Source organism: Amycolatopsis solani (assembly GCF_033441515.1).
GTDB classification, from domain to species: domain Bacteria; phylum Actinomycetota; class Actinomycetes; order Mycobacteriales; family Pseudonocardiaceae; genus Amycolatopsis; species Amycolatopsis solani.
The window spans coordinates 164864-220198 of the sequence record NZ_JAWQJT010000002.1; the positions used below are offsets into that span (position 1 = coordinate 164864).

Here is a 55335-nt window from a genome sequence, read left to right on the forward strand (position 1 = left end):
TGCACGACGTCGTGGCGCACTCGCTCAGCATCACGCTGCTGCACCTCACCGGCGCCCGTCGCGCGCTGCAGCAGGACCGGGACGTCGACGAAGCGATCGAAGGGCTCACCGAGGCCGAGCGGGTGGGCCGGGCGGCGATGACCGACATCCGCCGCACGGTCCGGCTGCTCTCGCACGCCCCGGCCGAACGGCACACGCTGCCGGGGGCCGGTGACATCGCCGGGCTCGTCGCCCACACCCGCGGGGCCGGCCTGGACATCCACTTCGAGCAGGAAGGCGACGCCGCCGACGTGACCGACCTGGCCGGGCTCACGCTCTACCGCATCACGCAGGAATCGCTCGCGAACATCGCCAAGCACGCCCCGCGCAGCACCGCCCGGGTCCGGCTGCGCGTCGGCCGGAACGAGGTCCGCCTGAGCGTCCGCAACACCCTGCCCGACCGGCCCGCCGAGTTCTCCGCCGACGGCTCGGGGCTGACCGGGATGGCGGCCAGGGCCGAACAGATCGGCGCCCGCCTGCGCGCCGGGCCCGACGGCGGCGACTGGCTCGTCGACCTCGCCGTTCCGCCGGCGGCGTCCGGAGCGGCACCGTGATCCGGGTCCTGCTGGTGGACGATCAGGAGCTGGTGCGGTCCGGCCTGCGCCGCATCCTGCGGCAGCGCGACGGTTTCACCATCGTCGGCGAGTGCGGCGACGGGGGCGAAGTGCCCGCGGCTCTCGCCGCGGCCGAAGCCGACGTCGTCGTCATGGACCTGCGGATGAAGCACGTCGACGGGATCGAAGCGACCCGGCGGCTGCGTGGGGCCGGTCCCCGGCCGCCGGTGCTGGCCCTGACGACGTTCGACGACGACGAGCTGCTCGCCGGCGTGCTGCGGGCGGGCGCGGTCGGGTACGTCCTGAAGGACTCGCCCGCCGAGGACCTGATCCGGGCGGTCCGGGCGGTGGCCGCGGGCGACGCGTGGCTCGACGTCGCCGTCACCGCCCGCGTGCTCACCACCTTCCGGCACTCGGCCGAGCCGGCGGCACCCGCGCCGGGATCGCTGACCACGGACGCGCTCGAGCTGCTGCGCGCGGTCGGCCGGGGCCGCACCGACGCCGAAATCGCCGCCTCGCTCGGCATTTCCGAAGCGGCGGTGAAAACCCGCTTCGGCCGCCTGATGGGGGAACTCGGCCTGCGCGACCGGGCCGCGGCCGTCGTGTACGCCTTCGACCACGGCATCGTGACGACCGCGCGGGCCACCGCCGAACCCCCGCCACCCCCGCCGCGGCCTTCGGTGGCACGGCTGCGGTTCTCGGTGCTCGGCCCGCTGCGCGCGTGGCGGGGCACGGCCGCGCTCGACCTCGGCCCGGTGCGGCAGCAGGCGTTGCTGGCCGCCCTGCTGCTGCGCCCGGACGTCGTGGTCACCGACCACGGGCTCCTCGACGACGTCTGGGGACTCGAGCCACCGGGCACCGGCACCGGCGTGCTGCCGACGTACGTGCTGCGGTTGCGGTCCTGCCTGCGCGCGGCCCACGAAACCAGCAAGGAGTCGGTGATCCGCCGCGGCCGCGCGGGCTACCTGTTCGCGAGCAACGGCGTCCGGACCGATCTCACGCGGCTGCGAGAGCTCGACCTCGAGGCGAAGGCGGCCGCGGACACCGGGGACCTGACCACCGCGGCCGAGCGGTGCGCGGACGCCATCGGGCTCTTCCAGGGCGAACCGCTGGCCGGTCTGCCCGGCCCCTTCGCCGAAGGCGAGCGGCTGCGGCTGCGGGAGTACCGGCTTTCCCTCGCGCAGCGGAAAGCGGACGCGCAGCTGCGGCTGGGCCGGTACGCCTCGGCCGCCGACGAGCTCTCCACCGTGCTCGCCGCCCACCCGCACCGCGAGCCCGTCGCGGCGCTGCTGATGCGTGCCCTCTACGCCCGCGGCCTGCGGACCGACGCCTTGGCGGTGTACCAGCGGGTCCACGACCGGCTGCGGTGCGATTTCGCGGTCGAGCCCGGCGCGGAGCTGATCCGCACCCGCGCCGCGGTGCTGGCGGGCGACGATCGTTCACTCGGCTTCGCCTGACGGCATCACCCGCCGCCGACCCGGCGGTGCTGCCGCGCCATCCACTGCCACAGGTGGGTGCCGTGAGCGCTCGGGTCGTTGCGGGCGGCGTAGATCCACGACCAGTGCCCGGGGAACTGGTGTCCGTTCCAGACGACGTGGTCGTACAGCGTCAGTTCGGCCCGCGGGATGAGGTCGTGCGCGTGGACGGAGTTGGCCAGCGGGTCGACCGTGTCGTCGTCGCGGGAGGCGATCAGCCAGGTCGGGGTGCCGATCGCGGTCAGCTCGCCGTCCGGGATCAGCGGCGGATCACCCGCCTTCCGACCGGCCACGACACCGCAGATCGGCACCGACGAAGCGAACGTGCCGGGGTAGACGGTGGTCATCTTCAGGCTCATGTAGCCGCCGTTGCTGCAGCCGGCGACGTGCACGCGAGCGGGGTCGACCGGGTGGGCGCGGACGACGTCCCGGACGATTTCGCGGATGAGCGGGGCGAAGCGGGGACCGTCGTCCATCCAGGCGGCGGTGCTTTGCGGAGCCACTACGTAAGCGCTTTCCCAGATCGCCTGCGCTTCCCGGGTGGCGAAGCCGAGGGCGCCGCGGTTGGCACGCAACGTCGTCTCGTTGTCGTAGTAGCCGTCCGGCAGGGAAGCGCCTTCTCCACCGCCGTGCAGCCAGACGACCAGCGGTCTCCGGCCTCGTCGTGGCGCGGGGGAGTAGAGCCGGTACTTCATCCCGGAACCCGAGACGTGGTAGGTGAAAGCGTCGACTTCGGGGTTGGCCAGGCGGCCTTGGCTGAACCCGGTGAAGGTGACGGGACGGCCGTGCCGCCGGACGGGAGCGTTCTGCGTGATGGTGTAGACCAGGTCGAGCCGGACGTTGCGGCCTTTGCTGTTGACGTAGCCGAGGGTGCCGCCGCCGGTCCGGCCTTCGGCGTAGCTGAGGTCGAGCACGATGTTCCCGCGGTCGAGCCGCGCGGCCGTGACGGGCCGGTCGAGGTCGTAGCCGATGTCCTGGCCGCCGGTGTCGATCGGGCTGGTGGCCTTGACGTGCACGCTGAACGTGGTGGGGGTGAGGCTCGCCGGGTCGATCGGCCCGAACCGGGCGGTGCTGAGCGTGAGCGAGGTGATCTGTTCGCCGCCGTCGAGGGTTTCGGCGCCGAGGGTGAACCGGACGTCGTCGGCGGGGGTGGCGGTAGCGAGGCCGGGCAGCGCGAGACCGGCGGTGATCCCGGTGCCGGTGATCAGGGCGGTGCGACGGCTGAACGCTTTGACCATGCGAACTCCTTTGTCCGATGCCAGCGTTCCCATCGTCACGCAGATGCCCGGCCGCCGCTACCTCCGGAACGCATACGGCGTAGGGGTACCGCGTGGTTTCACCGCCGCGGACCGCCGGTGGCCAGTGGCGTGTGCCGCAACAGCGTCAGTGCCTGTTTCGCGGCGAGCGTGAACAACCCCATCGTGATGTCCGGTTCGCCGAACACCACGAGCAGCAGGGTGGCTTCGACGGGGAAGACGCACACGTAGCCGGAACTGCCTTCGAACATGGCGCACCGCGACTCGCCGATCTTGGCCTGCGCGGTGAACTGCGCCGCGAGGCCGATGGCCGCCGCCGACATGGCGGCGACGCTGTCGGCCTCGATCGTCTCGGTGTCGTTGGCCAGCACCAGCCCGTCGTGGGTGGCCACCAGCAGCCCGGCGACCTGGTCGACCTTGTCCCGGATCCCGCGCAGGGCTTCGAGCGTCCGGGCCGGATCGGGCGACGGCGCGGTGACCGCCGGACCCGGCGGCGGTGCGGTGTTCGCGGACGAGGGCTTGCGTATCGGCAGCGGCGCACGGAGGTACGCGCTGTCGGTGTCGGCACCGCTCATACGGACAGGCTGGTCTCGATGCGCTTCAGGCTGTGCCGCGCGAGCGCCAGGTTCGCTCGTTCGCGGTCCAGCACGAGGTAGAGGAACAGGGTGGAGTTGCCCCGGGCCGACAGCGGGCGGATCACGTGGTACTGGCGGTGCAGGGTGATGAGGATGTCCTCGATCGAGTCTTCGAGACCCAGTGAAGCCATCACACGCAGTTTCGCGCGCACGACCTCGGTGTTGCCCGCCGCCGCGATGTCGAGGTCGAGCCAGTCGCCGCCACCCAGTGAACCGAGGGACATTCCGCTGTCGTAGTCGACGAGGGTGGCGCCGACGGCGCCGGGAATGTTCATCGCTTCTTTCAACGCCAGGTCGATCGTCATCGAAGGTGCTCTCCTGCCAGGTGGTCACGTGCGATTTCCCCCGGCTGTCAAGGTATGTGCCGACGGCACGTCTGAGTACGTCCGTTCGGAGCAACTTGATTTTCGCAATTCCGGTGAGTCATTCGCGTGGCCGATGATCTTGTCCGGAATTCATTTTCCGATTAACGGCGGCGGCGGGGTGTTCCGGTTGGATCTGCAATTTGCAGGTGGCAAATGGCACTCATGGCGGGCGGGCCCGCCGGCGTGCTCTCGGTGGCTGGCTCCGGCGCGTTCTCCGGCGATCGGCCGCATCCGAAGCCGCAGGTCGCCGGTGTGCTCGGCGGTGTGCTCGGCGGTGGCGAACCCGCCCGCGCCGGCGCTGCTCACGCCGCGTGGGCCACCTCGTCGCCGGGGTACGGGCCGGGCTTGGCGCGCGCTCCGCCGATCCATCGCGCGTGATGCGGCAGGCAGCCGTCGACCTTTCGGCCGGGGAGCGGCCGGCGTCGGCCAGCTCCGGCGCGTTCTCCGCCGATCCGCCGCATCCGAAGCCGCAGGTCGCCGGTGTGCTCGGCGGTGGCGAACCCGCCCGCGCGCCAAGGTCCGCCGGCGCTGCTCACGCCGCGCGGGCCACCTCGTCGCCGGGGTACGGGCCGGGCTTGGCGCGCGGCTTGCCGCCCGGGAAGGCCAGGCGCAGGATCGTGCGGTGCACCGTGCCGAGCTGGCGGGACAGCGGGCCGGTGTTGTACGGCAGGCCGTACCGGTGGCAGATGTCCCGGACCCGCGGGGCGATCTCGGCGTAGCGGCTGCTGGGCATGTCCGGGAACAGGTGGTGCTCGACCTGGTAGCCGAGGTTGCCGCTGAGCAGGTGGAACAGCGGGGAGCCGGTGATGTTGGCCGCGCCGACGAGCTGCCGGACGTACCAGCCGCCGCGGGTTTCGTCGCGGACCTCTTCCTGGCTGAACGTGTAGGTCTGGTCGGGGAAGTGGCCGCAGAAGATGATCGAGTGCGCCCACAGGTTGCGGATGATGTTGGCGGTGAAGTCCGCCCAGAACGTCGCGGCGAACGTGCCGCCGCCTTCCCGGCGCACCGCGGCGAGCTGGGCGCGCAGGGCACCCTTCCGGCGCCGGCCACGCGCCCGGTCCGCCAGCACCCGGGCCCGGGAACGGGGTTCCGGGCGCACGAGCCGTCCGGCGGCGGTCGCGGCGAGCGCGCTCACCAGCGGCCAGCCGACGTAATCTTTCAGGATCTGGTCGCGGGCCTTGCCCGAGATGCCCTTGATGTCGTGCCACACGTCCTTCAGCGGCTTCTCGCCGGCGCGGATAGCTTCGACGTCGAGGTCGTGGACCGCGACACCCCACTCGAAGAAGGCCATCAGCAGCAGGTTGTACAGCGGCTGTGCCAGGTACGCGGGATGCCACTTCTGGTGCGGGTCGATGCGCATGATCTCGTAGCCGAGATCTTTGTCCTTGCCGCGGATGTTGGTGTAGGTGTGGTGGATGAAGTTGTGCGAGTGCTTCCACGCCGCGGCGGTCGAGGCGGTGTCCCAGTCCCAAGTGGACGAATGGATGTAGGGGTCGTTCATCCAGTCCCACTGGCCGTGCAGGACGTTGTGCCCGATCTCCATGTTCTCCAGGATCTTCGCGACGGCGAGGCAACCGGTGCCCGCCGCCCAGGCCGCTTTGGACCGCGAGCCGAGCAGCAGGGCGCGGCCGGCGACCGCGATCTGCCGGTGCAGCCGGATGACGCCGGTGATGTACCGGCGATCGCGCTCGCCGAGGTCGGCGCGCACCTCGTCGTGGATGGCGTCGAACTCGCGGGCGAGTTCGTCGAGCCGCTCCGCGCTCAGGTGGGCGAACGGGTGCGTTGTCGGGGACATGGGGTTCCTTCCTCGCTCAGAGTTCGACCGTGACCCGGCCTTCGGCGCCGTGCACGCAGGTGCGCACGATCTCGTTGTGCTTCTCGCTGACGACGTTCGTGCGCAGGTCGCGGATCCGGCCTTCCCGGATCGGCAGCACGCACGTGTGGCACACCCCGACCCGGCAGCCGAACGGCATTTCGACGCCGGCGTTCTCCCCGGCGACGAGGATCGGGGTGCCGGGCGGGCAGTCGGCGTCGAGGTTGCGGTGGGCGAAGCGCACCGTGCCGCCGGAACCTTCGGCGCCTTCACCGCCGACGACCGGCTGGAACCGCTCGTGGTGCAGCCGCCCGGTGTCGCCGTGGCGTTTCCAATGCGCTTGCAGCGCGTCGAGCAGTTCGCCGGGGCCGCACGCGTAGGTTTCCCGCTCCGGCCAGTCCGGGCACAGCGTGTCGAGCTCGTCCGGCGTGAGCCGCCCGTCCCGGCCGGTGATGCGCAGTTCCAGGCGGAAACCCGCGTGCCGGCGCTCGAGTTCGGCGAGCTCTTCGCCGAAGATGACGCCGTCCGCCTCCCGGGCCGAGTGGACGTGCACGACGTCGTCGAGCGACGCGCTCGGCGCGAGGTGCCGCAGCATGCTCATGACCGGCGTGATGCCGCTCCCGGCCGTGACGAACAGCAGGCCGCGGCCGGGCCGGTCCGGCAGGGTGAACGACCCCTCGACCTCGCCCAGCCGCACGAGCTCGCCGGGCCGGGCCCGCTCGACCAGGTACGGCGAAACGACGCCGCCGTCGACCTTCTTGGGTGTGATGGAAATGAGCCCGTCCGCGCGGTCCGGGCTCGACGTCAGCGAGTACGCGCGCCAGTGGTGGACGCCGTCGATGACCACGCCCAGCCGCACGTACTGGCCGGGCCGGTGCCCGACCCAGTCGTAACCCGGCCGGATCAGCACGGTGGCCGCCCCGCCCCGCTCGGGTTCGACCCGCTCGACGAGCCCGCGCAGCTCGCGGGTCGACCACAGGGGGTTGATCAGTTCGAGGTAGTCGTCCGGCCGCAACGGGGTGAACAACCACCGCAGCGCGCGCAGCGCCCGCCGCCGCAGCGGTGACGCCGGCGGCCGCATCCCCACTTCGGCCATCACGCACCACCCCGCACACGGCAGGCGGCGGCTTCGAAGGTGACCATGCCCATTGAGTGTACAGGCGTGCACTCAACTTGCAGGCTGAGTGCGTCCCGGGTCTGGGCCGGTGGTGATCGGTGACCAGGTCAAGTGGTCACGAAAAGGTCAATTTGCCCGATCGGGTGCAACCGACGTCCCCGTTCGGGCGATAGACGACCGCTGGGAAGGGGATCGATATGGTTTCGCGAAAGTTTCGAGCGCTCCGCCACCTCCTCGTGGCCGTGGTGCTGACCGGGGCGCTGCTGCCCGTCGTGTCCACGGGGGCGGAAGCGGCCGCCCTGCCGGCGGGGTTCGTGCTGCAGGACACCGACACCGGGCTCGGGCAGTACCAGCTGACCGACTTCACCTCCCTGCCCGACGGGTCGGTCCTTGTCACCGCCAAGGACGGCCGGGTGCGCTGGCTGCCCGTGGCCGGGGCGGGCCGGACCATCGCGACGCTGCCGACCCGGTCCGCCGGCGACCTCGGGCTGGTCGGCGTCGCCGTCGCGCCCGACTACGCGGTGTCGCACGCCATTTACCTGACGCGGTCGGTCAACCAGACCAGCGGTTTCGTCATGCGGCTGGCTCGGTTCACGGTCACCGTCGACGCCGTGGGCGCGCCCACCGGGCTGACCGGCGAGCAGCCGCTGTTCGACATTCCCGGCATCTTCGACGTCCACGGCATCAACGGCGTCATCGCCGCCGCGGACGGCACCCTCTGGCTGTCCATCGGCGACAACGGCGACTTCTCGAAGGTGGACCCGGGGTCACTGCGCGCCCAGGACGTCAACCAGCCCTACGGCAAGATCTTCCACCTGACCGCCGACGGCAAGGGCGTGCCGGGGAACCCCTACTACGACCCGGCCAACCCGGGCTCGACGGCGAGCAAGGTGTTCGCGCGCGGCTTCCGCAACCCGTTCCGCTTCAGCATCGACCCGAACCTCGGCCTCCCGGTCGCCGGTGACGTCGGCTGGAACGTCTGGGAGGAGGTCGACGTCGTCCAGCGCGGCTCGAACCAGGGGTGGCCGTGCTGGGAGGGCAACCACCCGACGCCGGGCTACAGCGGTCTCGCCGAGTGCGCCGGGGTCGCCAACCAGGCACCGATCTTCGAGTACCAGCACGGCAACGGCGCCATGCAGGGCAACAGCGTCACGGGCGGGACCGTCTACAACGGATCCAGCTACCCGGCGGCCTACCGCGGCTCGTACTTCTTCGGCGACTACGTGACGCAGAAGATCTGGACGATGAAGTACGACGACCAGGGCAAGCTGACCCAGGCGCCGCAGAACCCGCCGGTCTTCACCGACATCGGCGGCCCGACGAAGTTCGGGGCCGCGGTCAACGGCGACATCGTCTACGCCGACATCCGGTCCGGGAAGCTGCGCCGGCTGACCTACACGGCGGGCAACACCGCGCCGGTGGCGAACGCGTCCTCCACCACCGATCCGGACACCCGGACGGTCTCCTTCGACGGTTCGGCTTCCGTCGACTACGACAACGACCTGCTGAAGTACGACTGGGACTTCGGCGACGGGACCACCGCCGTCGACGCCGGTCCCCAGGTGTCGCACGCGTATGCGGCGGGCATCGAGGCGTTCACCGCGAAGCTGACCGTCCGCGATCCGCTGGGCGCGTCGGGCTCGACCAGCGTCGCGGTCGCACCCGGCAACCACACCCCGCAGCTCACGGTGACCACGCCCGGCGACGCCGCGACGTTCGCGGTGGGCCAGCAGGTTTCCTTGAGCGCGAACGCGAACGACGCCGAGGACGGTGTCTTGCCGATCACGTGGACCTCCGCGGTGCGGCACTGCCCGAGTGAAGCGACGTGCCACTCGCACCCGGGTGTCGGCGGTACGGGGGAGAGTTTCGCGGCCGCGTTCACCGAGCACCCGGACTCGCGGATGGAGTTCACCGCGACGGTGACCGACAGCGCCGGGGTGACCGCGGCGAAGACCTACGTGGCCCGGCCGCGCGAGCACCGGATCACGTTGCTCAGCACGCAGCCCGCGGCGCTGAGCATCCCGGTCGAGGGCGGCGTCAGCACGGCCGTGGTCGCCGAGGGCGCCACCTTCGACGTCGAGGCGGCACCGCTGGGCATCGACGGCGTGTCGACGTTCACCGGCTGGCAGGGCGGTCCGGCGGGCACGACGTGGATCGTCACCGTCGGCACGACCGACCTGACGCTGACGGCGAACTACGCCACCCCGATCGACCAGCGGTACAACGCCGACTCCGCGCTGCGGACGAAGCTCGGGGCGGCGACGGCGGCCGAGGTCACCGACGGCCCGGTCCACTACCGGACCTTCGCGAACGGGCGGCTGTACTGGAGTGCCGTGGGCGGCACCAGGTTCGTGACCGGCCAGGTGCTGACCAAGTACCTCGCCTTCGGCGGGCACGCCAAGCTCGGCTCGCCGACGACCGACACGGTGTCCACTCCGGATGGTGCCGCGCAGTACAACCACTTCGTCAACAACGGCAACGTCGGCTCGATCTACTACACGGCCGCGACGGGTGCGCACGCGCTCTACGGGGAGATCCGGAAGAAGTGGGCGGCGCTGGACTACGAGCGTGGTCTCGGCTACCCGACGACCGACGAGACCGGTACGCCGGACGGGGCCGGCCGGTACAACCACTTCGTCAAGGGCGGCAACGTCGGCTCGATCTACTACACGAACGCCACCGGCGCGCACGCGATCTTCGGGGAGATCCGGAAGAAGTGGGCCGCCCTCGGCTACGAGCGCGGACTCGGCTACCCGACGACCGACGAGAGCGTGACGCCGGACGGAGCCGGGCGCTACAACCACTTCAGCCTCGGCCATTCGATCTACTACACGGTGCCGACGGGGGCGCACGCGATCAAGGGCGAGATCCGCAAGCGCTGGGCGGCGCTCGGGTGGGAGCGGTCGTACTTGAGGTACCCGACGACGGACGAGTACGTGACGAACGGGGTGTACCGCAGCGACTTCCAGGGCGGCTACATCACGTACACGCTCGCCCGCGGGGCCGTCGACCGCCCCTGGTGACCGGGCGGCGCCGCGAACACCGCGGTGCTGCCCCACCCACCGTCACCACGCACAAGACCGGCGCGCTCGCCGGCGTCGTCTCGGAAGCCGGCCTCCTCCCGCACCGGGGGCCGGCCCCGAAGCCCCGCCGGTCAGTCCCGGCGGGTCAGCGTCACCAGCCCCGGCCGGTGGCCGTTGCGGCGCGGCGTCACCGGCCGCTTGGCCGGCCCGGCCGCGGCCACCCCGGCCGGGTGCTGGCGGTCGATCGGCAGCACGCCCGGCGTGCTCGTCCGCCCGGCGACCCGCAGCGACTGCGCGGACGTGATCCACTCTTCGGCGGGCTCGGCGATCTCCAGCAGCAGCGCCTCGAACTCCGAACGGGTCGTCTCCAGGATGTGCGGGGCGGCCAGCCAGCGCAGCACCTGCCGCCCGGTGACGGCCATCCGCTGCCGCGGCGAGGAGACGAGCCGCTCGTCGAAGTAGCGGATGAGGACTTCGTCGATGGTGTCCCACGCGTTCGCCGCGCCGAACAGGTCGAGGACGTCCTCCGCGCCCAGGATCCGGAACGCCTCGGTCAGCAGCTGCATCACCTCGACGCGTAGCACGTTCAGGTGTCCGTAGGAGGTGAACTTCAGGTTGTTGCGCAGATCCAGCCCGCTGCGCCGCACGACGGCGATGCTGCCGAAGCTCGGGTCGTAGGCCCGTTCACGGAGGACGTCGGAGATCCGCTTGTCCCGCCAGAACAACGCGACCTGGTTGCCGAACTGCGTGAACAGCTGGTGGAAGTCGGTGTTCGGCCGGGCGTTCGCCGACCCGAGGCCCCGGCCGTAGCCGAGCACCCGCCGGTACGCGCTGATCCGGTCCTGCTTGGTGTAGCGCAGCACGTCACGCCGGTCGAACCGGTACAGCCCGAACGCGCCGGGCCCGTCCGAGAGCCGGATCGCGCCCCGCTGGAACAGCTCCTGCAGCTTCTGCACGACGCGGAACACCCCGATCCGCTCGTGCTGGTACAGGTAGTAGAGGTCGCCGACGGCGATGACACGCTCGGACGCGACGGTCTCGTCGTAGGCGTCGACGCCGGGCGGCATGCTGGTCTGGCCGAGGTCGGGCGCGCTCGTGTCGCCGAGGCCGACCAGTGCCGCGATCCCGCCGTCGGCCGGCCCGGGCTTGGTGCGCTGCTCGGTCTCGACCGCGGTGAGCATGTCGTCGAGCTGCTTGAGGACGGCGTCGCCGAGCTTCGGGTCGCTGCCCAGCTCGTTCGCCAGCTTGCCTGCCACCTGCCCGCGCAGCGCCGCGACGCGGTCGAACAGTTCCCGGTATTCCTTTTCGGTGCCCATGGTGTCCCTCCCGTGCGGGTTCGGTTACTGCTCGCGGAGCCCGGTGGCGGACGACGGCCCCGGGGTCCCGATCGGCGTGGCGATCCGCACGACCTCCTGCAGGTGGTCGTCGAGCTCGTCGACGGCGCGCTGCACCCGCGTGCTGAAGAAGCCGGGCGGGAGCGTCGCGCGGAAGTTGCCGGGCACGTCGCGGGCGTCGCCGTTCGGGCTCGACCGCGGCAGGCCCGCGACGATCCGCTGCAACCGCGTCGCGACCTGCAGGAACGCCGATCCGACGCCCTCCTTGCCCGCGGACTCGATGAGCTGGCCCCCTTCCACGGCGGCGAAGTCGTGGATCCAGCGCAGCAGGCCGCCCAGCGACATCGTGCCGCCGTCGGCGTCGGGGATCCGCAGCACTTCGAGGTCTTCCTGCTGGACGAACACCGACTGCAGCATCGTGATCACTTCGTCGACCTGCGCCGCGGTGGCCGCCAGCAGCTGCGACAGCGCGACCACGGCCGGGCCGAAGTACGGCTGGCCGTTCGCCGGCTGCGAGAACGGGTCGATCCGGTCGCGGGAGTCCAGCCAGCCGCGGAACAACGACACCACCCAGTCCACCAGCGTGATGAAGGAGGTCTGGATGCGCTCCTCCTCGATCGTGTTGACCTGGCACGAGGTCAGGCCGAATTCGTCGCGCAGCCGGCCGATGTGGCCGCGCACGGTGTCCGCGTCCGGCCCGCCCGGCGCGCCCGACGCGGTGCTCGGCCCGAGCAGCAGCAGGAAGAGCTGGTCGACGCGCGGCACGCGGATGAGCGGGCTTTCCAGTTCCTGGCGGATCTGCTCGAGGTCGTGGCGGACCAGCGCCCGGAACCCCTCGGCGTTCTCGGGGTCCGCGTCGGTCCGAAGTGGACGGAGTGCGTCGAGCAGCGCGAGCGCGTCCTTCGCCGCGCTGCGGGCGCGGGCCGCCAGTGACGCCTGACCGCCGGTGACCGCGCCCAGGTCGGCCTGGATGGCGTACCCGCGCGGGGTCCAGGTGGCCTCGGTGCGCCCCTGGACCTCCGACAGCCCGAAGCTGCCGGTCAGCGCGGCGACGAAGCCCTTCGCATCGCCCTCGCGCCACTTCCAGCCGAGGACGTCGCTGATCGCCTGCTCGGCCAGCTTGCCCGCCGGGAGCGCCGAGGAATGCGGCCGGACCGACGCCGGGTACGCCGTGTCGACCTCCTGCGCGGGCGGCAGCAGAACGCCGCGGTCATCGTTGCTGGTCATCGGTCTGCCCTTCGTCGAGTTCGGCCAGTTCCACTGCTTCGCGCCAGCACCGCAGCATCGCGTCCTCCGCGGCCCGCAACGTGTCGGCGCAGCGGTCGGCGCCACGCCGGACGCCGGTGACCCACCCGCGCCATTCGGCCTCCCGTTCCCGGGCGCCGCGCAGCAGGGCGGTCACCGTGGCGGGGGACCGGTACTCGTCGTCGATCCGGCGCCGGATCCCCAACAGCGCGGCCGCCGTGGTGTGCAGGCCCTCGGCGGTGGCGGGGGCCCGCGTCGCCGCCAGGAGCTCGGCGGTGCCGTCGGTGGCGACGTCGCCGAGGTGGTCGGCCACCGCGAGCCCTTCGCCCGGCGGGCGGTCTTCGCACACCGACAGCTCGAGCCCGTGCCAGGCGTCGGCCAGCAGGCTGACGTGGGCCCGCAGGGCGGAGAATTCGGCGCGGAACGTCATCGCGACTTCCTCCCCAGTTCCTCCATGAAGAACCCGACCAGCCGCCGGGGCGGCGCCATCCGCCGGTCGAGCGCGAACCGGACCGCGCCGACGAGGAACCGTTCGGGCACCACGCCGGGGGAGACCCCGTCGGCGAGCCGCTCGGCGGCTTCCTCGATCATCACCTGCTCCTTGGGCTCGAACCGCAGCACCGCGGCCAGCGGCCGGTGCCCGAGCGCGGGGTACGACGTGAAGCACATCGCGTCCACCACCGCCGGGATCGCCGTGGCGGCCGTCGCCTGCAGCGCTTCGGGCGCGCCGAGCAGCTTCGCGTCCGGGTAGAGTCGCCGCCAGAGCTCGGCGTAGGAGTCCGCGTGCCGCCGGAAACCCAGGCGCCGCAACAGTTCGACCGACAGCTTCGCCCGCAGGTACGGCACGGGGTGCACGGCGCGCGGCGAGAACCCGAGCGTCTCCGGCCCGGTCCGGCCGATGACGTCGAAGAGCGAGCCGACCACCGCCGGACCCCCCAGCAGCACGGCGGCCAGGTCGGCGAACGTCTCCCGGTTCCACCGCACCCAGGTCGCGACCGTGGCCGGCGGCAGGTCCGCTTCGGTGAGCCGGGCGGCCACCTGCAGCGGGATCGCCTTGGCCAGCCCGAGGTCGTTCTGCAGGTTGTGGCTGACCTCGTGGAGCACCGCGCCGAGCGTCCACGGGTTCACCAGCCGGTGGTACGGCAGCTGGATCAGCGGGAACGGGTTCAGCCGGTTTCCCAGCCGCCGCAACGGAATCCCCCGTCTGGAGGTCGCCGGCCCACTCCCGTGCCGCAGGTAGCAGAACGGCGGCGGCGTCGGGATCGGCCGCCACCGCCCCAGCCCGAGGTAGGCGTACTGGTAGCAGTCCAGCGCAATCCGATCCCCGGCGACCAGCCACGGCGCGAACGCGGTCTGCCGCTGGTTGAACAGGTCGAGGTAGAAGTCCCAGACCTGTTCGGTGGCCCGCACCCACCGGTGCGCCCGCGACTTCGCGCGCAGCAGCTCGTCGGGGTCGACGGGCTCCACGGCAGCCCGGCGCACGGCCCGCACCGAGTCGCGCAGCGGTTCCCGAAGTGAGGCCATCATGCGGTTGACGGCGACGAGGTGCGCCCGGCTCGGCCCGGTCGCGGGATCGCCGAACTCGGCCCATCGGAAGGGCCGCAGCGCATCGAGGTGCCGCCCGGCGTTGGTGGCTTGGGTCCGCGCCCAGGCGGCTGTGCTTTCCCCGGTTGGGGGCGGTGCGTGCCGGAACGTTGGCTCGGGGGTGCGCTTGGCTTGGGTCCGGGTGGGTCGGATCGCGGTGGACCCGGCCACGGTGCCGGCCCGGCTGGGTCGTGCGTGCCGCATCGCGGTGGGCGCGCCGTCGGTCCGCGCGGTGCCTGGCTCAGCGGTGGCCCGCGTGGCCTCGGCCCTGGTGGGCCGTGCGTGCCGCATCGCGGTGGTCACGGCCACGGCGCCGGCCCGGCCGGGGCGTCCGCGCCGGACCGCGGTGGGCGCGGCCTCGCGGCTGGCCCGGGCGGTGCCTGGCTCAGTGGTGGCGCGCTTGGCGTCGGTCCGGGCGGGTCGTGCTCGCCGGATCGCGATGGATCCGACCTCGCGGTCGGCCCCAGCGGTGCCTGGCTCAGCGGTGGCCCGCCTGACCTCTGCCCGGGTGGGCCGTGCGCGCCGGAACGCGGTGGCCACCGTGCCAGCCCGGCCAGGGCGTGCCCGCCGGACCGCGGTGGGCGCGGCCTCGCGGCTGACCCGGGCGGTGCCCGGCTCAGTGGTGGCCCACCTGCCGTCGGCCCGGCTGGGGCGTGCCCGCCGGATACCGGTGGCGCCGGACTTGCGGTCGGCCCGCGCGGTGCTCGACTCAGTGGTGGCCAGCCTGCCGTCGCCCCGGTCGGGGCGTGCCCGCCGGACCGCGGTGGACCCGGCCCGCGCGGTGCCCGGCTCAACGGTGCCCCGCCCGGCGTCGGCCCGGGTGCGCCGTGCGTCCGAAGCCGCGGTCCGGGCGGCGCGTGGCTCAGCGGCGGCGCGCACGGCCACGCGCCTGGCGCCGTCCCGTCGCGGTGCCGGAACGCGGCTGGGTGTGCCGGACCGTGTGCTGCTGGCGGCGGCGGTGCTGCGGTGGTCGGCGGTGGGCGCCGCGGCCGCTTCGGTGTCCGGTCGCCGCCTGGACTCCGTGGCCGACCAGGCGGCGCGTCACGTAGCTCGCGTCGATCGGGCGGCCGTCGGCGTAGCGGCGGCCGATGTCGCGGGCGGTGCGGCCGAGGACGCGCGGGATGTGGCGGACCGCGTGCCGGGTGGCCGGGTTGCGCCACAGGCGGCGGCCGAGGCCGATCGCGCCGCGGATGAGTTGCGGTCCGTGCTGGATGATCTTCGGCACGGCCCATTTCGCGGCCTGGAGCGCGAGTGGCGCGAGCGCGCCGAGAAACGCTTCGGCTTCCTGCTCGCTCTGCGCGTTTTCGGCCTGGAACGCCAGTTGTGCCAGCATTTCCGCATCGGAGTAGACGCGCCGCGCGGGATTGCTGAAACTTTCGTCCTGGAGTTCGAACTCCGCCTCCAGTTCGCGGACGACCGCTTCGAACTCGGCTTCCGCCTCGTCCTCGTCTTCGTAGTCGCTCTCGTACTCGAGCTCGAGCTCGTCTTCCAGCTCCGCGGACAGTTCGCCGTACTCGTCTTCGTCTTCGTAGTCGCTCTCCAGCTCGCCGAGCCCGGCCTCCAGCTCGTCTTCGAGCTCCGCCTGCACCTCCCGGTTCAGCTCGTCTTCCAGCTCGCCTTCCAATGCCGGGTAACGACGGCTCATTGCGTTCCCCTCTCGTCGAGCACCCAGTGCACCGCCACCCGACCGGGCCGGGTAGTCGCACGTCCGCGCCGGGACCGATTCGACTAGTCCGTCCTTGTCACACGAATTGACGATGCGCCGCCGCCGTTTCCCGGGTTTGCTTGAAGGGGAGGAATGGCGGGGGAATGTGGGGGGAACGTCGATGACGACGACTTTGTCGACCGTGGAAGCCAGGTACGGGCCGAAACGGTGCCCGGCGGTGCGCGACGACGAAACCGTCCGGGGCCTGGCGAGAGCGCTGGTCAGGCGGGCGGCCGAGCTGGCGGACCCGGACGCGGCCCGGCGCGAACCACTGCTGGACGTGACGGAGCTGGGCGTCCGCTGCCTGCTCGTCCCGGTCGTCCCGGCGGCGCACGACCTGCTGAGCCCGCGCGAGCACGAGATCGCCCGGATGGTGGCCCAGGGCTACACCAACCGCGCGATCGCCCGGGTGCTCGACATCAGCCTGTACACGGTGTCGGCCCACATGCGGCGCATCTTCACGAAACTCGGCGTGGGATCCCGCGCGGCGATGGTCGCCGCACTCTCGAACCAGGACCCGACCGGACTCGACACGATCTAGGCACCGGCCAAAGTGGACAGACGGCTAGCCGGCCGGGTGGTCGCGCGCAGACGTCGTCCGGGTCAGTGCGTCAAAGCCGCCGAGACGGTCCACAGGCGCTCGGCCGCGGCGGGGTCGAGCGCCCACCGCTTCACCCCGTGCGGGTGGTCGGCGAGCTGGGCGTCGTCGGGCACCGTGGCGGCCTCCTGCCCGTCGTCGAGGTACCGGCCGCCGATCCGGGCGAACTGCGGTGCGACGGCGGCCACGACCGTCGTCGCCGCGCCCTGCTCGACGGTCTTGTAGGTGAAGATTCCCGCGGCTTCGGCCGCGGCGAGGGAATCCCGTTGCGCCTGCGTGAAGTTGCGCTGCAGGCCGGTCGCGACGCCGCCGGGGTTCACCGCGTTGGTGAAGACGCCGTCGCCCGCCCAGCGGCGGGTCGCCTCGACCGCGAACAGCGCGTTCGCCGTTTTCGATTGCGCGTACGCGATTTGGGGGTCGTAGTCCCGGCGGGCGAAGTGCAGATCGTCGAAGTCCACGCCGGCGCGCATGTGCGCGGTGGAGCTGACCGAGACGATCCGCGCTTCGCCGCGCTCGGCCCCGCGGGCGAGGGAGGTGTGCAGCCCGGTGGCCAGCGCGAAGTGGCCGAGGTGGTTCGTCGCGAACTGCAGCTCCCACCCCTCGAGCGTGTGTGCCCGCCCGCCGGTGACGAGGCCGGCGTTGTTGATCAGCAGGTGCAGCGGACCTTCCCAGTTCCCGGTGAACCGCCGGACGGACGCCGGGTCGGCGAGGTCGAGCGGCGCAACGCGGGAGCGGTGCGGCGCGCCTGCTTGCACGATGGCGGCGGCGGCGACCTCGCCCGCGGCGGTGTTCCGGACCGCGAGGGTCACTTCGGCCCCGGCGGCGGCCAGCGCGCGGGCGGTTTCGGCGCCGAGGCCGGAGGACGCCCCGGTCACGATCGCCCGCACGCCGGTGAGGTCGACGCCGGCCAGCACGTCGTCCGCGGTCGAGGAGGCGGAGAAGGGAGTGGTGATGAGTGGGCCTGTGGTCATGCCTCCACTATACAGACTGAACAGAAGTTGTTTAGTCCGTCGCCGACGCGTACGGTGGCGCCATGGCCGGAACACCGAACACCGCCGAGGTCAGCCGTCGTGACGCGGTGCTCGAATCGGCGCTGCTCACCTTCGCCCGGCACGGCTACCGGAAGACCTCCATGGAGGAGGTGGCGCGCACGGCCCGCATTTCCCGGCCGGGCCTCTACTTCCTGTTCGACTCCAAGGAAGTGCTGTTCCGCGCCGCCGTCACGCGGGCGCTGGAGCACGACCTCGCCACGGTCGAACGGCTCCTCGCCGACACCGGCAGGCCGTTGCCCGAACGCATCGTCGACGCGTTCGACCAGTGGGCGGGCCGCTACGTCGGACCGCTGGGCCGGGACGTCCCCGGCGTCATCGAGGAGAACCCGGACCTGCTCGGCGAGATCGTCCGTACCGCACCGAAACGCTTCGAAGAGCTCGTCACCAACGCGATCGCGGTCGTGTCGGGCGACTCCGCGAGCGCCATCGCGCAGACCCTGATCAGCGCGTCGATCGGGCTCAAGCACCAGGTGGAGACGCGGGAGGCATACGTCGCGCGCTTCGCCACCGCGGTCGGCCTCCTGGTCGCTTGACCGGCCGGGGCTACTCCGTGACGTCTTCGAGTGCCCGCCGCGGCGTCCACGGCGTCGGGGTGCCCCGGCCCAGGCGCAGCACGATCTGCGGCCACAGGCCGCCACCGAGCAGCCGGCGGAGTTCGGCGCGGATCGACGGCACCTCGACGGGCTGGGAGATGAACGACGCGTCGAGCCCGGCCGCCGTCGCCGTCAGCAGGACGCGCTGCATCGCCTGCCCGGCCCGGATCCGGTCCACCCGCGTGTCGTCGAACGAGCCGAGCACCACCACCAGCGGCTCGGCGTGGTCGGCCCGGTTCCGGTGGCGGGTCCCGAAATCACGCAGGACCCAGCCCCCGTCGGCCGAAGGCGGCCTGCCGGCCGCGTACTCGGGGACCCCGTCACGGCTGTCCGGGCCGCGCGCGGTCCAGTGCCGCCACTCGGCGAGGAACGCCGGGTCGGCGAGCTGGGCGTGGTGGGCCTGGTGCACCAGGTGCCGCAGCCCTTCCCGCTGTTTCGCGCTCAGCCGCGGCAACCAGGCCTGCTCGACTTCCGCGGCGTGCCGCAGCTCGGCGACCACCGGCGCGGGGACCGGGCGGTCGTCGAACAGGGTCCGGTTCGTGTGACGGCGGGGGATCGCGTCCGCCAGGCCGACGAGCCGAGGATCGGGGCGGCGGGCCCCGAACGGCCGCACCAGGGCCAGCAACGTCGGGTCGTCGCGGCGGGGGAACAGCGTCGTGGCCGGGTGGGCGCCCAGCGCGTGGATGGCGGTGCGCAGGTTGAACAGCGCGGCACCGCAGGAAAGCAGCAGCTCGCGCCCGTCGGCGTCGGCGACCGGCAGGGCGCGTGCCGGGTCGGCGTGCAGCTCGATGCCGGTGGGCACGCAGCGGAACCGCCAGGGCTGGGTGTTGTGCGTCGACGGCGCGAGCACCGCGGCGCCGATGACGGACTTCACCTGATCGGGGTGCAGCAGGCCGATCGACGTGCTGGGTAGGGTCATTGTTCCCCCTCACTGTCGATCCGGAAGCGTCTTCGACGGTCTCTCGTGCCGCGACGCCGCGGGAAGGGGACAAAGTCACCGATGACCCGGAGGCCTTGGTGAGTGGAGCCGGTCAGGAGCCGCGGCGGATGGCGGGGACGCTGTCCGGGTTGCGGTTGCGTGAGGTGCTGCGGGATCTGCAGGACCGGATCGAGCTCCTGATCGGCACGCGCGACAAGATGGACGGCCTGCTCGACGCGGTGCTCGCGGTCGCGTCGGGCCTGGAGCTGGACACGACGCTGCGGCGGATCGTGCAGGCCGCGATGGAGCTCGGTGAGGCGGAGTACGGCGCGCTGGGCGTGCTCGCCGGCGACGGTTCGCTGTCCGAGTTCGTCTACCTCGGCATCGGCGACGAGACCCGCCACCTGATCGGGCACCTGCCGGAGGGGCACGGCGTGCTCGGCGTCGTCATCGAGGAAGCGAAACCCCTGCGGCTGGAAGAGATTTCCCAACACCCCGCGTCGGTCGGCTTCCCGGCCCACCACCCGCCGATGCACACGTTCCTCGGCGTGCCGGTGCGGGTGCGCGACGAGGTGTTCGGCCGGCTCTACCTCGCCGAGAAGAAGAACGGCGAACCGTTCACCGACGACGACGAAGTGGTCGTGCAGGCGCTGGCCGCGGCGGCCGGGATCGCGATCGAGAACGCGCACCTCTACGAGCAGGCGCGGGTGCGGCAGCAGTGGCTGGCCGCGACCAGCGAGGTGACCACCGAGCTGCTGGGCGGCACCGACCCGGTGGAGGCGCTGAACCTCATCGCCAGCCGGGTCCTGGAGCTGACCGGCTCGGACGTCACGATGCTCGCGCTGCCGAACTCGGGACGGCTCGACGTCGACGAGGACTGGGGCGACGACGTCGACGACCTGACGGTCACCGTCTGCGCCGGGATCCGGGCGGCGGAGCTGTCGGGTACCCACATCGACCTCGACGCCGGCATGCCGGGCGCGGTGTACCTGGACCGGACGCCGCGCAGCGTGCCCGAGCTCGCCCTGCGCGAGAACCGCTTCGGGCCCGCGATGGTGGTTCCGCTGCGGGCGGGGGAGCGGACGACGGGGGTGCTCATCGCGGCGCGGGAGGTGGGTGCGGGCGGGTTCGAGACGGCGCAGCTGCCGGTGGTGGCTTCGTTCGCCGACCAGGCGGCGCTGGCGCTGCAGCTGGCGGCGCAGCAGCGGACCGCGCGGGAGCTGGACGTGCTCGGCGACCGCGACCGGATCGCGCGTGACCTGCACGACCACGTGATTCAGCGGCTGTTCGCGGTGGGGCTGTCGATGCAGAGCACCCAGCGGCGGACGAAGTCACCGGAGCTGCAGAGACGGCTGGGCGACAGCATCGAGCAGCTGCACGAGATCGTCCAGGAGATCCGGACGGCCATCTTCGACCTGCACGGCGGCGCGGCGGGACAGGCGGGCCTGCGGCTGCGGCACCGGCTGCACGACGCGATCGCCGAGCTGACCGACGACGCGCGGCTGCAGCCGACGGTCAGCATGACCGGTCCGATCGACACCGTGCCGGCCCAGCTGGCCGAGCACGTCGAGGCGGTGGTGCGCGAGGCGGTCAGCAACGCGGTCCGGCACGCGGACGCGTCGACGGTGACGGTCTCGGTCGCGGTGAAGGACGAGCTGATCCGCATCGTCGTGCTGGACGACGGCAAGGGGCTGGCGGACGACATCTCGCCCAGCGGCCTGGGCAACCTCCGCGACCGGGCGGAAGCCGTGGGCGGTTCGTTCACTTACGGCAACGGCCAGGAGAGCGGCGTCCGGCTGGTGTGGTCGGCCCCCGTCAGCTGAGTGCGGGTGCCCGATCGGCGCGATCGGTGACGATCGGATAGCGTCCGTCACGCGGGTCGGCGCGCTCCTCCCCCCTCGGCGCGTCGGCCCGCGTCCCTCCGCCCGCGACCGGTGACGAAGGTCCCCGCGATTCGGGCAATCCGGCCGCGTCGCCGCATCCCGCACCCGAGGTCTCCTGGGGCGATGGACGGAGGAGGGGAGCCCCGGTGCGAGTGCTGACGGTGAACCCCGGCTCGTCGAGTGTGAAGGTGTCGCTGGTGGCCGACGGCGCGGCGGTCGGCTGGGCCGCCTGGGACCGGGCCGACCCCGCGGTGGTGGGGCACGCGGTCCGCCGGTGGTCCGAGGTGGACGCCGTCGCGGTCCGGTTCGTCCACGGCGGTTCGCAGACGGCGCCGGCCCGCGTCGACGACGCGCTGCTCGCCACCCTGGAACGGCTGACGTCCTTGGCGCCCAACCACCAGCCGCTGTCGCTGGACGTGACCCGCGAAGTCCGCCGCCTGCTCCCGGACGTGCCGGTGGTGGCTTGCTTCGACACCGCGTTCCACGCCCGGATGCCCGAAGCGGCCGCGCGCTATCCGCTGCCGCGGGAGTGGACCACGCAGAACCGCTTGCGCCGCTACGGTTTCCACGGTCTGTCGTGCCAGTACGCGCTGCGCCGGACCGGTGAACTGCTGAGCCGGGCGCCGGAATCTCTGCAGCTGGTGTGCGCGCACGTCGGGGCCGGGGTGTCGGTGACGGCGATCCGCGACGGCCACGGCGTCGACACCAGCATGGGCTTCACCCCGCTCGAAGGCGCGATGATGGCAACGCGCTCGGGTTCGATCGACCCCGGCTTGCTGCTCCACGTGCTGCGAACGGCACCGATGACGGCGGCGGAACTGTCCGACGCCCTGGTCCACCGCTCGGGCCTGGCGGGGATGACGGGCACGAACGGCGACCTGCGGCGCGTGCTGGCCGCGTCCCTGCGCGGCGAGCCGGACGCCACGACGGCCCTCGCCGTCTACCGCCACCGCCTCCGGCGGGAGATCGGGGCGGCGGCAATGAGCCTGTCCCGCCTCGACGCGGTGGTGTTCACCGGCGGGGTGGCCGAGCACCAGCCGGAGCTGATCACGTCCGTCATCGACGGGCTGGGGGTCTTGGGTTTGCGGGCCGGCCAGGTGCCGCACACGGAGGTGGACCGGATCGTCACCCGGGCGGATTCCCGGGTACCGGCACTGATCGTGCACCCCCGCGAGGACCTGGAACTGGCCCGCGGCGCCGAAGCGGCGCTCGCCCGAGTGCCGGTGAGGTGACCTCCGTGCGAGCCTTGCCCGCAGGTTTCCCGGCCGGCCGGGTGCTCGTGGTGGGCGCTTGCTGGCCTGGGCCGGCCGCGCGCGAGCCCGTTGCCGTTGGCCGCGCGTTCGCGGTGGGCGGCCGTTGCGCGTTCGCGCGGTCTGGTCTTGTGGCGGGTGCCCGCGTGCGGGGTGTGCGGGGGCCCGTCCTGGTTGGCCGGGTCGGGGCGTGTCGAGTGCTCGCGGTGGGCGGCCGTTGCGCGTTGGCGCGGTCTGGTCTTGTGGCGGGCGCCTGCGTGTGGGGTGTGCGGGGGCCGGTCGTGCGCGAGCCCGATCCGGTCGGCCGCGCGTTCGCGGTGAGCGGCCGCCGCGCGTTCGCGCAGTCCAGTCTCGTGGCGGGTGCCCGCGGGCGGGGTGCGCGGGGGCCGGTCCTGGTCGGCCGGCTCGGGGCGAGCCGGGTGCTCGCGGTGGGCGGCCATCGGTCGTTGGTCCGGTCCGGCTTCGTGGCGAGGGGCGTGCGCGTGCCCGTTGGCCGGGTCGGGCCGTGCCGCGTGCTCGTAGCCGGCGACTGCGGGCCCGCCGCTGTGGGGCCTCCCGGCGTTCCGCGGCGCGGATGACCCAGCCCGGTTTCCGCTGGGACCCGGCGGCCAGGGTCGCTCTCGGCGACGCGCTGGCGCGGCTGGGCCCGAACCGGTGCGCCGTGGAAGTCACCGCGGACGAGGTCGTGCTGGCCGAGCCACCCGCCCGGCGTGATCGGGCGGGCAACTCCGCGCTGCTCGAATGCGGTGCGGCGCTTTCGACCGTCTGGACGGTCCTGCGGGTGCTGGGCCGCGACCCGGTCCTGGTCTTCCCGCGGAATCCGGACCGGCCCGACGTCGCCGTCGTCGTCCGGGGTGGTGGGCCGCGCAGTCCGTCGAACGCGGAGTGGACGCGCTACCTCGCGCTACGCCGGCTGACCGAGCCCGCCCGCGGCACTGTGCTGCGGCCGGTCAGCCTCGCCGTCCTCACGGCGCTGGCGGGCGAGGACTTCTGGCCGGACACCGACGTCCGGATCGTCCGCCCCGCCTGGGCCTCGACGCTCAAGCGGCTCGGCGCCGACCTCGCCGGCCGGTCGTCCCTGCTCGTGACCACGCCGGGCGACACCCGCCGCCACCACGTCCTCGCCGGCGCCGCGCTCCACGCGACCCGCCTCGCCGCGGCCGCGCGTGGGCTCGGGTCCGAGCGGGTTCCGTTGATCTCGCTGGCAACCGTGGAGCGCGCCCGCCACACCCAGGTACTGCCCGGCGTCCCGCAAGGGCTGCTGCTGGTCGGCCTCGCCTCCCGGCGGCCAACCGGCCCGCCGGGCACCTGGCGTCACGCGTCGCAAGCCGGTTGACGTCCGGGCCGAGCGCCCCAATGTGGCGTTCGGTGCGTCCAGCGCACCCAATGTGGCGTTCGGTGCGTCTGACGCACCCAATGCCACATTGGGGCGCATTCCCGGCCGGCGACAACCCCGGGGAGTCCCTAATCCGGCTGGTCCGGCTTGACCCGGAGGACGGCCCAGACGACCTTGCCGCCGGACCACCGCCTGCTGCTGCCCCAGGCCTGCGCGGCGTAGGCGACGATGCGCAGGCCGAGTCCCGGGTCGCGGGGGCCGGGCCGGTCGAGGACGGTCGCGGGGCTCGGGTCGTCGTCGACGACCGACACCGACAGCATTTCGCGGCGCAGGTCCAGGTGGACCTCGGGCACCGACGCGGTGTGCTGGATCGCGTTGCGGACCAGTTCCGCGGCGATCATGGTGCCGTCGTAGATCAGCGCGGGGATCGCCCAATCGATGCAGTGCCGTCGCACGAACTCGCGGGCTCGGTCCTCCGCGTCGCCGGTGCGGGGGATGGTCCGGTGCGCCTGACGGCGGACCGGGTGGCGCAGGGCTTCTTCGGCCGCGTCGGCGTCCGGGCTCACCGAGACGTAGCGGTCGGTCGCGAACCGGCGGAAGAGCTGCCGGTGTTCCGGGCGGCGCGTCACCAGCCCGAACGGCACGCCGGGCCAGTCGCGGATGCGGGCGGCGACGAGCGGGAACACCGTCGCGGGCGAGGCCGCGCCGATCGCGAGGTCGTTGACGTCGGTGATCAACCCGCGCGGCGAGTCGGCGGCGATCTTGAGCAGCCCGTCGCGCAGGATCGCGTAGCCGGCGAGGTCGAGCTGCCCGCTGGCCGTGGCCAAGATGCTGCCGGAGTGGGGTTCCGCTGTCAGTTCGATGCAGAACACGTTAGTACGCGGCCCGGCATTGGCAATGGCCGAACGCGATCCGTGGCGTTTTCACCCGGCTGGCCGACCGTGGTGAACCTTTGACGAAAGTGTTACCCGGAAGGGGAATCCGCACGTGCGGAGTGCTCGTGCGGATGCAAACCGCCTGTGGCGAGGGCATTCCGGCGGGTACCGCACGCACTCCCCAGCGTGACGTCTTTCCCGTCCACTGTGGACGACGCGCGCAGCACGTCCACCGGGCCCAAAGTCCCCGGTCCGGGGTCCAAGGCCTCTTCGGCCGGGGCGTCAAGCCGATGATGCTGGAAGGAACGGATTCCTGCCCGGTGGCAAGCGAGCACGAGGAAAGGTGGCACGGCCATGACCACGGCAAAGCAGGGCGACATCGTCGTCGGTGTCGACCATTCGGCGGTCAGCGCGGCCGCCCTGCGCTGGGCGGTGTCGGAAGCCGCGAAGAGCGGCCGCCGAGTCGTCGCACTGCGGGCCTGGACGTTCGAGCCGGTCTACGACCTCGGCGCGGCGGTCGCCGGCACGCCGCAGACGGTCGCGGACCGCGAGCGCCAGCACCTCGACGACGTCGTCGCCCAGGTGCGCGACGAGCACCCGGGCGTCGCCGTCCGTGCCGAACTCGTCGAGCACTCGGCGACCGTGGCGCTGGAAGAGGCGTCGAAGACGGCGGCGATGCTGGTGCTCGGCAGCCACGGCCGCGGCCGGCTGCTGAAGCTGCTCGTCGGTTCGGTCGCCGAGCACTGCCTGCGCGAGGCGAGCTGCCCCGTGGTGGTCATCCCGGCGCGCACCGTGCGGGAGCCCGAGCCGGCGGAGGAGCCCGCGCCCGCGTATTTCCCGGGGCCGCTGCTGTGAAGCGGTTGACTTCAAGCACTTGAAGTTCGCTGCGGTACTCGGCCGCCGGAGAGCAGCGTGAGCTGTTCGACCAGCGCGCTGACCGGCTCGAAGCCGAAATCGAGTGGCTGCGGCTGGCGGCACGGCTGTGGGACGCCCGCGACCGGGGCGACACCAGCGCTTACGTCCGGTCGAAGGTCGTCGCCGAACGTGCCGCGTGGGAGCACGTGCGCTCGGCGGGTGGCCCGGAACTCGCGGTGCTCAACCCGGCCGGCATCTTCGGCCCGGTCCTCGGCGGCTCGCCCACCGCCGAACAGGTGCGGGCCGCCGCCGAGACCGACCCCGCCATGCGGGAGGCCGTGACCCGCCTCGGCCGCGTCCCGGTCATCCGCACCGGCAAGGCGCGCACCAGGCTCGGCTGGCGCCCGCGCCCGGTGGCGGCCCGGACCGGGCAGGGCGGGGTGTCACGAAGGGGGAGCGAGCCGGTCCGGCAGCTGGGCGGCCAGGTGGGCGATCAGCTCGGTGGTCCGGCGCGGTACGTGGACGTCGTCGGCCAGCAGGGCGTAGATGTCGGCGGGCGGGGTCGGCACGCCGGGCAGCACCCGCACCAGTGCGCCACTATCCAAATAGGACCGCACCTGCCACTCCGAGCGCATGACGATCCCGCGTCCCTGCAACGCCCACTCCGTCACGATGTCGCCGTCGTTGCTCGACAGGCTGCCGCGGACCCGCACCTGGCGGGGCTGGGCGGTGCCGCCGAAGCGCCACACGGCGAAGTCGCCTTCGTTCTCGCGCAAAACGATGCAGTCGTGGCCGGCCAGGTCCTCGATCCGCTCGGGGACGCCCTGACGCTCCAAATAGGACGGTGCTGCGCACGGCACGCGGCGGTTGCGCGCCAGCCGGCGCATCCGCAGCGTGGAGTCCGGCGGCGGGCCGACGTGCACGGCCACGTCGAACTCGCGCCGCTGCGGCCGCAGGGGCAGCGCCGACGTGTGGAGGCGGACCCGCACCCGGGGGTGCCGCGCGGTGAACTCGCCGACGAGCGGCGCGACGTGCGCCCGGCCCAGCCCGAGCGTCGCCTGGACCACGAGCGGGCCCCGCAGGTCGCCGGAGCGGTGGCTGACCAGGTCGTCGAGCTCGCGCACCTGGTCGAGGATCGCCTCGACGCGCGAGGCGTAGAGCTCGCCTTCGGCCGTCAGCGTGAGCCGCCGCGCGCCGCGGTGCACCAGGCGGACGTCGAGCCGGCGTTCCAGCGCCTTCAGGCGCTTGCTGACCACCGGCAGCGAGACGTCCAGCTCGCGCGCGGCGGCGGTGAGCGTCTCGCTGACGGCGACCACGTGGAAGAAGCCGAGATCGTCGAGTCTTTCCATGGGAGAAAGGATAGGTTGCCGCGCGCGATCTTGCCCGGGCCACGGCCACCGCCCACAGTGGAGGGACCCCACCCGAGGAGCAGCTCGTGAACCACCGCATCGCGGTCATCCCCGGCGACGGCATCGGGCGCGAAGTCGTCCCGGAAGGCTTGCGCTGCCTGCGTGCCGCCGCCGACGTCCACGGCTTCACGCTCGAAACCACCGAGTTCGGCTTCGCGTCCGCCGAATACTGGCTGGAGCACGGCGAAATGCTGCCGCCGGACTGGCAGGAGGTCCTCGCCGGCTTCGACGCGATCTTCTTCGGCGCCGTCGGGTGGCCGTCGGTGGTGCCCGACCACGTGTCGCTGTGGGGCAGCCTGCTGAAGTTCCGCCGCGGGTTCGACCAGTACGTCAACCTGCGGCCGGTCCGGCTGCTGCGCGGGGTGCCCGCCCCGCTGCGCGGCCACGGCCCGGGGGACATCGACTTCCTCGTCGTCCGCGAGAACACCGAGGGCGAGTACTCCAGCATCGGCGGCCGGATCTTCGAGGGCACCGACCGGGAGACCGTGCTGCAGGAGACGGTGATGACCCGCACCGGCGTCGACCGCGTGCTGCGCTACGCCTTCGACCTCGCCGCGGCCCGGCCGCGCAAGCGGCTGACGTGGGCGACCAAGAGCAACGGGATCGCCATCTCGATGCCGTACTGGGACGAGCGCGCGGCTGAGATGGCCGCCCGGTACCCGGAGGTGACCGCGGCCAAGGACCACATCGACATCCTGGCGGCCAAGTTCGTGCTGAGCCCGCGGACCTACGACGTCGTCGTGGCCAGCAACCTCTTCGGCGACATCCTGTCCGACCTCGGCCCGGCGTGCACCGGCACGATCGGCATCGCCCCGAGCGCCAACATCAACCCCGAGCGGACGTGGCCGAGCCTGTTCGAGCCGGTCCACGGCTCGGCCCCGGACATCGCCGGACGCGGGATCGCCAACCCGGTCGGCCAGATCTGGAGCGGCGCGATGCTGCTCGACCACCTCGGCGAACCGGCAGCCGCCGCCGGGGTGGTCGCGGCGATCGAAAGCGTGCTCGCCGAGCAGCCGGAAGTGCTCACCCCCGACCTCGGCGGCCCGGGCACGACCGAGAGCCTGGGCTCGGCGATCGCCGAGCGGATCACGGCCTGACCGCCCGGCCCCAAGCGCCCCAATGTGGCATTGGGTGCGCTGGACGCACCGAACGCCACATTGGGTGCGCTGGACGCACCGAACGCCACATTGGGGCGCTCTGGTCAGGACCCTGCGAGCAGGTCGCCGAGGCCGCCGCGGGCGTCTTCCAGCACCAGCGCTTCCGCCCGGACCGAGTCGCCGGCTCGCAGGGCGCGGACGAGCGCGCGGTGGGTCGCGTAGCGGTCCAACCCGAACGTCTCGTCCACGCTCACCCGTTCGAGTACCCGCGAACGCCGCTCCGGGCTGGAGAACACGCGGGTCTGGTCGAGCAGGCGGACGAGCACCGGGTTGCCGGCGCACGACTCGACGAGTCCGTTGAAGCGCTGCATGGCGTCGAAGAGCCGGCCCACGTGCTTGACGACGTCCTGCCCGGCCTCGTGGCGCTGCTTGATGAGGATGAGCAGGTCGTCGGCTTCGTCGAGGATCTCGTCGAGCCCGGCCAGCTGCTCGGGTGTCGCGTGCCGGGCGGCGAAGCGGGCGACCATGCCGCGCAGGCCGACCTCGACCTCCGCGAGGTCGGCGACGGCGACGCCGGCGAACATCGCCACCTTCACCGTGCGTGGGCCCGACCGCTCGAGGAGGCCGTCCTGTTCCAGGCGGCGGATGGCCTCGCGCACCGGTGTCGGGCTGACCGACAGCTGTTCGGCGAACCCGCGCTCGGTGACCTTCTGGCCCGGGCGCAGCTCGCCGGTGGTGATCGCGTCGCGCATCGCGCGGTACACGCGGTCGGCCAGCGTGTCGGTCTGCAGCGTCTCGCCCATCATGCGGCCAGCCTACGGCAAAACTCTTTTGCAACTATTGACCATCTTGCTATAGCAAAAGTACGGTGGCCGCCAAGCCCAAGGGAAGGTGCCGACGATGACGTTGACCACCCCGCGCGTCCGGACGGGACGCATCACGTTCTACGTGGCTCTGGCGGTCTTCGCGCAGGAGTCGACGTGGAACCTCTACGACTCGCAGGTCCCGCCGCTGCTGCGCGAGCACCTCGGCAGCGCCGCGCTCATCGGCGCGCTGATGGGCATGGACAACCTGCTCGGCATCTTCATCCAGCCGTGGATGGGCAACCGCTCCGACGGCACCCGGACGTCGTGGGGGCGGCGCATCCCGTACCTCGTCGCCGGCATGCCGGTGGCGGCCGTGCTGTTCGTGCTCATCCCGCACGCCGCGGTCTCGCTGCCGCTGCTGATCCTCGTCATGTTCGGCTACGCGCTCGTCGCGAACTCGTTCAAGCCGATCGCCGAGTCGCTGCTCCCGGACTTCATCGGCCCCGAGCGCCGCAGCCGGGCCAACGCGGCGGTCAAGATCGCCTCCAGCATCACGGTGATCGTCGCCGCGCTGATCAGCATCTTCCTCATCGACGACTTCCCGAAGCTGTCCTTCGCCATCCCGGCGGTCCTGATGCTGGTGTCGATGGGTGTGCTGGCGTGGCGGGTGCGCGACAGCAAGTCCCCGGCCTATCAGGCCGCGCTCGAAGAGGACCGCGCCGGGCAGGACACCGGGCCCCGCGTCCGGATGCGGGACGTCCTGCTCGACATCGGGCGCGACGCCGACCGCAGCCGGCTGCTGGTCATCGCGGCCGTCTTCGCCTTCGGCGGCGCGTGGTTCGCGTCGCGGTCGCTCGTCACCAACTACGGCATGGAGACGCTGGGCATGTCCCGCGGCGACGCCGGCGGGCTCACCCTGCCCAGCGGGCTGGCGTTCCTCGCGGCCGCCTACCCGGTGGCGCTGCTGGCCGAACGCTTCGGCAGGCTGCGGGTGATCCTGATCGGGATGGCCGTGTTCGCCGCGGCGATGGTGCTCGGCACGCTCGTGCGCACCCCGGCCGGCACGGTCGTCGCGATGTGCGTGGCGGCCGCGGGCGCGGCGGCGTTCATGGTCAACATGGCGGTCGTCCTGTGGAACCTCGCGCCGTCCGCGCGGGTGCTCGGTACCTACACCGGCCTCTACACCGTCGGCTGGTCGAGCGGCGGGTTCGCCGGCCCGGCACTGGTCGGCGGCATGGTCGACGTGACCGGGTGGCCGTTCCTGCTGCTCGACATCGCGCTCGTCACGGCGATCGCGGTGCTCCTGGTGGCGCGCGTGGCCCAGCTGCAGCGCCGGCGCACCGACGGGCGCGCACTGTGACCCGCGTGCTGATCACCGCCGACTTCCTGCGCCCCGGCGACGAGGCGGACGAGTACCTGCGCGCCGCCGGGTTCGAAACTACGCACTCGCCGATGGTGGGCAAGCGCGATCCCGAGCAGCTCGTCGCGGCGCTGGACGGGATCGACGCGGCACTGGTGGCCAACGAACCGCTGACCGCGGACGTCCTGGCCCGCGCGCCGCGGCTGCGGGCCGTCGTCCGGACCGGCGTGGGGTACGACTCCATCGACGTCGAAGCCGCCGCCCGGCAGGGGATCAGCGTCAGCAACCTGCCCGGGGTCAACGCGAACGCGGTGGCCGAGTACACCCTCGGCCTGCTGCTCGCCGGGGCCCGGCGGCTCGTGCAGTCGGCGTCCGGCGTGGCGCGGGGGGAGTGGCCGCGCGAGGACGGGCGCGAACTGCGCGGGTCGACGCTCGGGCTCATCGGGTACGGCGCCACCGCGCGGGCGGTGGTGCCGCTGGCGCGCGCGTTCGGGATGACCGTCGTCTGCACGTCCGGCCTGCGCGGCCCGGACGTCCGGTTCGTCGAGCTGCCCGAGCTGCTGTCCACTTCGGACTACGTGTCGGTGCACACGGCGCTGACCGGCCGGACCCGCGGGCTGCTGGACGCCTTGGCGTTCAAGCGGATGAAGCCGACGGCGTTCCTCGTCAACACGGCCCGGGGCGCGATCGTCGACGAAGCCGCGCTCGTCGAAGCGTTGCGGGCTGGGGAGATCGCCGGGGCGGCGCTCGACGTCGTCGGCGAAGAACCGTTGCCCGCCGACAGTCCGCTGCGCGGGGTGGCGGGGATCGTCGTCTACTCGCACCTGGCCGGGCAGACCGCCGAAGCGCGCCGGGCCGCGGGCCTGCGCGGAGCCGAGGAACTCGTGGCGGCACTGGCCGGCCGGGCCCGATTCGTTGTCAACGGAGGGAATTGAAGACCATGGACAAGGTGCGCGTGCTGGCCCCGAGCGGGATGCTCGGCGCCGGCTGGGACCACGCGACCGTCGAACGCGGCATCGCGCTAGGCGCCGATGTCATCAGCATCGACGGCGGGTCGACGGACTCCGGCCCGTACTACCTCGGCGCCGCGACGGCCAAGACGACCGCCAAAGCCGTCGCGCGCGACCTGCGCAGCCTGTTCACGGCGGCCGCGGGCGCCGGGATCCCGGTGATCGTGGGCTCGTGCGGGACGAGCGGCACCGACGCCGGCGTCGACTGGGTCGCCGGGATCGCCGCCGAAGTGCTGGCGGAGGAAGGCCTGGACCTGAAGGTCGCGAGAATCTACAGCGAGCAGGACGCGGCGGAGCTGAAGGAACACCTCGGCGCCGGCCGCGTGCACCCGTTGCCCCCGCTGGGAGAACTGGCCGCCGAGACCCTGGAGAGCTGCACGCACATCGTCGGCGCGATGGGCCACGAGCCGATCGTCGAGGCCCTGCGCGCGGGCGCGCAGGTCGTCCTCGCCGGCCGCGCGACCGACACGGCGGTCGCGGCGGCGTACCCGCTCATGAAGGGCCTGCCGGCCGGGCCGGTGTGGCACGCGGCCAAGATCGTCGAGTGCGGCGGCCAGTGCACGGACAACCCGCGCGCGGGCGGCGTCCTGGCGACGATCGACGCGGACGGCTTCACGATCGAGCCGCTCGACCCGGACGCGGCGTGCACCCCGATCCTCGTGGCGGCGCACATGCTCTACGAGACGGCGAACCCGTTCGAGATGCGCGAACCCGACGGTACCCTCGACGTCCGCGAGGCGGAATACACCGCCGTCGACGACCGGGTCGTCCGGGTGACCGGCTCGAAGTTCCACGTCGCCGACCAGCACACGATCAAGCTCGAAGGCGCGCGGGTCACCGGGTACGAGACGATGTCGTTCTCGGCGATCCGCGACCCGCTGGTGCTGGCCGACATCGACGAGTGGGCCGCGCTGATGCGCGCGCTGATCACCCAGCGCGTCAGCCAGACGCTGGGCCTGGCGGCCGGCGAGTACGCGTTCGACCTGCGGCTGTACGGCCACAACGCGGTCCTGGGCGAGCTCGAGCCGGAGACCGGACCGCCGCGCGAGGTGGGCGTGATGCTGCTGGTCAACGCCCCGGACCAGCCGACGGCGACGGCGGTGGCGAAGGTGGCCAACCCGCTGATGCTGCACCTGCCGACGCCGTCGATGGACTACCTGCCCAGCTTCGCGTTCCCGTCCTCCCCGGCGGAGGTCGAGCGCGGCGCGGCGTACGAATTCGTGCTGAACCACGTCGTCGATTGCGCGCCACTGGAGCTGTTCCGCATCGAGTTCGAGGGGAAGACCCATGCCTGAAACCACGCTGGCGGACCTGGCCCACGAGGTCCGGTCGAAGAACGCGGGCCCGTTCTGGGTGACCATGGAACTGTTCATGCGCGACGCCGACGGTTACCGGGTGGCGGCGGACGAGACGTTCCTGAATGAGCGCGTGATCGCTTCGCTTTACCACGTCGACGAACATTCGATCGGTATCTTCCGCATCCCGTCGCTGAACGTCGTGAAGATTTCTTTCCCGCGCCCGGTGAGCCAGGGCTCGCTGCGGGACCGCGACATGCACGCGGGGCAGCACCACGTGCCACTGGCACGCCTGGTGGTGCCGGCCTGAGCCGGGCCCGGTCAATCCCCGCCCGGGTTCGCGCCTTCCGCGTCCCGGGCGGGCGCCGTCGAGGATGGCCCGGCCTCCGGCCACACGCCGTGCCGGGAATGCCAGCGCATCGGATCGGCGCCCCGCTTCAATTCGATCAGGTTGAACGCCTCGAGCCCGGTGAGCGGACGCCCCCGGCGGCGCAGTAAATGCCGGATCCACCGGAGTTTCCGCCGTGGTCCATGATTCTCTTCCGCGGTGACTCGCGCCATGGCGACTCCCCTCCGCGGGGTACGATATCGGGATTCTTCGCCGTTCGAGGCGAATTCCCGAATCCGCCGGCGAGCGCGGAGCCGTTCATCCCCCTGGTGTGCTTCGGATCCGGCTGAGGACGCGGCCGAACCAGCGCCCGGAGTTTTCCCTCCGCTGGGCACCCAGCCACTCCGCGATGTCGGCGACCACGGCCGGGTCCACGTGCTGCGGTGACCCGTACCCGGCGGGTGAAGCGGGACCTTCGCCACGGAAGAACATGTGGTCGTCCGCGTCGTGGACGCGGATCGTGACGTCGGGGCGGTGGGACAGGCCCGCTCGCCAGCGCGCGAGGTCGCCGGCCACCGTCACCTGGTAGTCGCGGCCTCCCTGCAGGATGAGCATCGGCTTGGGCAGTGCGGCCGCCGTTGCGACCGGGTCGTACGTGCGCAGGTCCAGCCAGTACGACGCCGGCCAGCCGAAGAGCAGGTCCGACGGCGGGGTCGTGGGGGACAGGGTGGGGCTGTCGGCGAGCGCGGCCTGCCGGGTGACCGACTCGACGGCCGCCGTCGTGGCCGGGCCCGGGTCCAGCTCGGCCAGGTACCGGACGACCCGGACGGCGGCCGGGCCCAGCGGCAGCGTGTCGCCGGCGAGGCTCACCACGCCGGCGATCGACGCGTCGGCGGCCGCGACCCGCGGGGCCGCCTTGCCGCCGCCGCTGTGGCCGAGGACGAACACCCGCTCGGCGTCCACCGTCCGCCGCTGCCGCAGCAGGCGGGCGGCGGCGAGGGCGTGCGGCACGTACTCCCCGGTCATCGTGAACCCGGGCTCGGCACCGACGTGGGGGTGGGAGTGGGTCACCTTGTCGAACCGGGCCACCGCGACGCCGCGGCTCGCCAGGCCCCACGCCAGGTCCTTGAACGGCTTGTTCGGGCCGGTCGTCTGGTCGCGGTCGAACGGCCCCGAGCCGAGCAGCACCAGTCCCGGCCACGGGCCGCGCCCGGTGGGAACGGTCAGCGTGCCGGGCACCGCGAGCGGACCGGACCCGACGGTGACTTCGCGCTCGGTGAACCGGCGCGGGTCGGCGTAGTCCGGTGGCTCCCACGACGTGCCGGCCGGTGGCGCGAGCCGCAAGCCGTGCAGCAGGCCGGCGTCGTCGACCGACATGACCACCGTGAGCCCGCCGCGTTCACCCGTGACCGGGACGCTCACCCGCACCAGACCCGCCTCGCCCGGTTCGGTCACCGGGGCGCCGACCGCGGACACCGGCCCGATCTTGGCGAGCTCGCCTTCCCAGCCGACCCGCAGCGTCTCGGCGGACGCCACCGCCCGCAGCCTCGGTGCGAACAACTCCTCGACGTCGGCGAAACGCCGTTCGGCCGCCATCCCGACCACCGCCGCGGCGACGGCCGCCGGCCCCCGGTCCGTCATGATCCCCCCACCTTTCTCACTTTTTGCGAACGGTATCACCGTGTGAGATCGTTCGGTAGTGGACACCTTGGAACTGCTGGCGCACCCGGTCCGGCTGCGGATCGTGCACGCCATGCGCGGCGGGCGGACGCACACCACCGCCCAGCTCTGCGCGCTGCTGCCGGACGTCTCGAAAGCGATGGTCTACCGGCACGTCGACCTGCTCACCACCGGCGGAATCCTGCGCGTGGCCGAGGAACGGCGGGTGCGCGGCGCGGTCGAACGCCACTACGAGCTGCGTCCGGAGCGGGCCTCCATCGACCCGGACACGGCCGCGGCGCTGTCGCCGGAGGACCACCGGCGCGGGTTCGCGGTGGCGGTCGCCGCCCTGGTCGCCGAGTTCAACGCCTACCTCGACCGGGAGAACGCCGATCCGGCCACCGATCCCGTCGGCTACCGGCAGCACGCGATCTGGCTGAACCGGGACGAACTGGTCGCGATGAACGACGAACTGCGTGCCGCGATCCTGCCCCGGCTGGCCAATCGGCCCGCCCCCGGCCGCGCGCGGTACCTGCTCAGCCCCATCCTCTTCCCCAGCGAGCAGCCCGCCGCCGACTGAGGCCGCTGTACTATCCCGGCACCGATCCGGACTGGGGGAAGCGCATGAGCAGGGTTTTGGTGGCGGGGGCGAGCGTCGCGGGGCCCGCGCTGGCGCACTGGCTGCGCCGGCGGGGGGCCGAGGTGACCGTGGTCGAGCGGGCTCCCGGGCTGCGTCCCGGCGGGCAGGCGGTGGACGCGCGCGGGGTGACCAGGGAGGTCATCCGGCTGATGGGGCTGGACGACGCGGTGCGCGCCGCCCGCACCGAAACCGCCGGCGCGCACACCGTGGACGCGGACGGGTACGTGCTCGAGACGTTCAGCGCGGAAGACGACGGCGGCGACGGCTACATCTCGGAGATCGAGATCCTGCGCGGAGACCTGTCCCGGGTGCTGTACGACGACACCCGCGACGGCGTCGAGTACCGCTTCGGCGACCGGATCGCCGAGCTCACCCAGGACGCCGACGGCGTCGACGTGACCTTCGAGAGCGGTGACCGGCAGCGCTTCGACCTGGTGATCGGCGCCGACGGGCTGCACTCGTCGTTGCGGGCGATGGTCTTCGGGCCGCGCGAGCGGTTCGTCCGCCACCTGGGGCACGTGCTGGCGTTCTACAGCGTGCCCAACGAGTTCGGGCTGGACCGCTGGCTGCTCGAGTACCAGGAGCCCGGCCGCTCCGCCATGCTGCGGCCGATCGGGGACGCCACCCGCGCGATGGCCATGTTCTCCTTCACCGCGCCCGCTTTCGACGTCGACCACCGCGACGTCGAGGCCCAGAAGAGCCTGCTGCGCGCGCAGGTGGCCGACCTGGGCTGGCTGACCCCGCGCCTGCTCGCGCACCTCGACGACACCCCGGACTTCTACCTCGACCAGGTCGCCCAGGTGGTGATGGACCGCTGGTCGAGCGGACGGGTGGGGCTGCTCGGCGACGCGGCGTTCAGCTCGTCACCGCTGTCCGGGCAAGGCACCGGCCTGGCCCTGATCGGCGCCTACCTGCTGGCCGGCGACCTGGCCGCCGCCGACTGGAACCCGGCGGCCGGCTTCGCCCGCTACGAGGAGCGGATGCGCGCGTTCGTCGAAGCCAACCAGGAGATCGGCCGCCTGCACGCGAAGATGCGCGGAGCCGCTGACGCCGATGCCGAGCCGGCGGGGGAGCCCGACATGGAATGGCTCAGCGGGCTGGTCGAGCGGGCGGTCAACGGTGTCGAGTTGCCTGACTACGCGGGCGTGCCGGATTCGGGGCCGTCGGTCACGAGCCGGTAGGTCTCTGCCGGCCGCTTTCCGATGTGGACCACCCGCTCAACGGTCCACATCGGCCCGCCGCCGGTCGCCGAGTTCCTCGGTGAGCAGGGTGTCGAGCTTCGCGGCGGCTCGGCGCACCGCGAGCACGAGCCACACGATCACCGCGACCGCGATGATCACGAGGGCGGTCGGCCAGGTGGGTCCCTCGTCCGCGGGTACCACCGCGATCGCGGCCGCGGCCAGGAACGGCCAGCGGCCGGCCGGCGTCCGGAGGTGCCAGCGGGGGGATGCGGAGTCGTGGGCGGTCAGGAAGACGGGGCCATGAGAGCTCACGAGGGAACGACCTCTCCTTCGGGGTCCGGCGACGCAGGGGATGTCGACCGAAAGAGCGTCGGGGTTACTCAAAGCCACCGAATCGGTGGTGAATCGAAGGCAAATACACTCGAACGAGTGACAACCAGGGGTCGTTGTTTGGAATCATGCCAATTGATTGACGGGCAAACCGCGTAGCCCGAAAAGGTTACTTCGCGCGCTTCGGCCGCTCGGTGCGCCTAGGGTCGCTCTCAAGATCGACTAGGGGAGCCCGTCATGCGTATGCGTTCCATCGCCGCCGTGGTCCTGCTGGCTTGCGCGTCCGGGGTGGTGCCCGCCGCGACCGGGATCGGCGCGCAGGCCCTCGCGCTGTACCCGTGCCCCGAGGTGCGGGATCCGCCCGATTACACCTTCTCCAATTCCTCACGGTCCTGGCTCGCGACGAACCTCCGCAGCGATTACCTCCGCGGGCCGGGCACGATCACCTACAACAAGACGGCGACGTCGACGGTGAACGCGTCGATCACGGGGACGACCAGCGTGGAAGCGGGCGTGATCTTCGCCAAGGCCAGCGCCTCGCTCGCGGTGAGCGTGGGCGCCAGCTACGCGAAGTCCGACTCGTGGTCCTACGCGGCGACGGTGCCCGCCGGCAAGCTGCTGCGGTTGCAGCAGTACAAGGAGGCCCGCACGTTCACCGTGCGGAAGTACCACATCGTCCCGCCCTGCACGACGAAGACCATCTGGACGAAGAAGGTGTCCGCGCCGGTCAAGAACGCGAGCTACCTCTGGCAGCTCGTCAGCTGAGCAGGCGGATCCGCGCGAGCAGGTCCGCGGTCGTCGTTTCGCAGAGCTCCGCCAGGTGATCGAGGGCGGGCCGGTCCAGGTGCACCTCGTGCGGGGCGCCCGTCGTCCGGCACTCGGCCAGCCTGCCCTCGGCCCAGCGGCGGAACGGCGCCAGGTCTTCATGCCCGGCGCAGGCGACCCGGCGCAGGTCGATCCGGACGCCGCCGGACAGGGTGCCGAAAGTGCCGAAGTAACGCCGTCCGACGCGGGCCAGCAGGGCTTCGGGGGACTCCTCCAGCGCCACGCACAGCTCGACCAGGCGGACGACCGAGCACTGCCGCGTGCCGAGCTCGTAGGTGGCGAGCGTCTGCAGCGAGAGATCGCTGTGCAGCCGGTGGTTGAGGTCGCGGCGCGTCAGGCCGCGCTCCTCGCGCAGCCGGCGGAGCTCCTCGCCGAGCATGCGCTGGTAGGCACCGGCATCCAGCTGCACCATCGCTCCTCTCGGGCGCGCCTCCACAGCGGCGGGGCGCTCGGACACACTAGCCTTGCCCCTACCCTGGCCCGACGCCGAGCGGCGCCCGCCAGAGCCGGTGGCCCGCGCCGGCGGAAGCGCACTGGACGAGGAGGTGGCCGAGGGGTGCCCGACAGCTCCGCCGCCCTCGACCCGGTGACCGGGTGGCCCGGCCGCGCTCGGCTGGAAGCCGGGCTGGCGCCGCTGCTGGCGGCGGAGGCCGGGAACCAGGTCGCTCTGCTCCTGATCGGCCTCGACGGGTTCGCCGTGGTCCGCGACGGCCTCGGGTTCGACGCGGCCGACGAGCTGCTCGCAGGCGTGGCGCGGACGCTCGAGGCGATCTTCCGCGACCGCCGTCCGCTGCTCGCGGTGCTCCCCGGTGACGTGTTCGCGGTCGCGCTGCCGGGCGAGCACGACGAGACGTCGGCCGGGGAACTGGCGGAGTCGGTGATCGCCGCGCTCGGCCGGCCGTCCTATGTGGACGGATTGGGCGTGGGGATCAGCGCGAGCGTCGGCGTTTTCCTCGTCGGCACGCAGAAGGCGCTCCCGGCGGAAGCGATCCGGTCGGCGCAGGTCGCGCTGCGCCGGGCGAAGGAACTCGGGCAGACGCGGTGGGTGCGGTTCGACCCGGTGGCCGGGCACGCGGACGCCGGGCGGTACCGCCTCGCGTGCGGCATCGCGGGGGCGCTGGCCTCCGGGGAGATGGCGGTCGCGTACCGTCCGCACGTCGTGCTGCCGGACGGCGCGATCATCACCTCGCTGAACGCCGTGCTGCGCTGGCGCCACCCCGAGCTGGGCGAACTGCGGCCCGAGGAGTTCTACCCGCTCGCCGAGACGACCGGCATGACGGTCGCGCTCGGCCGGCACCTGCTGACCGAGGCGCTGCGCACCGCCGGGGAGTGGCGGGCCCGGTTCGGCGACGCCGCGCCGATGGTCTGCCTGACCCTGCCGCGCCGGATGGCGATCGACGGCGATCTCGTGCGCTTCGTCGGCCAGGAGCTCGACCGCAACGGACTGACGCACCGGCACCTCATGCTCTGCACGGACGGCCCTTCGCTGCTGGACGACCGGGGCGACCTGCTCGGCTCCCTCGGCGAGCTGGCCCGGGCCGGCGTGGTGTTCGTCGTCCACGTCACCGGGCTGCCCGAACTGGAGCTGCTGCCCGCCCTCGACGTGCCCGCGCCCGCCGTGCTGCTCACCGGCGCCGTCATCGACGCGCTGGAGGTCGACGACCCGCCGGCGCAGGCCGTGCGCACCATCCGGCAGCTGGTCGAGCGCGCCGGAGAACTCGGGATCAAGGTCGGCGCGCTCGGGGTGCCCTCCCAGGAGCACGCGGAACTGCTGTTCGGCCTCGGGGTGGTCGTCGCGTCCGGGCCGTACCTGCCGACGTACGCGACCGGCGCGGAAGCCGAGACGTGGGTCGGCCGCACCTTCCCGATGGGGTGATGCGGGGAGCCGGCGGCCCGAGACCGAGATCCCGGGCCGCACTCACGACAGCCACGCGGGACTGCTCACCCGGGTGCTGGACCGAGCTGCAGGACCACCGCCGTCCACGTCATGCCCACGCCGATGCCCAGCAGTAGCACGTGGTCGCCCGGGCCGGCTTCGCCCGTGCGTAGCAGGTGCTCGAGCGCCACGATCTGGTCGCTGGCGCCCAGGTGGCCGACCCGCAGGCCGAGCTCGGTCATCGTGCGCTGCTCGGGAATGCCGAGCGGGCGCAGGATCTGCGTGTGCACCAGGCGGCGGCCGTAGTGCGGGGCGCAGATCCGGGCGATGTCGGGCAGGTCGATGCCCGCGTCGGCCAGCGCGGTCTTCACCACGGTCGTGACGCCGTCGGCGTTGCGGCTGTCGACGTGCGCCGGGCCGCCGTGCCGGCCGAGCCACTGGCGCTTGCGGCTGCGGATGTCGAGCGACTGGTGCGCGGTGATGCTGGCCGGGCGGAACGGCTCGTTGCCGCGCTGCAGGCCTTCCAGTGACGGGTCGGTGTAGGAGGCGATCGCGCGGATCCGCGCCAGGCCCGGCCGCCGGGAGAGCACGACCGCGCTGCCGGCGTCGCCGTAGACGATGCCCGTGTCGGTGGTCCAGTGCGGGAAGCCGGGCGCGCCGAAGCGGTCGCCTGCGGTGATCAGCGCGGCGTCGTGGTCGGGGCGGCCGCGCAGCACGCTCACCGCGACGTCCAGCCCGGCCACCACGCTGTTGCTCATCGCGCCGAGTTCGAGCGTGAGCCCCGGGCCGGCGCCGACGCCGAGCTGGTCGCGCACGTAGGACGCGGCGTGCCAGAAGTCGATGCCGGAGTGGTAGATCCCGGCGTGCAGGCACAGCGTCGGCCAGATCGGCATGCCGCCCGTGGTTTCCGCCTGGCGCAGGGCTTCGCGCCCCGCGCGCACGGCCAGTTCGGGGCCGGGCAGCCCGGCGACGGCGGTGGAAAGCTGGCCGGTCCGGCCGGCGTCGTCGGCGGTGAACTCGCCGGCCGCCAGCGAGACGGCGACCGGGGTCAGCGCCCCGACGTCGGTGCCGATCCCGTTGAGGTGCAGGTCATCCACGCGCATCGGAGGCCACCTCCGGCAGCACGGCTTCGATCTCCGACAGCGTGTCGTCGAGGTGGAGCGGGGGAGCGGACGCGCACCCGGCGGCGGCGAGCTCGGCGGCGACGGCTCCGGCGCTTCCCCCGGCGAACCGGTGGAAACCCGCGAAGCAGGCCGGGCCGGCGCCCGGAACGGCGATGGCCAGGTGCGCCCAGCCGGTCTCGCGGTCCCACCGCACGATCAGCCGGGTGGGCCCGGTGACGGTGTGGGTCTCGCGCAGCACCTGTGTCAACGTCGTGGCGGTCAAGCAACTTCCTTTCGGCACGGCAAAACAGCGCGCACCACGGGGCACGCGCCGGCTCGAGGATGGGTGGGGACGCGTCGTCGGGCCCCTGGGAACGCCGGAAAACCTACCGTGATGATCACGCGCGGTCAGCCCCACCCCGATACACAGAGTGATCAGCTCGACTGCTACGGGAAGCGTTTTGTTCGAAACAGCCGGGTTTTCGCGGAAGCGGATCATGAGGATCCTTCGGGTGTTGCTCACTCTGGGTAGCGGCAGCGCTGGAAGCGTTTCGAGTCCGCGGGTGCGTCGGTTCCCGGCGGGTTTTCCACGGTGTACCGGTCCGAGGGCCTGCATGTGCAGGCGCAGGTGCTGGGTACCCAGTGTGTTTTCGATTGCTGCGTTGTGGTGAACGCTCGCGGGTGTGGCGCGGACCGGATGCCCCGGACGAGTGGAAGTCCGGGCACGGAACGGAAATTGCGCGTTTGATCACCGCGATGCTTTGCCGGGCGGTCGTTTTCGCTCACCGGTGCGCTGGGTCAGGATGGCGTGGTCCGTTCCACCGAGATCGAGGAGTGATGACGATGAACGTCCGCACCCGGCTGGCGGCCGCGGCGATGGTGGCCGTGGCCCTTTCCGTCACCGGCACCGCGGCCGCGGCCGCCGCACCGGCGAGTTCGGCCGCGCACACGAAGGCGGCCGTGCAGCAGATCCGCGAGAACCTCGCCCGCGCCGCCCGCACCGGCGACGTGCGGCTCGCCCACCGCCAGCTCGCGCGGCTGAGCGCCGAACTGACGTCCCTCGAGTCCACCCGGCCGGCGGCACCGGCACTGCGGGACGCCCAGCGGAAGACCCGCGACGCCCTTTCGGCCTTCCCGCCGGGCCTGCCGACCCCGGACGCGCTCACCGCGGCCCTGCAGGGTCTGCTGGCGAGCCTGGCCGCGTTGATCAGTGGCCTGCTCGGTGGGCCGGGCGTGCCCACGGTGCCGACCTTGCCGACGCTGCCGACCTTGCCCACGCTGCCGGCGGTCGGCTGACGACGATGGCCACGCCGCCGCGGCCGGGGCGCCCCACCGGCCGCGGCGGCGCCTTGCGCGAGGAGATCCCGCATGACTTCGAGACTATCGGCGGTGCTGTTGTGCGCGGTGTTCGCAGCACCCGCCCCGGCAGCCGCAGCGCAGCCGCCGCTCGTCGCGGCCCCGGAACGGTTGCTGGCTCAAGACTTCCCCGACCCCTCCGTCGTCCGCGTGGCCGAGGGCTACCTCGCCTTCGCGACCACCGGACCGGCCGGTTCCGTCCCGATGGCCGCCGCCGGGGACGCCACCGGTCCGTGGCGGGTCGTCGGCGACCCCCTGAGCTCCCCGCCTTCCTGGGCGGTGCCCGGGACCCAGTACTGGGCGCCCGACGTTTCTCCCCGCGCCGACGGCAGCTGGCTGATGTACTTCTCGGCGACCGACGCCGGGCGCGCCGTGATGTGCGTGGGCGCGGCCGTCGCCGCGGACGTGCGGGGCCCCTACCGGCCCGTCGGCGACCGGCCGCTGGTCTGCCCGCCTCAGGACGGAAGTGACATCGACCCGCAGGGCTTCACCGACGCCGACGGCACCCGGTACCTGCTCTACAAGAGCCTGCACGGCAACGGACCCCCTTCGACGCTGTGGCTGCAGCAGGTCGATCCGACCGGCCTCACCGCCGTCGGCGGCCGGAAACCCCTGCTGCGCGTCGACTCGCCGGCGGAGAAGGGCGTCATCGAAGCTCCCTGCCTCGTCAAGACCGGCGGCGGGTACACGCTGCTCTACTCGGCCGGGACTTTCACCGACGAGACCTACCACACGGCGTACGCGACCGCGTCGGCACTGACCGGGCCCTACCGCAAGGCGGGCGACCTGCTCACCACGGCCGGCCTCGGCGGGACGGTCGACGGGCCGGGCGGTGCGGCCGTCGCCGACGGGCGGATCTACTTCCACGGCTGGCTCGGCGGCCGGAAAGCACGTGCGCTCTACTCGCTGCCGATCCGGTTCGACGGGACGGAACCCGTCCTCGGCTGAGGCCGCGCGCCGGTCGCGACGAGGCCGAACGTCGTGGGCGGCCCGAACCGCTCGCCCAGCCACTGCAGCGGGCCCGCCTGGGTGGACCAGTACCGGTCGACGCGGACGGCGGAAAAGCGTTCCCGCAGCAGCTTTTCGAGCGCGTCTTCGTCGACGCCCAGCCGCACGACGTGGTATTCGACGCTGTCGCCGGGGAAGCTGTCGTCGTAGGCGCCCCGCAGGCGCCGGGACAGGGACGCGAGCCCGCGGGCGCGGTCCGGCCGGCCCAGCCGCCACGTCAGGTACGCGCCGCGGTCGACCAGGCGGGACACCCGGCTGCGGCGCGGGTACCACAGCGGGTCCTGGTAGCTCACGAACGCGCCACCGGGCGCGAGCTGCGCGGTGTACTGGCCTACCGCGGCCAGGTAGTCCGGGATGTGGTGCAGCACGGACAGGCAGAGCACGACGTCGAACGTGCCGAGCGCGGCCGCCGCGGTGCCGTCCGGGTCGGGGCGCACGTGCACGTTCGCGTTGTACCGGAACCGGTCCGCGAGCCGGGTCGCGCTGTCCTGGCTCAGCTCCGTCACCCAGACCTCGGCGCCGAGCGCCGCGATGTGGTCGGTGAAGGTGCCGTGCCCGGCGCCGACTTCGAGGACGCGGCAGTGGCCCCAGCGGGCCAGCACCTCGCGCACGACGTCCCGGCACGCCTCGACGACCCGCCCGTGCAGGCCGCGGTGACGCAGGTGCGGCGAGCCCGCGGTGTAGTCGAACCCGGCGTGGTGGGCCACACTTTGGTGGCGCGCCACGGGTTCCGGGATGCTCGTCACGAGTCTGCTCCTTACTCTCGGGTGCGAGGAGGTCGGATGCGCGCTTTCCGTGCGGTGTGGGCCGCGGACCTCGCGGCGGCCGCCGGCCGTCCCGTGCGGTCGCCGGTGCGGGTGCTGTGGCTGCTGCTGTCCAGACCCGGTGTGCTGGCCGTGTTGCTCCTGCGCGTGCAGGAAACGCTGTACGCGCACCGGGTCCTGCGGCCGGGCGCGTACCTCGTGCGCGGGTTCACGCACGCGCTGACCGGCGCCGACTTCGTACCCGGTTGCCGGATCGGGCCCGGGCTGCGGCTCGAGCACCCCGGCGGGGTCGTGTTCGGCGCGGGCGCGGTGCTCGGCCCGGACGGGTTCGTGTGCCAGCGCGTGACGCTCGGCGAGCGCCTCGGCGACCGCGAAGGGCACGCCTACCCCGTCGTCGGCTCGGGCGTGTTCCTCGGGGCCGGCGCGACGCTCCTGGGCGGCGTGCGCGTCGGCGACGGGGCCAGCGTCGGGGCCGGTGCCGTGGTGCTGACCGACGTCCCGCCCGGCGCGCTCGCCGTCGGCGTCCCCGCTCACGCCGTCCCCGCGAAGCCGAACAGCGAGTTGTAGGGGAGCAGGCTCGCGCGGGGCCGCCGCCGGTAACCCCACGGCGCCAGAACAGCTTCGACGGCCGAGACCGCGGCCGCGCCCGGGGTTTCCACCAGCAGGACCGGGTGGTCGCGCCGCAGCACGCGTTCCGCGCCGCGCAGCACGTCCGGCTCGGCGCCTTCGACGTCGACCTTGACCGCGTCCACCCGCGGCTGCCCGGCGCGGTCCCACTCATCGTCCACTGTGGTCACCGGGCAGACGACGGACGGGCCCGCTCCCTCGGCCCGGTGCGCGAACGCGCTGTCCACTGTGGACGTGAACGGGACGGTCCCGGTGGCGCGCCCGGCCGCGGCGCGCACGACGCGGACGTTGTCCCGGCCCGCCCGGCGGACGTTCGCGGCCAGCCGGTCCGCCGTCGCGGGCAGGGGTTCGAACGCCCACACGCGGGCCGACGGCCGGTGAGCCGCCAGCATCAGCGTGAACCAGCCGATGTTCGCACCGACGTCGAGGAACAGCCCGCCCGGCCGGAGCGCCTCGGCCAGCGCCTCGACCTCGCCGTGCTCGTACCCCGCGGCGATCACCGAGGCGCGGGCCAGCGCGCCCGCCGGGTCCAGGTCGACGTCGACACCGGGCGCGAGCCTCGCGCGCACCCGCGGCAGGGGACCGCCGGGCAGCAGGCGGTCCAGGACCTTGAGCACCGGCACGTGCACCCGGCCGCCGGTGAGCCGGGCGTGGCAGCCGGCCAGGCCCAGTGCCGCCCGGGTGCGCAGGCTCCCGCTGCCCGGCCCGACCTCCAGCCGCGGCCGCGGGAGCGTCACACCAGGTCCCGCCGGACGAAGACGCCATCGCACTGCAGCATCCGGCCGGTGCGGGCGTCGCGGAACCCGGGCTCGAGCGACCACACGGCGAACCCGTGGTCGTCGAGGCGGCGCACGACCTCCTCCATCAGCGGCTGCGCCCCGTAGAGCGGGACCAGCGACAGCTCGGCCTGCACCACGGAGATCGACGGCAGCGTGCGTTCCGCTCCCGCCAGCACTTCCGCCTCGTAACCCTGGACGTCCATCTTCAGCAGCACCGGTTCGGTGACCTCGCCGCCGAGCAGTTCGTCCACCGTGGTCATCGGGACGTCTTCGTGGCCGACGCACGCCGACTCCGGCGCCGCGTCGACGTGGGCGGGCAGCATGTCGAGCACCGACGACGAGTAGGAGTTGCCCGCCACGTGGATCGTCACCCGGCCGGTTTCGCGGCCGAGCGCGGTCCGGACCGCTCGCCAGTCCGCGTCCTCGGTGGTGGCCGCGTGCAGCTTGCCGAACGGCACGGCCAGCGGCTCGCACGAGAGGATCCGCCCGCGGTACCCGGCGCTGCGCAACAGGCGCGCGTACTGGCCGCTGTTGGCGCCGACGTCCACTACGGACCGGACGCCGAGCGAGTCGCACAGGCGCACCAGGCGGTGGGCGAACGGGTCACGGGAAACCTCGAAGCCGAACCGGTTGACGGCACGCTTGATGAGCGCGCGCATCGGCGGCGGCACGAGCCGGGCGAGGTCCTGCGACATCCTGCTCCACGTCCTTCGATCCGGCGAAAACCAGCGGCCCGTATCGAAACCTCCTTCGATTCTCGGCAGACTCGGCTGTGTGTCGCAGTCCCGGACGGCCAGGACAACCCCTTCGGGTAATGGTTTCCGGGGTGTGCTCGGTGCCGCGCTCCGCCTCGGCGGCGGGCAGCTGGCCGCGCAAGCGCTGACCGGGATCCAGCTCCTGCTGCTGGCCCGGCACACCGGCGCGGCCGCCTTCGGCGCGGCGACCGCGTGGTACGGCGTGGCCTCGGCGCTGGTTCCCTTGTGCGACTTCGGCGCGTCCGCCCGGCTGCTGCGTGACGGCGGCCGCCTGGGCGCCGTCCCGGCCGGCGTGGAACGGCTTCTCGTCGTGCGCAAGAGCGCGCTGCTGGCGGTGGTGGCCGTGCTCGCGGTGTTCGGGCTGCCGGTGGTGCTCGCCGCCGCGTACGGCGTCGTGCGGGCGGCGCTGCTGGTCGTCCAGGCGGGCCGGCAGCTGCGCGGCCGCGCCGGGGCGGCGGCCGGCCTGGTCATCGGCGAGCGGCTGGTGGCGCTCGGGGTGGGGGTGCCGCTGGTGGCGGCGGGCGTGCCCGCGGCGATCGCGCTGCTCGGCGGGCTCCTGACCGGGACGGTGGCGATGCTCGCGTGGTCGCTGTTCCGGGCACCGCCGAGCCGCGGCCCGGCGACCGGCCCGCTGAGGTACGGCCTGCGGTTCGCGGGCGCCGGGGTGGCCGGGAACCTGGCGCTGCTGGACACGGTCGTCGTGTCCGCGGTGGCCGGGCCGGTCCAGGCGGGGTTCTACGCGCTGGGCGCGCGACTGCTGGGCCCGCTGCTGGTGCTGGTGACGGCGGCCGGCACGGCGGTGCTGCCCGCGCTGGCCGCGGGCGCCCCGGCGGCGTCGCGGGTGGTGCGGCTGGTCGGCGCGGCGTCGGTGGCGGCGTCGGCGGTGGTCTTCGTCGCGGCGGGGTGGCTCGTGCCGCTGGTGGCCGGGCCGGCGTTCACGGACGCGGTGCCCGCGGTGCGGTGGTACCTCGCGGCCCTGGTGGTCGTGGTCGTCGCGCAGCTGCTCGTGCTGGTCCGGCAGGCTCGCGGCGACGAAGTGGCGATGAGCGTGCTGCTGCCGGTGGGCGTGGCGTCCGGCCTGGCGGGGCTCGCGCTGGGCGCGCACGTCGGTGGCGCGGCGGGCGGGGCGGCCGGGTACGCGGCCGCCTGCGTGGTGGTGCTCGGCGCGCTGGTGTGGCGCCATCACCGCGCTCCCGCCGTGAGCACCTCCCCGGGCTGAACCGGCTCTTCCCGGTGCGCCACCGACGTCAGGGCCAACGCCAGCGCCAGCGCGAGGTGCCCCCGGGTCGTGTCGCCGAGCGGGGAGAACCACACGTGCCAGAACGCCACCAGCAGCACGTACACCTCCGCCACGCCGCCGCGGCGCAACGCCCGCGTGATGCCCCGCGCCAGCAGCACCAGCGCCAGCACCCAGAACGGCACAGCGAGCACCCCCGCGGTCGCCCACGCGCCCAGCAGGATCGAGTGCAGGTACAGCTGTGGTGGCTGGACCAGCGTCAAGCGGTCGTAGCCGTGGACCGGGTAGCGGTTCGCCGCCAGCCAGTCCAGCGCCGACGCCTTGACCTCCGGCGGCACCACCGCGCCCGGGCCCCAGCCGGTCACCGGGCTCGCCGCGATGCCGGCGAGCAGGAACACCGCGTCCTTGCGACCGCCCACCAGCAGCCCGAAGTCGCCCTCCTGGAAGCGGACCTTCTGCTGCTGCGCGGCACCCAGCTCGCCCTCGTTCGCCAGCGTCACGTACACCTGCTGCAGCACCAGCGCCCCGATGCCGACCGCGACGACCAGCGCGACGACCCGCGCGCGGCCCTTCCGGCGCCCGCCGACCGGGGCGAGCACCGCCGCCAGCCCGGCCGCCACGGTCAGCACCGCCAGGCTGCGCGACCCGGTGCCCAGGTGCCCCGCGGCCAGCAGGACGAGCAGGACCGGGACCGCGTAACGGCGGGTGCGCGGCCGAAGCCGTTCCGCGGCCAGGAGCACGAGCAGCGTCACGGCCTGGCCGGCGCCGAACTTCCACGGGTCGAGCGCCGCCACTTCCGGCGGTGTCACCAGCAGCCCGGCCAGCTGTCCCCACGCGAACCCCAGCAGCACCCGCCGTCGCAGCGCAGCGGGGTCGCCGTCGGACCGCAGCACCAGGCACAGCAGGCCGATCGTGACGACCAGCGTGCCCAGCGACGCGAACGCCCGCAGCACTTCACCGCCCGGCGCCGGGTGCAGCACGGTGCTCACCGTGAGCCCGGCCAGCCACAGCAGGCCGGTGCCCAGCACCGCCGGCCCGCGCCGCGCCTTCAGCAGCGCGAACACGCACGGCGGCGTCAGCAGGAGTGCGACGAGCTCCGTCACCGACAACCGGCCGCCCAGCGGCAGGTAGAGCCACAGCCCGAGGCCGGCGACCAGGGCCGGCAGGAGCCCGGTGCGGGTCAGCGGCCGATCCACGCGCGCGTCCGGTGGAAGTACGCGCCGTCGATCTCGCGGATGGCCTTCGCCGGCACCCCGCCGAACAACGTGTTCGGCTCGTATTCGCGGTTCAGCGCGGTGACGCTGCCGGCCGCGAGCACCGCCCGCTCGGTCAGCCTGGTCCCGGCCATCACCACGCAGTTGGTGCTGACGAAGGCGTCTTCGGCGAGGCGGACCGCGACGGTGGTCTGCCGTCCCGTCTCGAGGTCGACGCTGTGGGACAGCACGGTGCTGCGGACGCCGCCGATCGTCGCGAACGGCGCGAGCACGACCCCGCCGGAGACGTCGACGTAGTGGCGGTTGGTCAGCACGGCGTGCTCGCCCAGCCGCAGGGCGCCGTGGTCGCCGTCGCTGACGTCCCGCAGCGACGGCGCGGTCGAGATCCAGTTGAACTGCCCGACGATGACGCCCTCGCCGAGGTCGAGCACGCGCAGCCCGCGGAAGGTGTTGCCCGAGCCGATCACGGTCCCGGCGCCGACCCGCACGGCCGTCGCGCCGCGGAACAGGCAGATCCCGATCCGGGCGGCGGGGTCGACGTCGTGGCCGAGCAGCCGCAACACCCGGTTCTTGCCGCGTCCGGGCGGCAGCAGCCACGCGGCCGTGCGGGCCAGGCTCGTCAACTGGTCGAACACCGGGAAACCACCTTCTGTCGCAGGGACGTGTAGCGGGCGCCGAACCGCAGCTTCGCGGTCGCGACGCCCGCCGCGTGCCAGGCCGTGCCGGCCAGTGCGCGGACGGCGTCGGGCGCGGTGCGGCAGCCGCGCCACCGCACCCGGGCGCCCTCGGTGAAGAAGCGGCGGCCGAGCCCGCCGGACTTGCTGGCGTCGTGGTAGCGCAGCGCGGCGAGCGGCGCCGGCACGACGACCTGGTCGGCGTCGGCCAGCCGCAGCATCAGGTCGAAGTCCATGACGTAGTGCAGGTCGGCTGCGAACCCGCCGCGGGAGTGCAGGAACTGGCGGTCGACGGCCAGCGCGCCCGAGAACGCGTAGCAGCCGCGTAGGAGCAGTTGTCCGCGGTCGAGCCGTTCGGCCGGGCTCTCGCGCAGCAGGCCGCCGTCGCCGTCGACGAGCTGCCAGCCGCCGACGGCCACCTCGGTCCGCGGCTCGACGGCGGCGCGCACCGCGTCCAGGGCACCGGGCAGCAGCAGGTCGTCGGCGTTGGCCCACAGGATGAAGTCGCCGCGGGCCCGGTCCAGCGCGCGGTTCAGCGCGTCGGACTGGCCCTCGTCACGCTCGTGGACCACGCGCAGCCGCGGGTCTCCGGCGGCCAGCCGGTCCAGGAGCTCGGCCGAGCCGTCGGCCGACCGGGCGTCCTGCACGACCAGCTCGTCGTCGCGGCCGAGCTGGCCCAGCACCGAGTCCAGGGCCGGGGCGAGGTGGTGCCCGGCGTCGAGGCAGGGCATGAGGACGCTCAGGCGGACCATCGTGCGAGCACCTCTTTCACCAGTTGCTGGTAGCGGCCGGACGCGCCGATGGCCCGGCGTCTGCGGTCGTCGGCGAGTTGGCCTGGCAATGCGTCGAGGGCCGGGGCGAGGTGGTGTCCGGGGTCGAGGCAGGGCATGAGGACGCTCAGGCGGACCATCGTGCGAGTACCTCTTTCACCAGTTGCTGGTAGCGGTCGCCGATCCGGGTGTCGTCGAGTTCGCGGCGGGCCCACGCGCGGCCGGCCGCGCCGATGGTCTGGCGTCTGCGGTCGTCGGCGAGCAGGTCGCGCAGGGCTTTCCCGGCCGCCGCCGGGTCGCGCCTGGTCACCACCGCGGCGCCTTCCGGTGCCAGGTCGTCGCCGAGGTAGACCTCGTCGCTGACCAGGACCGCGACTCCGGCCGCGAGCGCTTCGGCGACCGCGACGCCGAAGTTCTCGTTGTCGCTCAGCAGCGCGAAGACGTCGGCGGCGGCGAGCAGGTCGCGACGGCGGGCCGCGTCGGCCCAGCCGGTGAACACGACCCGGCCGGGCCCGGTCCGGCGGGCCGCGGCGAGCCGCAGCTCCTGGTCGAGGCGGTCGTCGCCGGCGCCGGCGACGACCAGCACGTCCCCGGGACCCGCCGCCCGCCCGAAGGCGTCGAGCAGCAGGGGCAGGCCCTTCTTCTCGTCGATCCGGCCGAGGAACAGCACGATCCGCCCGCCGTCGGGCAGCCCGCAGGCGCGGCGCGCGACCGAGCGCGGATCGGGGGCCGCCGCGGGGACGGGCAGCGGCAGCACGGTGCGGCGCGGGTCGGCACCGAAGCCGACCAGCCGGTCGGCTTCGCGCGCGGTGGTGCAGACGACCGCGGCCGCCCCGGCGAGGGTCTCGCGCCACAACGGCGCGAGCCGCCGTTTCGCCCAGGCGTGCTTGCGCAGGTCGTAGGGATCGAGACTGCCGTGCGGCCACAGCAGGTACGGCACGGCGTACTGGCGCGCGGTCCGGCCGCACAGCTGCGCGGTGAGGTCGAACACCCCGTGCACGGCGACGAGGTCGTGCTGCGGCACCAGCCGGTCCAAGGTGGACTTGAGCCGGACCGAACCGTGGAAGCGGCCGGCGAACCGGCCGGGCGGCACGAGTTCGAGGTCGAACCAGAGCGGCAGGTCCCGCAGGATCCGGCCACCCTCTTCCGGGCGGTGCACGGTGACGAGCGTGGCGTCGTGCCGCAACCGGGCCTCGAGCTCGCCCAGGGCGGCGACGGCGGCCGCGACCCCACCGTAGCTGTCCCCGACACTCGCGACGGCGTGCAGCACGCGCAGCGTCATCGAGCGCCCTGCCACGCGCTGTCCGGCGGTTTCGCTTGGGGTGACGCGCTTCGGGACGACGGCGCGGCGTGCGCCGGGCCGTCGACAGGCTGGGCCTGCCGCGCGGTGTCGTGCACGGCCGTCCGTGGGCGGGGCGCTCCGGGCTCCAGCACTTCGGCGAGGTCGGCGTCGACCATCAGCCGGGCCAGTTCGGGGGCGTGGACGCGGGCTCGCCAGCCGAGTTCGCGCTCGGCCTTCGCCGGGTCGCCGATCAGCGCGGGGACCTCGACCGGGCGCAGGTAGCGGTCGTCGAAGCGGACGTGGTCGTGCCAGTCGAGGCCCGCGTGCGTGAACGCGTGCTCGAGGAACTCCCGGACCGTGCAAGGTTTCCCGGTCGCGACGACGTAGTCGTCCGGCCGGTCCTGCTGCAGCATCAGCCACATCGCCTCGACGTACTCGGGAGCGTACCCCCAGTCCCTTGTGGCGTCGAGGTTCCCCAGGTGCAGGACGTCCTGCTTGCCTGCGCGGATCAGCGCCGCGGCGCGGGTGATCTTGCGCGTCACGAACGTTTCGCCGCGGCGCGGGCTCTCGTGGTTGAAGAGGATCCCGTTCACGGCGAACATGCCATAACCTTCGCGATAGTTGCGGGTCACCCAATAGGCGTAGGTTTTGGCCGCCGCATAAGGCGACTGCGGGCGCAACGGCGATTCCTCGTTCTGCGGCGGTGGTGTTTCGCCGAACATTTCCGAACTGGACGCCTGGTAGAACCGGCACGGAAGATCCACCATTCGGATGGTTTCGAGAAGCCTCGTCGTGCCGAGGCCGGTCGTGTCGCCGGTGAACACCGGTTCGTCGAAACTCACCCGCACGTGGCTCTGCGCGGCGAGGTGGTAGACCTCGTCCGGAGCAATGCCGGCCAGCAGATTGGCCAGGCGGCAACCGTCCGTGAGGTCGCCGTAGTGCAGGATCAACCGGCCGGGGTCACGCACCGGGTCCCGGTAGAGGTGGTCGATGCGGGTCGTCGTGAATGTGCTCGCGCGGCGGATGATTCCGTGGACTTCGTACCCTTTGGCGAGCAGGAGCTCGGTGAGGTAACTTCCGTCCTGTCCGGTTATCCCGGTGATCAGAGCGGTTTGCATCGCGGTACTCCCGGAAAGTGCGATCCGTCGGCGTCCGATGGGCTCGTTCCATCATTGGCCCGCACGACAGCACCGGCGACTCGTGCACGGAAACGTTCACACCAAAGCGTTGTTCTGCCCGACCGAGGAGTGAGGCCGATGCGCCGAGTGTTGACCAGGACCACACCGGTTTACGTGGCGGGCCACACCGGGCTGGCCGGCTCCGCGTGCCTGCGGCTGCTGCGGCGCCGGGGGTTCTCGCGGCTGATCACGGCCACGTCGGCCGAGCTCGACCTCCGGGACCGCGCCGCCACAAAGGAATTCCTGGGCCGCCACCGGCCGGAGGTCGTGGTCGCCGCCGCCGCGCGGGTCGGCGGGATCGCCGCGAACGCCGCCGCGCCCGCCGAATTCCTCAGCGACAACCTGCGCATCCAGCTGTCCCTTTTGGACGCCGCGCGCGAACTGCGGTTGCCGCGGCTGCTGTTCCTCGGGTCGTCGTGCGTCTACCCGCGCGACTGCCCGCAGCCGATCCGCGAGTCGGCGCTGCTCAGCGGGCCGCTCGAGCCGACCAACGAGGCGTACGCGATCGCCAAGATCGCCGGTCTGGTCCACGTGCGGTCGGTGCGCCGCGAGGACGGCCTGCCGTGGATCTCGGCCATGCCGACCAACCTCTACGGACCCGGCGACCGCTTCGACGCCGAACGCGCGCACGTCCTGCCCGCCCTGCTGCGCAAGTTCCACGAAGCCGTCCGCACCGGCGCGGACACCGTCGAAGTGTGGGGGACCGGGCGCCCCCGGCGGGAGTTCCTGCACGCCGACGACCTCGCGGCGGCCTGCCTGGCTCTGCTGCAGCACTACGACGACGACGAACCGGTCAACGTCGGCACGGGCGAGGACATCGCCATCGCCGGCTTGGCGCGGCTGATCGCCGAGACGACCGGGTTCACCGGCGAAGTCCGGTTCGACCCGTCCCGGCCGGACGGGACGCCCCGCAAGCTGCTCGACGTCGGCCGGGTGAGAGCGCTCGGCTGGCGGCCCGCGATCGGGCTGCGGGAAGGCCTGGCCAGTACCTACGACTGGTTCGTGCGGCACCAGGAGGTGGTGGTCTGATGCGGATCCTCGTCGTCGGTCTCAACTACGCACCCGAACACGCCGGGATCGCGCCCTACACGACCGGCGCGGCGCGGGCCCTCGCCGGCGCCGGGCACGACGTCCGCGTGTTCGCCGGGTTCCCGTACTACCCGCAGTGGCGCACCGCCGCCGGTTACCGCGGGCTGGTCCGCCACGAGGCCGACGGGCCGGTCCGGCTGACCCGGCTGCGCCACTACGTCCCCGGCGACTCGACCGGCGTCGGCCGGATCGTCCACGAAGGATCGTTCGCCGCGCACGCGTGGCTGCGGGCGCGGGGGCTGCGCGACGTCGACGTGGTGCTCGGGATCAGTCCCTCGCTGCTGTCCCTGGTGACCGCGCGGCGCCTGGCCGCGGCCGCGGGAGCCGCGTTCGGTGTCGTCGTGCAGGACCTCTACACGTCGGCGCCGGCGGAGCTGGGCACGCCCGGCGGCACGCACGTGGGCCGGCTGGAAGGTGCGCTGCTGCGCGCCGCCGACGGGGTCGTCGCGGTGCACGAGAGCTTCGCCGGCGTGCTCCGGAGCCGGCACGGCGTGGCGGCCGACCGGATCACCGTCATCCGCAACTGGACGCACACCGGGGACCCGGTCGACGAGCCGTGGCCGGAGGAGCACCCGTGGCCCACCGGGCGCGGCCCGGTGGTGCTGCACGCCGGCAACATGGGCGCCAAGCAGGGGCTGGAGAACGTCGTCGCGGCCGCGCGGCTGGCCGACGAGCGCGGCGAGGACGTGCGGTTCATGCTCGTCGGCGACGGCTCCCAGCGCGGTGAGCTGTGCCGGCTGGCGACCGGGGTGCGGCGCGCGTCCGTGCTGCCGCCGGTGCCCGAGCGGTACTTCCCCGGCATGCTCGCCGCGGCGGACGTGCTGGTGGTCAACGAACGTCCCGGTCTGCGCTCGATGTGCGTCCCGAGCAAGCTGACGTCGTACTTCGCCGCCGGGCGGCCGGTGCTGGCCGCGACCGAACCGGACAGCCCCGCCGGCGTCGAACTCGCGGCGGCGGGCGCCGGCGTCCGCGTCGCGCCGGGCGATCCCGAAGCCCTCCTGGCGGGTGCGCTGTCGCTGGGCCGCGACCGCGACCGGGCGGACCGGCTCGGCGAGAACGGCCGCAGGTACGCGAAGGCGGTGCTCGGCGCGGACGAGGCCGCCCGCCGCTACCGGGACTGGGTAGCGGGTCTCGGCGCGCGGAGCGCGGCGTGAGCGCCGTGCTGGTCGTGTGCACGGCCAACGTCTTCCGGTCGCCGCTCGTCGCCGGCCTGCTGACCGCCCGGATCTCGGGCAGCACGTTCACGAGCGCGGGCCTGCGCGCCCGTCCCGGCGAACCGATGGCGGCCCCGGCCCGCACCGCACTCGGCCTCGACGGCTTCCGCTCCCGGCAGCTCACCGCGGACCTGGTCGACGCGGCCGACGCCGTGATCACGATGACCTGGGCCGAACTGTCCGAAACGGCACGGCTTTCCCCGCGCGCGCTGCCGAAGGCTGTGACACTCGGCGAGCTCGCCCGGGCCGCGGCAGCCCGCGCGTCGGGCGGGTTCGCCACACTGGTCGCGGACGCGGTGCGCGATCGGGGCTTGGCCCACGTCGAGGAGGTACCGGACCCCCGCGACGCGAACGCCCGCCGGCTCGAGGACACGACGGCCCGGATCACGCGCTTGGTCGACGTCGTCGCGGAGACGGTGACGGCGGACGCCGCGGGTGCCCGGTGACGCGCCGCGCGGCTCGTGACGGGGCGTGGCCGGGCGGCGGGGCACGGCGGTTCCGCGGCGGGGACCACCGGTCGGGGCCTCGCGGCAGGGAGGGGCCGGCTGGTGCGGTGCGGCCGACCGGAGTCCGTCCGCGGGCCGGAGGGCCGACGCGGCTGGCCGGGTTTCCCCGGCTTGGTGGCGGGTGGGTGCGGCGGTTCTCCGTGGTGCCGGCCCGGCCCGGAGAACGGCTTGGCCGCGAGGATCGCCGGTCGGGGCCTCGCGGCCGGGAGGGGCCGGTTGGTGCGGTGCGGCTGACCGGAGTCCGTCCGCGGACCGGCGCGCCGACGCGGCCGGCCGGGTTTCCCCGGCTTGGTGGCGGGTGGGTGCGGCGGTTCTCCGTGGTGCCGGCCCGGCCCGGAGAACGGCCTGGCCGCGAGGATCGCCGGAGAGCCGCTCGCGGCCGGGAGGGGCCGGGCGATGCGGTGCGGTCGGCCGGGGGCGGCGCGTGGGCGCGGCCGACCGATGCACTGCTCGGCGT

General features: G+C 73.1%; 52 protein-coding genes and 4 pseudogenes (1 of these 56 running past the window's edge). 28 read left to right on the top strand and 28 right to left on the bottom strand.

Annotated features, from left to right (window positions below; translation table 11 throughout):
- From SD460_RS21655 to SD460_RS46990, 3 genes and pseudogenes are all read left to right on the top strand, one after another.
- Positions 1 to 593, top strand: the 3' portion of a protein-coding gene (locus SD460_RS21655) for a sensor histidine kinase (protein ID WP_318306626.1). The gene continues 562 nt to the left of window position 1, outside the view; the window shows 593 of its 1155 coding nt (coding positions 563-1155); the start codon falls outside the window, past its left edge; the stop codon is at positions 591 to 593.
- Positions 590 to 1222, top strand: a pseudogene (locus tag SD460_RS46985) (response regulator transcription factor); the annotation flags it as partial. The gene SD460_RS21655 and the pseudogene SD460_RS46985, both read left to right, overlap by 4 nt.
- 141 nt (positions 1223 to 1363) lie before the next feature.
- Positions 1364 to 2050, top strand: a pseudogene (locus SD460_RS46990) (AfsR/SARP family transcriptional regulator); the annotation flags it as partial.
- Between the two features lie 5 nt (positions 2051 to 2055).
- Here SD460_RS46990 and SD460_RS21665 read toward each other — a convergent pair.
- The 3 genes from SD460_RS21665 to SD460_RS21675 form a co-directional block, all read right to left on the bottom strand.
- On the bottom strand, positions 2056 to 3306 hold the full coding sequence (locus tag SD460_RS21665; RefSeq protein WP_290057169.1) for a PHB depolymerase family esterase: 1251 nt from the start codon (positions 3304 to 3306) through the stop codon (positions 2056 to 2058).
- Positions 3307 to 3404: 98 nt separating this feature from the next.
- On the bottom strand, positions 3405 to 3899 hold the full coding sequence (locus SD460_RS21670) for a roadblock/LC7 domain-containing protein (protein ID WP_290057168.1): 495 nt from the start codon (positions 3897 to 3899) through the stop codon (positions 3405 to 3407).
- Positions 3896 to 4264, bottom strand: coding sequence for a hypothetical protein (locus tag SD460_RS21675; RefSeq protein ID WP_290057166.1), 369 nt, complete (start codon positions 4262 to 4264; stop codon positions 3896 to 3898). Before SD460_RS21675 ends, SD460_RS21670 begins: the two co-directional genes overlap by 4 nt.
- Positions 4265 to 4477: 213 nt before the next feature.
- On the opposite strand from SD460_RS21675, the gene SD460_RS21680 reads away from it, so the two are divergent.
- The gene (locus SD460_RS21680) at positions 4478 to 4702 is read left to right on the top strand and encodes a hypothetical protein (protein ID WP_318306627.1); all 225 of its coding nucleotides are present in this window, start codon (positions 4478 to 4480) and stop codon (positions 4700 to 4702) included.
- Positions 4703 to 4856: 154 nt separating this feature from the next.
- Here the strand turns inward: SD460_RS21680 and SD460_RS21685 are convergent, their stop codons facing one another.
- Both SD460_RS21685 and SD460_RS21690 read right to left on the bottom strand, forming a co-directional pair.
- The gene (locus tag SD460_RS21685) at positions 4857 to 6119 is read right to left on the bottom strand and encodes a fatty acid desaturase family protein (protein ID WP_318306628.1); all 1263 of its coding nucleotides are present in this window, start codon (positions 6117 to 6119) and stop codon (positions 4857 to 4859) included.
- Positions 6120 to 6135: 16 nt separating this feature from the next.
- A complete protein-coding gene (locus tag SD460_RS21690; RefSeq protein ID WP_290057164.1) occupies positions 6136 to 7233 on the bottom strand; it encodes a ferredoxin reductase in 1098 nt (365 codons plus the stop codon).
- A gap of 218 nt (positions 7234 to 7451) precedes the next feature.
- Between SD460_RS21690 and SD460_RS21695 the strand changes: the two genes are divergently transcribed.
- A complete protein-coding gene (locus tag SD460_RS21695; RefSeq protein ID WP_318306629.1) occupies positions 7452 to 10277 on the top strand; it encodes a PQQ-dependent sugar dehydrogenase in 2826 nt (941 codons plus the stop codon).
- 131 nt (positions 10278 to 10408) lie between these two features.
- Here the strand turns inward: SD460_RS21695 and SD460_RS21700 are convergent, their stop codons facing one another.
- From SD460_RS21700 to SD460_RS21720, 5 genes are all read right to left on the bottom strand, one after another.
- Positions 10409 to 11593 carry a hypothetical protein gene (locus tag SD460_RS21700; protein WP_290057162.1) on the bottom strand — a complete coding sequence of 395 codons (1185 nt, stop codon included), beginning with the start codon at positions 11591 to 11593 and terminating at the stop codon, positions 10409 to 10411.
- 24 nt (positions 11594 to 11617) lie between these two features.
- A complete protein-coding gene (locus SD460_RS21705) occupies positions 11618 to 12838 on the bottom strand; it encodes a hypothetical protein (RefSeq protein WP_290057161.1) in 1221 nt (406 codons plus the stop codon).
- On the bottom strand, positions 12822 to 13286 hold the full coding sequence (locus SD460_RS21710) for a hypothetical protein (RefSeq protein WP_290057160.1): 465 nt from the start codon (positions 13284 to 13286) through the stop codon (positions 12822 to 12824). Before SD460_RS21710 ends, SD460_RS21705 begins: the two co-directional genes overlap by 17 nt.
- Positions 13283 to 14383: a hypothetical protein gene (locus SD460_RS21715; RefSeq protein WP_290057158.1), complete on the bottom strand. Its 1101-nt coding sequence runs from the start codon at positions 14381 to 14383 to the stop codon at positions 13283 to 13285. The genes SD460_RS21710 and SD460_RS21715 overlap by 4 nt, the downstream gene beginning before the upstream one ends.
- A gap of 919 nt (positions 14384 to 15302) precedes the next feature.
- Positions 15303 to 16085: a hypothetical protein gene (locus tag SD460_RS21720; protein WP_318306630.1), complete on the bottom strand. Its 783-nt coding sequence runs from the start codon at positions 16083 to 16085 to the stop codon at positions 15303 to 15305.
- Between the two features lie 181 nt (positions 16086 to 16266).
- Between SD460_RS21720 and SD460_RS21725 the strand changes: the two genes are divergently transcribed.
- Complete coding sequence (locus SD460_RS21725) at positions 16267 to 16686, top strand: helix-turn-helix transcriptional regulator (protein ID WP_290059507.1); 420 nt, start codon at positions 16267 to 16269, stop codon at positions 16684 to 16686.
- A gap of 62 nt (positions 16687 to 16748) precedes the next feature.
- Here SD460_RS21725 and SD460_RS21730 read toward each other — a convergent pair whose 3' ends face one another.
- Entirely contained in the window at positions 16749 to 17714 is a 966-nt protein-coding gene (locus SD460_RS21730; RefSeq protein WP_318306631.1) for an SDR family NAD(P)-dependent oxidoreductase, read from the bottom strand.
- Between the two features lie 62 nt (positions 17715 to 17776).
- Here SD460_RS21730 and SD460_RS21735 point away from each other — a divergent pair, with 62 nt between their 5' ends.
- A complete protein-coding gene (locus SD460_RS21735) occupies positions 17777 to 18328 on the top strand; it encodes a TetR/AcrR family transcriptional regulator (protein ID WP_290059511.1) in 552 nt (183 codons plus the stop codon).
- 10 nt (positions 18329 to 18338) lie between these two features.
- Here the strand turns inward: SD460_RS21735 and SD460_RS21740 are convergent, their stop codons facing one another.
- Positions 18339 to 19307 (bottom strand): Acg family FMN-binding oxidoreductase, encoded by a 969-nt coding sequence (locus SD460_RS21740; RefSeq protein ID WP_290059513.1) that lies wholly within the window; start codon positions 19305 to 19307, stop codon positions 18339 to 18341.
- A 128-nt stretch (positions 19308 to 19435) separates the two neighbouring features.
- On the opposite strand from SD460_RS21740, the gene SD460_RS21745 reads away from it, so the two are divergent.
- The 3 genes from SD460_RS21745 (at position 19436) to SD460_RS21755 (ending at position 23776) form a co-directional block, all read left to right on the top strand.
- Positions 19436 to 21130: a sensor histidine kinase gene (locus tag SD460_RS21745; protein ID WP_318307201.1), complete on the top strand. Its 1695-nt coding sequence runs from the start codon at positions 19436 to 19438 to the stop codon at positions 21128 to 21130.
- A gap of 206 nt (positions 21131 to 21336) precedes the next feature.
- On the top strand, positions 21337 to 22422 hold the full coding sequence (locus tag SD460_RS21750; RefSeq protein ID WP_290059515.1) for an acetate/propionate family kinase: 1086 nt from the start codon (positions 21337 to 21339) through the stop codon (positions 22420 to 22422).
- Between the two features lie 592 nt (positions 22423 to 23014).
- Positions 23015 to 23776, top strand: a complete 762-nt coding sequence (locus tag SD460_RS21755; protein ID WP_318306632.1) for a hypothetical protein — start codon at positions 23015 to 23017, stop codon at positions 23774 to 23776.
- A gap of 128 nt (positions 23777 to 23904) precedes the next feature.
- On the opposite strand, the gene SD460_RS21760 is transcribed toward SD460_RS21755, so the two are convergent.
- A complete protein-coding gene (locus SD460_RS21760) occupies positions 23905 to 24648 on the bottom strand; it encodes an ATP-binding protein (RefSeq protein ID WP_290059518.1) in 744 nt (247 codons plus the stop codon).
- A gap of 357 nt (positions 24649 to 25005) precedes the next feature.
- Between SD460_RS21760 and SD460_RS21765 the strand changes: the two genes are divergently transcribed.
- Positions 25006 to 25506 carry a universal stress protein gene (locus tag SD460_RS21765; protein WP_290059520.1) on the top strand — a complete coding sequence of 167 codons (501 nt, stop codon included), beginning with the start codon at positions 25006 to 25008 and terminating at the stop codon, positions 25504 to 25506.
- A gap of 443 nt (positions 25507 to 25949) precedes the next feature.
- Here SD460_RS21765 and SD460_RS21770 read toward each other — a convergent pair whose 3' ends face one another.
- Complete coding sequence (locus tag SD460_RS21770; RefSeq protein ID WP_290059522.1) at positions 25950 to 26855, bottom strand: LysR family transcriptional regulator; 906 nt, start codon at positions 26853 to 26855, stop codon at positions 25950 to 25952.
- 86 nt (positions 26856 to 26941) lie between these two features.
- Here SD460_RS21770 and SD460_RS21775 point away from each other — a divergent pair, with 86 nt between their 5' ends.
- Positions 26942 to 28012 (top strand): tartrate dehydrogenase, encoded by a 1071-nt coding sequence (locus tag SD460_RS21775; RefSeq protein ID WP_318306633.1) that lies wholly within the window; start codon positions 26942 to 26944, stop codon positions 28010 to 28012.
- 104 nt (positions 28013 to 28116) lie between these two features.
- On the opposite strand, the gene SD460_RS21780 is transcribed toward SD460_RS21775, so the two are convergent.
- Positions 28117 to 28818: a GntR family transcriptional regulator gene (locus SD460_RS21780; protein WP_290059526.1), complete on the bottom strand. Its 702-nt coding sequence runs from the start codon at positions 28816 to 28818 to the stop codon at positions 28117 to 28119.
- A 94-nt stretch (positions 28819 to 28912) separates the two neighbouring features.
- Between SD460_RS21780 and SD460_RS21785 the strand changes: the two genes are divergently transcribed.
- Genes SD460_RS21785 through SD460_RS21800 form a run of 4 tightly spaced genes read left to right on the top strand, consistent with a single transcriptional unit; the run spans position 28913 to position 32793 of the window.
- On the top strand, positions 28913 to 30178 hold the full coding sequence (locus tag SD460_RS21785; protein WP_290059528.1) for an MFS transporter: 1266 nt from the start codon (positions 28913 to 28915) through the stop codon (positions 30176 to 30178).
- A gap of 5 nt (positions 30179 to 30183) precedes the next feature.
- Positions 30184 to 31113 (top strand): phosphoglycerate dehydrogenase, encoded by a 930-nt coding sequence (locus tag SD460_RS21790; RefSeq protein ID WP_290059530.1) that lies wholly within the window; start codon positions 30184 to 30186, stop codon positions 31111 to 31113.
- A 5-nt stretch (positions 31114 to 31118) separates the two neighbouring features.
- Positions 31119 to 32483, top strand: a complete 1365-nt coding sequence (locus tag SD460_RS21795; protein WP_290059532.1) for an acyclic terpene utilization AtuA family protein — start codon at positions 31119 to 31121, stop codon at positions 32481 to 32483.
- Positions 32476 to 32793 carry a DUF4387 domain-containing protein gene (locus tag SD460_RS21800; RefSeq protein ID WP_290059534.1) on the top strand — a complete coding sequence of 106 codons (318 nt, stop codon included), beginning with the start codon at positions 32476 to 32478 and terminating at the stop codon, positions 32791 to 32793. The genes SD460_RS21795 and SD460_RS21800 overlap by 8 nt, the downstream gene beginning before the upstream one ends.
- Before the next feature lie 336 nt (positions 32794 to 33129).
- Here SD460_RS21800 and SD460_RS21805 read toward each other — a convergent pair whose 3' ends face one another.
- A complete protein-coding gene (locus tag SD460_RS21805; protein WP_318306634.1) occupies positions 33130 to 34452 on the bottom strand; it encodes an alpha/beta hydrolase family protein in 1323 nt (440 codons plus the stop codon).
- A gap of 58 nt (positions 34453 to 34510) precedes the next feature.
- Here SD460_RS21805 and SD460_RS21810 point away from each other — a divergent pair, with 58 nt between their 5' ends.
- Positions 34511 to 35050, top strand: coding sequence for a helix-turn-helix domain-containing protein (locus tag SD460_RS21810; protein ID WP_290061253.1), 540 nt, complete (start codon positions 34511 to 34513; stop codon positions 35048 to 35050).
- Positions 35051 to 35094: 44 nt separating this feature from the next.
- Complete coding sequence (locus tag SD460_RS21815; RefSeq protein ID WP_318306635.1) at positions 35095 to 36291, top strand: FAD-dependent monooxygenase; 1197 nt, start codon at positions 35095 to 35097, stop codon at positions 36289 to 36291.
- A gap of 36 nt (positions 36292 to 36327) precedes the next feature.
- On the opposite strand, the gene SD460_RS21820 is transcribed toward SD460_RS21815, so the two are convergent.
- Positions 36328 to 36603: a hypothetical protein gene (locus tag SD460_RS21820; protein WP_290061250.1), complete on the bottom strand. Its 276-nt coding sequence runs from the start codon at positions 36601 to 36603 to the stop codon at positions 36328 to 36330.
- A gap of 255 nt (positions 36604 to 36858) precedes the next feature.
- Between SD460_RS21820 and SD460_RS21825 the strand changes: the two genes are divergently transcribed.
- Positions 36859 to 37386, top strand: coding sequence for a hypothetical protein (locus SD460_RS21825; RefSeq protein ID WP_290061249.1), 528 nt, complete (start codon positions 36859 to 36861; stop codon positions 37384 to 37386).
- On the opposite strand, the gene SD460_RS21830 is transcribed toward SD460_RS21825, so the two are convergent.
- The gene (locus SD460_RS21830) at positions 37379 to 37855 is read right to left on the bottom strand and encodes a helix-turn-helix domain-containing protein (protein ID WP_290061255.1); all 477 of its coding nucleotides are present in this window, start codon (positions 37853 to 37855) and stop codon (positions 37379 to 37381) included. The two genes, SD460_RS21825 and SD460_RS21830, sit on opposite strands and share 8 nt — an antisense overlap.
- Before the next feature lie 147 nt (positions 37856 to 38002).
- Here SD460_RS21830 and SD460_RS21835 point away from each other — a divergent pair, with 147 nt between their 5' ends.
- The gene (locus SD460_RS21835; RefSeq protein ID WP_290061248.1) at positions 38003 to 39322 is read left to right on the top strand and encodes an EAL domain-containing protein; all 1320 of its coding nucleotides are present in this window, start codon (positions 38003 to 38005) and stop codon (positions 39320 to 39322) included.
- Positions 39323 to 39387: 65 nt separating this feature from the next.
- On the opposite strand, the gene SD460_RS21840 is transcribed toward SD460_RS21835, so the two are convergent.
- Both SD460_RS21840 and SD460_RS21845 read right to left on the bottom strand, forming a co-directional pair.
- Positions 39388 to 40425 carry a ketoacyl-ACP synthase III family protein gene (locus SD460_RS21840; RefSeq protein WP_318306636.1) on the bottom strand — a complete coding sequence of 346 codons (1038 nt, stop codon included), beginning with the start codon at positions 40423 to 40425 and terminating at the stop codon, positions 39388 to 39390.
- Entirely contained in the window at positions 40412 to 40708 is a 297-nt protein-coding gene (locus tag SD460_RS21845) for a hypothetical protein (RefSeq protein WP_290061243.1), read from the bottom strand. The genes SD460_RS21840 and SD460_RS21845 overlap by 14 nt, the downstream gene beginning before the upstream one ends.
- 560 nt (positions 40709 to 41268) lie before the next feature.
- Between SD460_RS21845 and SD460_RS21850 the strand changes: the two genes are divergently transcribed.
- Positions 41269 to 41721, top strand: coding sequence for a hypothetical protein (locus tag SD460_RS21850; RefSeq protein ID WP_290061241.1), 453 nt, complete (start codon positions 41269 to 41271; stop codon positions 41719 to 41721).
- Between the two features lie 72 nt (positions 41722 to 41793).
- Positions 41794 to 42729, top strand: coding sequence for a glycoside hydrolase family 43 protein (locus tag SD460_RS21855; RefSeq protein WP_318306637.1), 936 nt, complete (start codon positions 41794 to 41796; stop codon positions 42727 to 42729).
- Here the strand turns inward: SD460_RS21855 and SD460_RS21860 are convergent.
- Positions 42681 to 43535 (bottom strand): class I SAM-dependent methyltransferase, encoded by an 855-nt coding sequence (locus tag SD460_RS21860; protein ID WP_318306638.1) that lies wholly within the window; start codon positions 43533 to 43535, stop codon positions 42681 to 42683. The genes SD460_RS21855 and SD460_RS21860 overlap by 49 nt on opposite strands.
- A 36-nt stretch (positions 43536 to 43571) precedes the next feature.
- On the opposite strand from SD460_RS21860, the gene SD460_RS21865 reads away from it, so the two are divergent.
- A complete protein-coding gene (locus tag SD460_RS21865) occupies positions 43572 to 44120 on the top strand; it encodes a serine O-acetyltransferase (RefSeq protein WP_290061236.1) in 549 nt (182 codons plus the stop codon).
- On the opposite strand, the gene SD460_RS21870 is transcribed toward SD460_RS21865, so the two are convergent.
- Both SD460_RS21870 and SD460_RS21875 read right to left on the bottom strand, forming a co-directional pair.
- Positions 44084 to 44917 carry an FkbM family methyltransferase gene (locus SD460_RS21870; protein ID WP_318306639.1) on the bottom strand — a complete coding sequence of 278 codons (834 nt, stop codon included), beginning with the start codon at positions 44915 to 44917 and terminating at the stop codon, positions 44084 to 44086. The genes SD460_RS21865 and SD460_RS21870 overlap by 37 nt on opposite strands.
- The gene (locus tag SD460_RS21875; protein ID WP_290061232.1) at positions 44914 to 45654 is read right to left on the bottom strand and encodes an FkbM family methyltransferase; all 741 of its coding nucleotides are present in this window, start codon (positions 45652 to 45654) and stop codon (positions 44914 to 44916) included. Before SD460_RS21875 ends, SD460_RS21870 begins: the two co-directional genes overlap by 4 nt.
- A 133-nt stretch (positions 45655 to 45787) precedes the next feature.
- Here SD460_RS21875 and SD460_RS21880 point away from each other — a divergent pair, with 133 nt between their 5' ends.
- Positions 45788 to 46933 carry a hypothetical protein gene (locus tag SD460_RS21880; protein ID WP_318306640.1) on the top strand — a complete coding sequence of 382 codons (1146 nt, stop codon included), beginning with the start codon at positions 45788 to 45790 and terminating at the stop codon, positions 46931 to 46933.
- Here the strand turns inward: SD460_RS21880 and SD460_RS21885 are convergent.
- The 5 genes from SD460_RS21885 to gmd form a co-directional block, all read right to left on the bottom strand.
- Positions 46897 to 48147 (bottom strand): hypothetical protein, encoded by a 1251-nt coding sequence (locus SD460_RS21885; RefSeq protein WP_290063120.1) that lies wholly within the window; start codon positions 48145 to 48147, stop codon positions 46897 to 46899. The genes SD460_RS21880 and SD460_RS21885 overlap by 37 nt on opposite strands.
- Positions 48132 to 48800, bottom strand: a complete 669-nt coding sequence (locus tag SD460_RS21890) for an acyltransferase (protein WP_290063122.1) — start codon at positions 48798 to 48800, stop codon at positions 48132 to 48134. Before SD460_RS21890 ends, SD460_RS21885 begins: the two co-directional genes overlap by 16 nt.
- The gene (locus SD460_RS21895) at positions 48785 to 49591 is read right to left on the bottom strand and encodes a glycosyltransferase (RefSeq protein ID WP_318306641.1); all 807 of its coding nucleotides are present in this window, start codon (positions 49589 to 49591) and stop codon (positions 48785 to 48787) included. The genes SD460_RS21890 and SD460_RS21895 overlap by 16 nt, the downstream gene beginning before the upstream one ends.
- 145 nt (positions 49592 to 49736) lie before the next feature.
- Positions 49737 to 50891 carry a glycosyltransferase gene (locus tag SD460_RS21900; protein WP_318306642.1) on the bottom strand — a complete coding sequence of 385 codons (1155 nt, stop codon included), beginning with the start codon at positions 50889 to 50891 and terminating at the stop codon, positions 49737 to 49739.
- Positions 50888 to 52009 (bottom strand): GDP-mannose 4,6-dehydratase, encoded by a 1122-nt coding sequence (gmd, locus tag SD460_RS21905; protein WP_290056343.1) that lies wholly within the window; start codon positions 52007 to 52009, stop codon positions 50888 to 50890. Before gmd ends, SD460_RS21900 begins: the two co-directional genes overlap by 4 nt.
- A 138-nt stretch (positions 52010 to 52147) precedes the next feature.
- Between gmd and SD460_RS21910 the strand changes: the two genes are divergently transcribed.
- The 4 genes and pseudogenes from SD460_RS21910 to SD460_RS21920 all read left to right on the top strand — a co-directional run bounded on the left by SD460_RS21910 (position 52148) and on the right by SD460_RS21920 (position 54818).
- Positions 52148 to 53098, top strand: coding sequence for a GDP-L-fucose synthase family protein (locus SD460_RS21910; protein ID WP_318306643.1), 951 nt, complete (start codon positions 52148 to 52150; stop codon positions 53096 to 53098).
- Positions 53098 to 53673 (top strand): annotated as a pseudogene (locus SD460_RS46995) (glycosyltransferase); the annotation flags it as partial. The gene SD460_RS21910 and the pseudogene SD460_RS46995, both read left to right, overlap by 1 nt.
- Before the next feature lie 60 nt (positions 53674 to 53733).
- Positions 53734 to 54312, top strand: a pseudogene (locus SD460_RS47000) (glycosyltransferase); the annotation flags it as partial.
- Entirely contained in the window at positions 54309 to 54818 is a 510-nt protein-coding gene (locus SD460_RS21920; RefSeq protein ID WP_290056348.1) for an arsenate reductase/protein-tyrosine-phosphatase family protein, read from the top strand. The pseudogene SD460_RS47000 and the gene SD460_RS21920, both read left to right, overlap by 4 nt.
- Positions 54819 to 55335 lie beyond the last annotated feature (517 nt).

Excerpts from the sequence above, each read along its gene's own strand:
- SD460_RS21780 (WP_290059526.1), bottom strand. The coding sequence starts at position 28,818 with ATGATGGGCGAGACGCTGCAGACCGACACGCTGGCCGACCGCGTGTAC.
- SD460_RS21740 (WP_290059513.1), bottom strand. The coding sequence starts at position 19,307 with ATGACCCTACCCAGCACGTCGATCGGCCTGCTGCACCCCGATCAGGTG.
- SD460_RS21670 (WP_290057168.1), bottom strand. The coding sequence starts at position 3,899 with ATGAGCGGTGCCGACACCGACAGCGCGTACCTCCGTGCGCCGCTGCCG.
- SD460_RS21745 (WP_318307201.1), top strand. The coding sequence starts at position 19,436 with ATGGCGGGGACGCTGTCCGGGTTGCGGTTGCGTGAGGTGCTGCGGGAT.
- SD460_RS21705 (WP_290057161.1), bottom strand. The coding sequence starts at position 12,838 with ATGACCAGCAACGATGACCGCGGCGTTCTGCTGCCGCCCGCGCAGGAG.
- SD460_RS21730 (WP_318306631.1), bottom strand. The coding sequence starts at position 17,714 with ATGACCACAGGCCCACTCATCACCACTCCCTTCTCCGCCTCCTCGACC.
- SD460_RS21785 (WP_290059528.1), top strand. The coding sequence starts at position 28,913 with ATGACGTTGACCACCCCGCGCGTCCGGACGGGACGCATCACGTTCTAC.
- SD460_RS21875 (WP_290061232.1), bottom strand. The coding sequence starts at position 45,654 with ATGTCGCAGGACCTCGCCCGGCTCGTGCCGCCGCCGATGCGCGCGCTC.
- SD460_RS21765 (WP_290059520.1), top strand. The coding sequence starts at position 25,006 with ATGACCACGGCAAAGCAGGGCGACATCGTCGTCGGTGTCGACCATTCG.
- SD460_RS21720 (WP_318306630.1), bottom strand. The coding sequence starts at position 16,085 with ATGAGCCGTCGTTACCCGGCATTGGAAGGCGAGCTGGAAGACGAGCTG.
- SD460_RS21815 (WP_318306635.1), top strand. The coding sequence starts at position 35,095 with ATGAGCAGGGTTTTGGTGGCGGGGGCGAGCGTCGCGGGGCCCGCGCTG.
- SD460_RS21855 (WP_318306637.1), top strand. The coding sequence starts at position 41,794 with ATGACTTCGAGACTATCGGCGGTGCTGTTGTGCGCGGTGTTCGCAGCA.
- SD460_RS21735 (WP_290059511.1), top strand. The coding sequence starts at position 17,777 with ATGGCCGGAACACCGAACACCGCCGAGGTCAGCCGTCGTGACGCGGTG.
- SD460_RS21725 (WP_290059507.1), top strand. The coding sequence starts at position 16,267 with ATGACGACGACTTTGTCGACCGTGGAAGCCAGGTACGGGCCGAAACGG.
- SD460_RS21895 (WP_318306641.1), bottom strand. The coding sequence starts at position 49,591 with ATGGTCCGCCTGAGCGTCCTCATGCCCTGCCTCGACGCCGGGCACCAC.
- SD460_RS21800 (WP_290059534.1), top strand. The coding sequence starts at position 32,476 with ATGCCTGAAACCACGCTGGCGGACCTGGCCCACGAGGTCCGGTCGAAG.
- SD460_RS21675 (WP_290057166.1), bottom strand. The coding sequence starts at position 4,264 with ATGACGATCGACCTGGCGTTGAAAGAAGCGATGAACATTCCCGGCGCC.
- SD460_RS21710 (WP_290057160.1), bottom strand. The coding sequence starts at position 13,286 with ATGACGTTCCGCGCCGAATTCTCCGCCCTGCGGGCCCACGTCAGCCTG.
- SD460_RS21680 (WP_318306627.1), top strand. The coding sequence starts at position 4,478 with ATGGCACTCATGGCGGGCGGGCCCGCCGGCGTGCTCTCGGTGGCTGGC.
- SD460_RS21700 (WP_290057162.1), bottom strand. The coding sequence starts at position 11,593 with ATGGGCACCGAAAAGGAATACCGGGAACTGTTCGACCGCGTCGCGGCG.
- SD460_RS21850 (WP_290061241.1), top strand. The coding sequence starts at position 41,269 with ATGAACGTCCGCACCCGGCTGGCGGCCGCGGCGATGGTGGCCGTGGCC.
- SD460_RS21755 (WP_318306632.1), top strand. The coding sequence starts at position 23,015 with ATGACCCAGCCCGGTTTCCGCTGGGACCCGGCGGCCAGGGTCGCTCTC.
- SD460_RS21690 (WP_290057164.1), bottom strand. The coding sequence starts at position 7,233 with ATGGCCGAAGTGGGGATGCGGCCGCCGGCGTCACCGCTGCGGCGGCGG.
- SD460_RS21695 (WP_318306629.1), top strand. The coding sequence starts at position 7,452 with ATGGTTTCGCGAAAGTTTCGAGCGCTCCGCCACCTCCTCGTGGCCGTG.
- SD460_RS21910 (WP_318306643.1), top strand. The coding sequence starts at position 52,148 with ATGCGCCGAGTGTTGACCAGGACCACACCGGTTTACGTGGCGGGCCAC.
- SD460_RS21770 (WP_290059522.1), bottom strand. The coding sequence starts at position 26,855 with ATGGAAAGACTCGACGATCTCGGCTTCTTCCACGTGGTCGCCGTCAGC.
- SD460_RS21795 (WP_290059532.1), top strand. The coding sequence starts at position 31,119 with ATGGACAAGGTGCGCGTGCTGGCCCCGAGCGGGATGCTCGGCGCCGGC.
- SD460_RS21665 (WP_290057169.1), bottom strand. The coding sequence starts at position 3,306 with ATGGTCAAAGCGTTCAGCCGTCGCACCGCCCTGATCACCGGCACCGGG.
- SD460_RS21840 (WP_318306636.1), bottom strand. The coding sequence starts at position 40,425 with ATGCGCGTGGATGACCTGCACCTCAACGGGATCGGCACCGACGTCGGG.
- gmd (WP_290056343.1), bottom strand. The coding sequence starts at position 52,009 with ATGCAAACCGCTCTGATCACCGGGATAACCGGACAGGACGGAAGTTAC.
- SD460_RS21715 (WP_290057158.1), bottom strand. The coding sequence starts at position 14,383 with ATGATGGCCTCACTTCGGGAACCGCTGCGCGACTCGGTGCGGGCCGTG.
- SD460_RS21805 (WP_318306634.1), bottom strand. The coding sequence starts at position 34,452 with ATGACGGACCGGGGGCCGGCGGCCGTCGCCGCGGCGGTGGTCGGGATG.
- SD460_RS21900 (WP_318306642.1), bottom strand. The coding sequence starts at position 50,891 with ATGACGCTGCGCGTGCTGCACGCCGTCGCGAGTGTCGGGGACAGCTAC.
- SD460_RS21825 (WP_290061249.1), top strand. The coding sequence starts at position 36,859 with ATGCGTATGCGTTCCATCGCCGCCGTGGTCCTGCTGGCTTGCGCGTCC.
- SD460_RS21685 (WP_318306628.1), bottom strand. The coding sequence starts at position 6,119 with ATGTCCCCGACAACGCACCCGTTCGCCCACCTGAGCGCGGAGCGGCTC.
- SD460_RS21865 (WP_290061236.1), top strand. The coding sequence starts at position 43,572 with ATGCGCGCTTTCCGTGCGGTGTGGGCCGCGGACCTCGCGGCGGCCGCC.